Source organism: Planifilum fulgidum (assembly GCF_900113175.1).
In the GTDB taxonomy this organism is placed as follows: Bacteria; Bacillota; Bacilli; order Thermoactinomycetales; family DSM-44946; genus Planifilum; species Planifilum fulgidum.
Window position 1 is genome coordinate 1 of the sequence record NZ_FOOK01000023.1, and the last position, 51406, is coordinate 51406.

General features: G+C 56.5%; 47 protein-coding genes, 1 tRNA gene and 1 pseudogene. 11 read left to right on the forward strand and 38 right to left on the reverse strand.

The window, feature by feature from the left end; genetic code table 11:
• The coding region (locus BM063_RS12250; protein WP_177199132.1) for a transposase at positions 1–204 on the forward strand (204 nt) is incomplete at its 5' end.
• 115 nt (positions 205–319) lie between these two features.
• Here the strand turns inward: BM063_RS12250 and pssA are convergent.
• The 19 genes from pssA to BM063_RS12350 form a co-directional block, all read right to left on the reverse strand.
• A complete protein-coding gene (gene pssA, locus BM063_RS12255; RefSeq protein ID WP_092039433.1) occupies positions 320–1033 on the reverse strand; it encodes a CDP-diacylglycerol--serine O-phosphatidyltransferase in 714 nt (237 codons plus the stop codon).
• A gap of 93 nt (positions 1034–1126) precedes the next feature.
• On the reverse strand, positions 1127–2194 hold the full coding sequence (disA, locus tag BM063_RS12260; RefSeq protein WP_092039515.1) for a DNA integrity scanning diadenylate cyclase DisA: 1068 nt from the start codon (positions 2192–2194) through the stop codon (positions 1127–1129).
• A gap of 8 nt (positions 2195–2202) precedes the next feature.
• Positions 2203–3582 carry a DNA repair protein RadA gene (gene radA, locus BM063_RS12265; RefSeq protein ID WP_092039435.1) on the reverse strand — a complete coding sequence of 460 codons (1380 nt, stop codon included), beginning with the start codon at positions 3580–3582 and terminating at the stop codon, positions 2203–2205.
• A 302-nt stretch (positions 3583–3884) separates the two neighbouring features.
• Positions 3885–5198 carry a pyrimidine-nucleoside phosphorylase gene (locus tag BM063_RS12275; protein WP_092039440.1) on the reverse strand — a complete coding sequence of 438 codons (1314 nt, stop codon included), beginning with the start codon at positions 5196–5198 and terminating at the stop codon, positions 3885–3887.
• Positions 5199–5225: 27 nt separating this feature from the next.
• Positions 5226–5933, reverse strand: coding sequence for a purine-nucleoside phosphorylase (gene deoD / locus BM063_RS12280; RefSeq protein ID WP_092039442.1), 708 nt, complete (start codon positions 5931–5933; stop codon positions 5226–5228).
• Positions 5934–6041: 108 nt separating this feature from the next.
• On the reverse strand, positions 6042–7223 hold the full coding sequence (gene deoB, locus BM063_RS12285; RefSeq protein WP_281246702.1) for a phosphopentomutase: 1182 nt from the start codon (positions 7221–7223) through the stop codon (positions 6042–6044).
• Positions 7224–7414: 191 nt separating this feature from the next.
• Entirely contained in the window at positions 7415–7957 is a 543-nt protein-coding gene (locus tag BM063_RS12290; RefSeq protein WP_092039444.1) for a protein-S-isoprenylcysteine O-methyltransferase, read from the reverse strand.
• 356 nt (positions 7958–8313) lie between these two features.
• On the reverse strand, positions 8314–8514 hold the full coding sequence (locus BM063_RS12295; protein WP_092039446.1) for a hypothetical protein: 201 nt from the start codon (positions 8512–8514) through the stop codon (positions 8314–8316).
• 430 nt (positions 8515–8944) lie between these two features.
• On the reverse strand, positions 8945–11380 hold the full coding sequence (locus BM063_RS12300; protein ID WP_092039519.1) for an ATP-dependent Clp protease ATP-binding subunit: 2436 nt from the start codon (positions 11378–11380) through the stop codon (positions 8945–8947).
• Positions 11381–11439: 59 nt separating this feature from the next.
• Positions 11440–12516, reverse strand: coding sequence for a protein-arginine kinase McsB (gene mcsB / locus BM063_RS12305; RefSeq protein WP_092039448.1), 1077 nt, complete (start codon positions 12514–12516; stop codon positions 11440–11442).
• Complete coding sequence (gene mcsA, locus BM063_RS12310; RefSeq protein ID WP_092039450.1) at positions 12516–13043, reverse strand: protein-arginine kinase activator protein McsA; 528 nt, start codon at positions 13041–13043, stop codon at positions 12516–12518. The genes mcsB and mcsA overlap by 1 nt, the downstream gene beginning before the upstream one ends.
• Before the next feature lie 7 nt (positions 13044–13050).
• Positions 13051–13521 (reverse strand): CtsR family transcriptional regulator, encoded by a 471-nt coding sequence (locus BM063_RS12315; protein WP_092039454.1) that lies wholly within the window; start codon positions 13519–13521, stop codon positions 13051–13053.
• 242 nt (positions 13522–13763) lie between these two features.
• Complete coding sequence (locus tag BM063_RS12320; protein WP_092039458.1) at positions 13764–14453, reverse strand: MgtC/SapB family protein; 690 nt, start codon at positions 14451–14453, stop codon at positions 13764–13766.
• A gap of 48 nt (positions 14454–14501) precedes the next feature.
• A complete protein-coding gene (locus BM063_RS12325; RefSeq protein ID WP_245752260.1) occupies positions 14502–15194 on the reverse strand; it encodes an HAD family hydrolase in 693 nt (230 codons plus the stop codon).
• A 231-nt stretch (positions 15195–15425) separates the two neighbouring features.
• Positions 15426–16136: a glycerophosphodiester phosphodiesterase gene (locus BM063_RS12330; protein WP_092039522.1), complete on the reverse strand. Its 711-nt coding sequence runs from the start codon at positions 16134–16136 to the stop codon at positions 15426–15428.
• Between the two features lie 318 nt (positions 16137–16454).
• On the reverse strand, positions 16455–17597 hold the full coding sequence (locus BM063_RS12335; protein WP_177199133.1) for an acyl-CoA dehydrogenase family protein: 1143 nt from the start codon (positions 17595–17597) through the stop codon (positions 16455–16457).
• Positions 17594–18802, reverse strand: a complete 1209-nt coding sequence (locus BM063_RS12340; protein WP_218154439.1) for a CaiB/BaiF CoA transferase family protein — start codon at positions 18800–18802, stop codon at positions 17594–17596. The genes BM063_RS12335 and BM063_RS12340 overlap by 4 nt, the downstream gene beginning before the upstream one ends.
• A gap of 86 nt (positions 18803–18888) precedes the next feature.
• On the reverse strand, positions 18889–20040 hold the full coding sequence (locus BM063_RS12345) for a thiolase family protein (protein WP_218154440.1): 1152 nt from the start codon (positions 20038–20040) through the stop codon (positions 18889–18891).
• Between the two features lie 84 nt (positions 20041–20124).
• Positions 20125–20955, reverse strand: coding sequence for an SDR family NAD(P)-dependent oxidoreductase (locus BM063_RS12350; RefSeq protein ID WP_092039460.1), 831 nt, complete (start codon positions 20953–20955; stop codon positions 20125–20127).
• A 232-nt stretch (positions 20956–21187) separates the two neighbouring features.
• Between BM063_RS12350 and BM063_RS17680 the strand changes: the two genes are divergently transcribed.
• From BM063_RS17680 to BM063_RS12375, 5 genes are all read left to right on the forward strand, one after another.
• Positions 21188–21352, forward strand: a complete 165-nt coding sequence (locus tag BM063_RS17680) for a hypothetical protein (protein WP_177199134.1) — start codon at positions 21188–21190, stop codon at positions 21350–21352.
• Positions 21353–21474: 122 nt separating this feature from the next.
• Positions 21475–22353, forward strand: coding sequence for an ABC transporter ATP-binding protein (locus tag BM063_RS12360; RefSeq protein ID WP_218154441.1), 879 nt, complete (start codon positions 21475–21477; stop codon positions 22351–22353).
• On the forward strand, positions 22337–23143 hold the full coding sequence (locus BM063_RS12365; RefSeq protein WP_218154442.1) for an ABC transporter permease: 807 nt from the start codon (positions 22337–22339) through the stop codon (positions 23141–23143). Before BM063_RS12360 ends, BM063_RS12365 begins: the two co-directional genes overlap by 17 nt.
• Positions 23144–23348: 205 nt before the next feature.
• The gene (locus tag BM063_RS12370; protein WP_143085339.1) at positions 23349–23999 is read left to right on the forward strand and encodes an SCO family protein; all 651 of its coding nucleotides are present in this window, start codon (positions 23349–23351) and stop codon (positions 23997–23999) included.
• 137 nt (positions 24000–24136) lie between these two features.
• Positions 24137–25018: a cytochrome c oxidase assembly protein gene (locus BM063_RS12375; RefSeq protein ID WP_092039466.1), complete on the forward strand. Its 882-nt coding sequence runs from the start codon at positions 24137–24139 to the stop codon at positions 25016–25018.
• A 38-nt stretch (positions 25019–25056) separates the two neighbouring features.
• On the opposite strand, the gene BM063_RS12380 is transcribed toward BM063_RS12375, so the two are convergent.
• The 5 genes from BM063_RS12380 to BM063_RS12405 all read right to left on the reverse strand — a co-directional run bounded on the left by BM063_RS12380 (position 25057) and on the right by BM063_RS12405 (position 30211).
• On the reverse strand, positions 25057–26181 hold the full coding sequence (locus tag BM063_RS12380) for a site-2 protease family protein (RefSeq protein WP_245752261.1): 1125 nt from the start codon (positions 26179–26181) through the stop codon (positions 25057–25059).
• 258 nt (positions 26182–26439) lie between these two features.
• Positions 26440–26515, reverse strand: a tRNA-Ala gene (locus BM063_RS12385).
• A 412-nt stretch (positions 26516–26927) separates the two neighbouring features.
• Complete coding sequence (locus BM063_RS12395; protein WP_483878453.1) at positions 26928–27176, reverse strand: SelT/SelW/SelH family (seleno)protein; 249 nt, start codon at positions 27174–27176, stop codon at positions 26928–26930.
• 85 nt (positions 27177–27261) lie between these two features.
• Positions 27262–29358 carry a tetratricopeptide repeat protein gene (locus tag BM063_RS12400; protein ID WP_143085340.1) on the reverse strand — a complete coding sequence of 699 codons (2097 nt, stop codon included), beginning with the start codon at positions 29356–29358 and terminating at the stop codon, positions 27262–27264.
• Positions 29359–29455: 97 nt separating this feature from the next.
• Positions 29456–30211, reverse strand: coding sequence for a protein kinase family protein (locus tag BM063_RS12405; protein ID WP_143085341.1), 756 nt, complete (start codon positions 30209–30211; stop codon positions 29456–29458).
• Here BM063_RS12405 and BM063_RS12415 point away from each other — a divergent pair.
• Complete coding sequence (locus BM063_RS12415) at positions 30192–31778, forward strand: MFS transporter (RefSeq protein ID WP_143085342.1); 1587 nt, start codon at positions 30192–30194, stop codon at positions 31776–31778. The genes BM063_RS12405 and BM063_RS12415 overlap by 20 nt on opposite strands.
• Positions 31779–31802: 24 nt before the next feature.
• Here the strand turns inward: BM063_RS12415 and BM063_RS12420 are convergent, their stop codons facing one another.
• The 3 genes from BM063_RS12420 to BM063_RS12430 form a co-directional block, all read right to left on the reverse strand.
• A complete protein-coding gene (locus BM063_RS12420; RefSeq protein WP_177199136.1) occupies positions 31803–32792 on the reverse strand; it encodes an HD domain-containing protein in 990 nt (329 codons plus the stop codon).
• Positions 32793–32841: 49 nt separating this feature from the next.
• Positions 32842–33216 carry a hypothetical protein gene (locus BM063_RS12425; protein WP_092039482.1) on the reverse strand — a complete coding sequence of 125 codons (375 nt, stop codon included), beginning with the start codon at positions 33214–33216 and terminating at the stop codon, positions 32842–32844.
• A 271-nt stretch (positions 33217–33487) separates the two neighbouring features.
• Positions 33488–34162, reverse strand: coding sequence for an OmpA family protein (locus tag BM063_RS12430; protein WP_177199137.1), 675 nt, complete (start codon positions 34160–34162; stop codon positions 33488–33490).
• A 611-nt stretch (positions 34163–34773) separates the two neighbouring features.
• Between BM063_RS12430 and BM063_RS12440 the strand changes: the two genes are divergently transcribed.
• From BM063_RS12440 to BM063_RS12455, 4 genes are read left to right on the forward strand one after another with little or no spacing between them, the layout of a single operon-like run.
• Entirely contained in the window at positions 34774–35694 is a 921-nt protein-coding gene (locus BM063_RS12440) for an ABC transporter ATP-binding protein (protein WP_092039488.1), read from the forward strand.
• A complete protein-coding gene (locus tag BM063_RS12445) occupies positions 35609–36484 on the forward strand; it encodes an iron-hydroxamate ABC transporter substrate-binding protein (RefSeq protein ID WP_245752262.1) in 876 nt (291 codons plus the stop codon). Before BM063_RS12440 ends, BM063_RS12445 begins: the two co-directional genes overlap by 86 nt.
• Positions 36485–36544: 60 nt before the next feature.
• On the forward strand, positions 36545–37546 hold the full coding sequence (locus tag BM063_RS12450) for a FecCD family ABC transporter permease (protein WP_092039490.1): 1002 nt from the start codon (positions 36545–36547) through the stop codon (positions 37544–37546).
• Entirely contained in the window at positions 37543–38571 is a 1029-nt protein-coding gene (locus BM063_RS12455; RefSeq protein ID WP_092039492.1) for a FecCD family ABC transporter permease, read from the forward strand. Before BM063_RS12450 ends, BM063_RS12455 begins: the two co-directional genes overlap by 4 nt.
• 368 nt (positions 38572–38939) lie before the next feature.
• On the opposite strand, the gene BM063_RS12460 is transcribed toward BM063_RS12455, so the two are convergent.
• The 11 genes and pseudogenes from BM063_RS12460 to BM063_RS17685 all read right to left on the reverse strand — a co-directional run.
• Positions 38940–39323, reverse strand: coding sequence for an OmpA family protein (locus tag BM063_RS12460; RefSeq protein WP_092039494.1), 384 nt, complete (start codon positions 39321–39323; stop codon positions 38940–38942).
• Between the two features lie 635 nt (positions 39324–39958).
• Positions 39959–41104 (reverse strand): dicarboxylate/amino acid:cation symporter, encoded by a 1146-nt coding sequence (locus BM063_RS12470; RefSeq protein WP_092039498.1) that lies wholly within the window; start codon positions 41102–41104, stop codon positions 39959–39961.
• 826 nt (positions 41105–41930) lie between these two features.
• Positions 41931–42716: a hypothetical protein gene (locus tag BM063_RS12475; protein ID WP_092039500.1), complete on the reverse strand. Its 786-nt coding sequence runs from the start codon at positions 42714–42716 to the stop codon at positions 41931–41933.
• Positions 42717–42949: 233 nt separating this feature from the next.
• Entirely contained in the window at positions 42950–43219 is a 270-nt protein-coding gene (locus tag BM063_RS17310) for a hypothetical protein (protein ID WP_143085345.1), read from the reverse strand.
• A 562-nt stretch (positions 43220–43781) separates the two neighbouring features.
• Positions 43782–45092, reverse strand: a complete 1311-nt coding sequence (locus BM063_RS12480) for a vWA domain-containing protein (RefSeq protein WP_177199139.1) — start codon at positions 45090–45092, stop codon at positions 43782–43784.
• A gap of 330 nt (positions 45093–45422) precedes the next feature.
• Positions 45423–46736, reverse strand: a complete 1314-nt coding sequence (locus BM063_RS12485; protein WP_092039504.1) for a vWA domain-containing protein — start codon at positions 46734–46736, stop codon at positions 45423–45425.
• Positions 46737–47410: 674 nt separating this feature from the next.
• Entirely contained in the window at positions 47411–47632 is a 222-nt protein-coding gene (locus tag BM063_RS17315; protein WP_177199140.1) for a hypothetical protein, read from the reverse strand.
• Complete coding sequence (locus BM063_RS12495) at positions 47586–48731, reverse strand: vWA domain-containing protein (RefSeq protein ID WP_092039508.1); 1146 nt, start codon at positions 48729–48731, stop codon at positions 47586–47588. Before BM063_RS12495 ends, BM063_RS17315 begins: the two co-directional genes overlap by 47 nt.
• A 373-nt stretch (positions 48732–49104) precedes the next feature.
• Complete coding sequence (locus BM063_RS12500) at positions 49105–50160, reverse strand: hypothetical protein (RefSeq protein ID WP_092039510.1); 1056 nt, start codon at positions 50158–50160, stop codon at positions 49105–49107.
• Positions 50161–50442: 282 nt separating this feature from the next.
• The gene (locus BM063_RS12505; protein WP_143085347.1) at positions 50443–50979 is read right to left on the reverse strand and encodes a hypothetical protein; all 537 of its coding nucleotides are present in this window, start codon (positions 50977–50979) and stop codon (positions 50443–50445) included.
• A gap of 4 nt (positions 50980–50983) precedes the next feature.
• Positions 50984–51406 (reverse strand): annotated as a pseudogene (locus BM063_RS17685) (amidase domain-containing protein); the annotation flags it as partial.

A 51406-nucleotide genomic window follows, 5' to 3' on the forward strand; every position in this document is an offset into this window, starting at 1 on the left:
TATAAACGACGGAGTCAGACCATTGAGCGCAGCTTCGCTGACGCCAAAGAACTTCATGGGCTTCGTTATGCACGCTACAGGGGGCTTGCCAAAGTCAGAGAGCAATGCCTCCTTATTGCCGTGGCTCAAAACATCAAAAAAATGGCCTTGCTCCTCTCGAAGAGAGGAAAAGGCTTTGTGATCCGCCTAATTTACCAAATCTAATTTCCTTTATCTGTTTATTTCCCATAAACATGCAACCCCTGGCGCTTTTCTTGCGAAAAGAGCCAGGGGGTTTGTCATCAATCTCAAACCCCGAAGGATCGGGGTTTCTTCGTGTTCAGGGCTTCAATTCCTCCGCCGGCTCCTCCGAATTCCTCTGGCGACGGCGATGGACCGTTTGTTTCAAGCCATAGGCCGCGTAAATCGCCAGCGGGAAGAAGACAAATTTGGGGAAATGCTCCGGATACCGCGCCGCAACCACCACCGTCACCACCAGAAACAGCAGAATCACCCAGTAGATGCGGCGGGGCATCCCCAGATTCTTGAAGTTGGGATACCTGACCCGGCTGATCATCAGATAGGACAGAAGCAACATGCCCAAGATGTGAAACAGCGGACTGGGCGTCATTTCACTGTAGAGGGCCATCGTCGCCAACACGCCGCCGGCGGCGGTGATGGGCAGGCCGATGAAAAAGCCGGGCAAGCCGGGTTCCACATTGAACCGGGCCAACCGCAAAGCGCCGCAGATGGGAAAAACAGCGGTGATGATCCAGCCGACAACCCCCATATCGTGAAGAACGGCCACGTACATGATCAGCGCCGGTGCCACGCCGAAGGATACCACGTCGGAAAGGGAGTCCAGCTCCTTTCCGAATTCGCTCTGGGCGTTGAGCATCCGTGCGACCCGGCCGTCCAGGCCATCCAAAAACATTCCGATAATCACCATCATCGCGGCGTATTGCCACTGATCGTGAAACGCAAAAATAATCGCGATGATCCCTAAAAATAAGTTCCCGACGGTAAACATGTTGGGAAGCGTCTTGACAAACATCAAGGGAACCCCCTCAACTCTTAAATGGACCGGGCCAGCGGGATCCCACCCCTTTCACCATCGATCGTTCGTTATTTCCCCATTCTATGTTATTTATATATGTCTGTCAATAAACACTTGCTCCTGTATCCGCTTCAGCCCCTCCCTGATGGTATGCGCCCGGATGTCGCCGACTCCCTCCACCTCGTCCAATTCTTCGAGGCTGGCCGTCAACACTTTTGATAGATTTTTAAACCGGTCGATCAACTTTTGTATCACCGGGGAGGGAAGGCGCGGAATCTTGTTCAAAATCCGATATCCCCTGGGAGAGATGGGATCATCCTCAATGTTGACGGTTTCCGGGTAGCCCAGGGCCCGGATGATGTGCTCATGTTCCAGGAGCTCATCGGAGGACAGGTTTTTCAGCTCGTCCAACACTTCCTCCGGCGCGCGGGAACCGGCATCATAACTGTAATCCTGTATCAGGAGCTTCGCTTCCTCTTCGATGTTGGACACCAGTTCCTTCAGCTGCATGCTGATGAGCCGCCCTTCGGTTCCCAGCTCGTTGATGTAGGTTTCGATTTCCGCCTTGATGCGAAGGACCATGGCAATCTGGTGAATGACCGTGGCCACATCGTTCAGGGTCACCAGTTCCTCAAATTCCAGGGCGCTCAGGTTGGTGATGGACTGGTCCAGCACCGACTTGTACTTTTCCAGGGTTTGAATCGCCTGATTGGCCTTGGCCAAAATTACGCCGATATCCCGCAGGGTGTAGCGAAACTCCCCCTGATACAGGGTGATGACGTTGCGCCGCTGGGAAATGGCCACCACCAGCTTCCCCGTCTGGCGGGCGGTGCGCTGGGCGGTGCGGTGTCGGATTCCCGTTTCCGTCGACCGGATCGAGGATTCGGGAACCAGATGCACATTGGCGTACAGGATCCGTTTGCCGTCATCGCTCAAAATGATGGCTCCATCCATTTTGGCCAGTTCGTACAGATGGGCGGCGGAAAAGGGGCAATCGATGCGGAATCCGCCATCGGCAATCGCTTCCACCCGTTCATCGTAACCGACGATGATCAATGCTCCGGTTTTGGCCCCGAGGATGCTGTCCAACCCCTCGCGGAAGGGGGTGCCGGGAGCCACCAGCCGCAATACCCTTTGGACGAAGATCTCCCGCTCCATTTCCTCCTTCAACCAATCGACCCTCCCAACGCCACCTCCAAAGCTTCTTCCACCGATCCCACCCCGATGATCTTAAGTCCCTCCGGCGGGGTGAGGGACCGTAAGTTTTTCCGTGGAACGATCGCGTTTTGAAAACCCATCTGGCGCGCTTCCGCCAGGCGCTGCTCCAGCCGCGCGACGCTCCGAACCTCTCCGGTCAATCCCACTTCTCCCACATACACATCCCGGGGGCCGGTCGGCCGATCGCGAAAGCTGGAAGCGACGCTGACTGCCACGGCCAAGTCGACGGCCGGCTCATAAAGCCGCACTCCCCCGACGACGTTCACATAGGCGTCCTGGTTCTGAAGAAACATTCCGAGGCGCTTTTCCAGAACCGCCAGGATCATGGACACCCGGTGGTGGTCCAAACCGGTGGCCATCCGCCTCGGGGTGGCCAGGCCCGACGGGGACACGAGGGCCTGCACCTCCACGAGGACCGGACGGCTTCCCTCCATGCTGGCGGCGACGGCCGACCCGGCCACCCCCGTGGGCCGCTCCGAGAGGAACATCTCCGACGGATTGGCCACCTCCGCCAGCCCGTCCGACTTCATCTCGAAAACGCCCATTTCATTGGTGGACCCGAAGCGGTTTTTGACCGCCCGGAGGATCCGGTAGGCGTGATGCCGGTCCCCCTCAAAGTAGAGGACGCAATCCACCATGTGCTCCAGGAGGCGGGGGCCGGCAATCGCCCCCGCCTTGGTGACGTGGCCGACGATGATCACGGTGACCCCCTGTTCCTTGGCCAGACGCATCAGGTGACCCGTGCACTCCCGCACCTGGGCCACGCTTCCGGGGGCGGAGGTGATCTCCGGATGGTAAACGGTCTGGATCGAATCGATCACCAACAGTTTGGGCCGGACCTGTTCCACCAGGGAACCGATGGCCGAAAGGTCCGTCTCGGCCACGACAAACAGGCGGTCATCCAGGGCATTCAGGCGATCGGCCCGCATCCTGAGCTGTTCCGCCGACTCCTCCCCCGACACATACAGGACGGCGGAGCCGCGGGCGGCCAAACGGTGGGACGTCTGGAGCAACAGGGTGGACTTCCCGATCCCGGGGTCTCCGCCGACCAGGATGAGGGATCCGGGAACCAGACCGCCTCCCAGCACCCGGTTCAACTCCCGGATTCCCGCATCCATCCGTTCCTCCCGGCGCCGTTCCAGCCGGGTGATGGGCGTCGCCGCCGGTTGGGATTTTCGGCGGAGCATCGCGCCGCCCGGTGTGCGGGCCGCCATCTCTCTCTCTTCAACCATCGTGTTCCACGAGCCGCACCCGGGACAGCGTCCCATCCACTTGGGGGAAGCATAGCCGCACTCTTGACAAGCAAACGTCGTCCTCGCCTTCGCCAATGCCGCTCCCCCCGCTTTCCTCCGGTTTGCTGTCTCCATTATATAGCAAAACGCTGTCCCCACATAACTGTTCCATCAATTTCCGCGAAGCTTGCGGGAAGGTCCTCGCCGGAAAGCATTTTCCGAGGATGGCTTTCAGGGGGGGGGAAGGAGGGTTTCCGGAACGTTTGAGGGGATTTTGGAGCGGGAGCATGAAGCGCATTCCTCACTTCCATTCTGCCACAGAAAGCCGTCCCTGGCCAGCGCCTTTCACGCGGCGGCACCGGCCCTTTGCGCCTTTCCCCTTCCCTTGCGATTCTTGTTTATTCGGACGGATCCGTGATCACGACGTCATGGATCAAGGCCGGCTTTTCCGCCCGGTTCCCGATCCGGATCCCGTCCCGGATCTTTTCGACGATCTCGTCGACGTTTTCCCGGTTCGCATGGATGGTTGCCAGGGGTTCCCCCTTTTCCACCGGATCCCCGATTTTCTTGTGCAGCACCAGGCCCACCGACAAATCGATCTCCGATTCCTTCGTGGTCCGGCCGGCGCCGAGCATCATCGCCGCAATCCCGATCTGATCGGTGACGATCTCCGCAACCACCCCTTTTTCCTTTGCCGGAACCGGGATCTGATGCGCCGCCCGCGGGAGCCGGTCCGGATCGTCCACCGCCTTCGGATCGCCGCCCTGGCTGGCGATCCATTCCCGGAATTTCTCCAAAGCCTTGCCGCTTCGAAGAACCTCCCTCAGCTTCTCTTCCGCTTCCTCCGCCGATCCGGCCTTGCCGGCGAGCATCACCATCTGGCCGCCCAGGGTCAAGCACAGCTCCTCCAGATCCTTGGGTCCTTCTCCCCGGAGGGTTTCGATCGCTTCCCGCACCTCCAGGGCGTTGCCGACCGCATGGCCGAGGGGCTGACTCATATCGGAGATGACGGCCGTCGTCCTCCGGCCCAGCCGGTTGCCGATGCTCACCATCGCTTCGGCCAGGGCCCTGGCGTCCTCCAGCGTCTTCATGAAGGCCCCGGAACCGGTCTTCACGTCCAGCACAATCGCATCGGAGCCGCCGGCGATCTTCTTGCTCATCACCGAGCTCGCAATGAGCGGGATGGAATCCACCGTCGCCGTCACATCGCGCAGGGCGTACAATTTCTTGTCCGCCGGCGTCAGGTCGGCCGTCTGGCCGATGATGGCGATTTTATGCCGGTTTACCTTGTCGATGAACTCTTCCTTGGTGTACTCCACAGTAAATCCCGGGATCGACTCCAGTTTGTCGATCGTGCCGCCGGTGTGCCCCAGCCCCCTGCCGGACATTTTGGCCACCGGGATGTCCAGGGCGGCCACCAGGGGGGCCAACACGAGGGTGGTGGTGTCCCCGACGCCGCCCGTGGAGTGTTTGTCCACCTTGATGCCTTCAATGGCCGACAGGTCGACCTGCTCGCCGGAACGGACCATGGCCATGGTCAGATCCGCCCGCTCCCGTTCGGTCATGCCCCGAAAGTAGATGGCCATCGCCAGGGCGCTGACCTGGTAATCGGGAATTTCCCCCTTCGTGTACCCTTCAATGATAAACCCGATCTCTTCCGCGCTCAGTTCCCCGCCATCGCGCTTTTTCTTGATGAGATCCACCATTCTCATCGTCGATGCGCTCCCTTTCCCGCGATTTTACAAAGTGACGACGGTTTCCAGGGCCAGTTCGATCATGTCGTTGAAGGTGGTTTGCCGCTCCATCGCCGTGGTCTCCTCTCCGGTCAACAAATGATCGCTGACCGTCAGGATCGTGAGCGCCTCCACGCCGTGTTTCGCCGCCAGGGTGTAAAGGGCGGTCGTCTCCATCTCCACCGCGAGCACGCCGTGGTCCATCAGCTTTTGCACAACGGATTGATCGTCGCGGTAAAACAGATCGGAAGTGAAGACGTTGCCCACATGAACCCTCATCCCCCTGGACACCGCCTGCTCGTAGGCGGTCTTCAGCAGCGAAAAGCTGGCGATGGGCGAAAAGTCCCACCCGCCGAAGGTGTTCCGATTGATGCTGGAATCGGTGCAGGCTGCCTGGGCAAGGATCAGATCCCTCACCTTTACATGCCGCTGCATGGCGCCGCAGGTTCCGACCCGGATGAGGCGCTTCACCCCGTATTCCCGGATCAATTCATTGGCATAGATGGCGAAGGAGGGGATGCCCATCCCCGACCCTTGGACCGAAACGCGCCTTCCCTTGTATGTTCCCGTAAAACCGAGCATGCCCCGAACTTCGTTGTAGCAGGAGACATCCTCCAGAAAACGCTCCGCGATGTGCTTCGCCCGGAGCGGATCGCCCGGCATCAAGACCGTCTCCGCAATTTCACCCGGCTTGGCTCCGATATGCACGCTCATGCTCCTTCAACTCCTTTGCGGTGAATGGATGGGTCCGCGCCGATGCCGAAGGGCGCGCACACCCGCATCGCTTCCGCGAAAAGTGCCGCGCCGCACCGGCCCGCGTTTTTATCGAAGGTCTTCAAGAAAGCTGGTGCCGTTTTCCGGCAGAGGGACGCCGAAATTGTCCGCGATGGTGGCCCCGACATCGGCAAAGGTTTTGCGCAGGGGCAACTGCTTTCCTCCCGCCAAGAACCGCGGAGAGTAGACGAGGAGAGGCACCAGCTCCCGGGTGTGATCCGTCCCCTTGAAGGTGGGATCATTGCCGTGATCCGCCGTGATGATCAACAGATCCCTCTCCGTCATCTTGTCCAGCACTTCCGGGAGGCGCCGGTCGAACTCCTCCAGGGCCCGGGCATAGCCCTGCGGGTCCCGCCGGTGGCCGTACTTCGAATCGAAATCGACGAGATTGATAAAGCTGAGCCCGGTGAAGGGTTCGTCAAAGGTGGCGACAAACTTGTCCATGCCGTCCATGTTGGATTCGGTGCGAATCGTCCGGGTAATCCCCTCGCCGTCATAGATGTCCGTGATCTTCCCCAGGGCGATGACCTCCAGGCCGTGATCCTTCAACTCGTTCATGGTCGTCCGGCCGAAGGGTTTCAGGGCAAAATCGCGCCGGTTGGCGGTCCGGGTAAACTCGCCCGCCTTTGTTCCGACAAAGGGGCGGGCGATGATCCTTCCGATCCGATAGGGATCATCCCGCGTGATCTCCCGGCAGTATTCGCAGATCGCGTACAGCTCGTCGAGGGGGATCACCTCCTCGTGGGCGGCGATCTGCAACACCGAGTCGGCGGAAGTATACACAATCAACGCCCCGGTTCTCATGTGCTCCTCGCCGAGCTCCTGGATGATCTGCGTGCCGCTGGCCGGCTTGTTGCCGATCACTTTCCGGCCCGTTTTGGCTTCGATTCGCCGGATCAGCTCATCGGGAAATCCCTCCGGAAAGACGCGGAAGGGCTGATCGATATACAGCCCCATGATCTCCCAATGTCCCGTCATCGTGTCCTTGCTGCGGGAAGCCTCTTGCATTTTGCCGTAATAGGCCATGGGCCGCTCCGCCGCCGGAATTCCCGGAATCGGGCGGATGTTGGAAAGGCCGAGCTTCGCCATGTTGGGCATGTGGAGTCCGCCGCACACCCGGGCGATTTTGCCGAGGGTGTCCGCTCCCACGTCATCGAAATCCGCCGCATCCGGCGCCTCCCCGATGCCCACCGAGTCCATCACGATCAGGTGAATCCGTTCAAAGCTCACGTCTCATCCCTTCTCTCTTCCGTAATGCGATTTTCTCGCTGTCACCTACAGTTTCTGCTCCCACAGTCATAAATACCACAGTCTGCCTTCAGATCAAAGCGGGATGCGGAGAATTTGTGAACATTTCCGGAAGGGACGGACGGCGCCCTCCCAACCCTCGCGACTCGGCCCTTCCCCCAAGGCGCCACCGCTCATCCCCGCCGCCACCGCGGAAAGATGGCCCCCGTCCGCTGTCTGTACGCCCGGTACGCCTCCCCGAACGGATCGATCATCATCTGTTCCTCCCGGGGAACGCGCAGGAAAAACAGGATCAAAAGGGAGAGGAGGGGAGACCAGCCCGCGATCCAGTTATGCGGGATCAGTCCCCGGCCTGACCCCCACAACGTGCTGGACGCATACATCGGATGTCTCACGTTTCGGTAAACTCCCCGGGTGATCAGCTCGTGCCCCTCCCTCAATTCGAGGGCGGGGGACCAGTTTCTCCCCAAATCCGCATGGGCGCGCCAAAAGAATCCCAGAGCGACGGCGGTGATCCCGATGCCCCGCCAAACCGTCCAGGGCGAGAGCCGGTAATCGGCAAAGTCGAGGAGCGGAGTGAAGGAATCAATCAACGGAATGAGGACGATTCCGGCCGACATCCGGGCCGGCAGGAACTTCTCCAGCGCCGTTTTGCGGACGATCACCATCCGGTTCGACTTCACCCTTCTCCCGTAGGGCAGGCAAATCAACTGCATCACGATCCATCCGGAAAATAAGGGGCGAGCTGAACATCCCGCGTTACTCCCACATTTAAAACAAGACGCCCTCCCTCAATCGCAAAAAAGATGGAGCCATCGATTATGTTATATCCGTTAGCTGATACTTGGATCTTTTGCCCGAAGGAAAGGTATGTTGTGGAGTATTATCATGAGGGTGAAAGCTTCTTGGGTTTCTACACAGGTTACATGGTTTTCATCGATCTCCGATAGCGCAAAATTCCTGGACCGCCCCGAAAATCCCCCGACAAGGCGACGCCGCGATCGCGGGTCCCCGGCGCGCCTCCTTTTGGAGGGAGTGCACGTCTTCGGAGCGATCACGATTACTCCCTTTCTTAGTGATTCAGCTTAACTTCCGAACCATTTTCGATGACTTTCCTTTTGACATATCTCTGAAAAGGCTGCATCGGGGTTGTCAGCGCCAGCACCTTTTGAGAAAAGATCTCTTCCCTGAAAAATGTTTCACCGTCATGCAGCGGGAACAGCTTGCGATGAAACTCAAGTTCATACAAATGATGATTTGCAACGGCTGCCAAGCGATTTTATAAAATCCTTGGATCAAGATCGATTCCTGATGTCGTTTCTTTTCATTTTCCGATGCGATTGACAGCCATCGCCTTCACCTAAGGTCATGCCTCCATATATTTTGCATCCCATAACCTCTTCCGCCCGAGCTCACGCGCATCCGCAGACTCGTTGACAGCAAAAAAATGAGCATTGACGATATCCTTCCCTGTCAACGCCGCCAAGGAGCACGTTGTCATCGATAAACAATGCGGAACGTTCATAAACCCTTCAGGACGGGAGAAACACCGGCAATCAGATCAACCAGCGTTTTCTTCCAGCGCCGTTTCATCCTAAAATAACATTCATCCGTCGACCGGCCAAGGACGCCCCTGGGTGAGAAACCGCTGTGGTTATTAAAGCAGAACCCCTCCCCCGCCGAGAGCGGAGGAGGGGTCTTTTTCATTGCCGCGAAGGGCTGAGCTCGTTCCCCTCCACGACCAGTTTTCCGTCCTTCACGTCGATGCGAACGGTGTCGCCCCGCTTGATCGTGCCGCTAAGCAGCGCTTCGGAAAGCCGGTCCTCGATGTGCTTCTGGATCACCCGGCGCAGGGGACGGGCTCCGTAGGTGGGATCGTACCCTTCTTTGGCCAAATGTTTCTTGGCTTCTTCGGTCAGGATGAAATCGATGTCCTGCTCCTTCAGGCGCTTCCGCAGTTCCTCGGCCATCAGCGAGACGATCTGCTGCAGGTGGACTTCCTCCAGGGGATGGAAGACGATCACGTCGTCGATCCGGTTGAGAAACTCGGGACGGAAGGTGCGCTTCAACTCCTGCAGAACGTTTTCCTTCATATTCTCATAGTCGGTATCATCCCCGGCGGTGAAGCCCAACCGGGAGTTTTTGCGGATGGTGCTCGCCCCCACGTTGGAGGTCATGATGATCACCGTGTTGCGGAAATCGACGGTGCGCCCCTTCCCGTCGGTAAGGCGTCCGTCTTCGAGCACCTGCAGCAGGATGTTGAACACCTCGGGGTGGGCTTTTTCCACTTCATCGAAGAGAACCACCGAATAGGGCTTGCGCCGCACCTTTTCGGTAAGCTGTCCCCCTTCGTCGTAGCCCACGTATCCCGGGGGCGCCCCCACCAGCCGCGCGGTGGAATGCTTCTCCATATATTCGGACATGTCGATGCGAATCATCGCGTCCTCGTCGCCGAACAACGCCTCGGCCAAAGCCCGGGCCAGCTCCGTCTTCCCGACGCCCGTCGGACCGAGGAAGATGAAGGAGCCGATGGGCCGCTTGGGATCCTTCAGCCCGGCCCGAGCCCGACGGATCGCCCGGGCAACCGCTTTGACGGCTTCTTCCTGGCCGATCACCCGCTGGTGCAGGATTTCCTCCATTTTCAGGAGGCGCTCCGATTCTTCCTCCGCCAACTTGCGCACGGGAATCCCCGTCCAGCTGGCCACCACTTCGGCGATATCCTCCGTCGTCACTTCCGAATCGGTTTTGCCCTGATCCTCTTTCCAGCGGTTGCGGGTAATCTCCAGCTCTTCCCTCAGCTTTTGCTCCTTGTCGCGGAGAGAAGCCGCCTTTTCAAACTCCTGGCTTTGCACCGCGGCGTCCTTTTCCTTTTTGATGGCCTCCAGCTTTTGCTCCAGTTCCTTCAGCTCCGGGGGAACCGTATAGGAGCGGAGGCGCACTTTGGAGGCTGCTTCGTCAATCAGGTCGATCGCCTTATCGGGGAGATAGCGGTCCGTGATATACCGGTCCGACAGCCGAACCGCCTGGATGATCGCCTCGTCGGTGATTTTCACCCGGTGATGCGCCTCATAGCGATCCCGAAGCCCCTTCAGGATGAGGATCGCTTCCTCGGGGGTGGGCTCATCGACGACGATCGGCTGGAACCGGCGCTCCAGGGCGGCATCCTTCTCGATGTATTTCCGGTATTCATCCAGGGTGGTGGCGCCCACGCACTGCAGCTCGCCCCGGGCCAGAGCCGGCTTCAGGATGTTGGAGGCGTCGATGGCCCCCTCGGCTCCACCGGCCCCGATCAGCGTGTGCAGCTCGTCGATGAACAGGATGATGTTGCCCGCCTGGCGGATCTCATCCATGATCTTTTTCAGGCGGTCCTCAAATTCCCCGCGGTACTTGGTCCCCGCCACCACGGTTCCCATATCGAGGGTCATCACCCGTTTGCCCCGAAGGGTTTCGGGAATCTCCCCGTCGACGATCCGCTGGGCCAGGCCCTCGGCGATGGCCGTCTTCCCGACCCCCGGTTCCCCGATCAGGACGGGATTGTTTTTGGTCCGGCGGGAAAGGACCTGGATCACCCGCTCGATCTCCTTGCTCCGGCCGATCACCGGATCCAGTTTCCCTTCCCGGGCGGCCGCCGTCAAATCCCGCGCGAGGCTGTCCAGGGTGGGGGTGTTGGCGGCGCTGCCGCCTTGATGGGGCGAGATCGCCTCGCTGCTGCCCAAAAGCTGCAGCACCTGCTGCCGCGCTTTGTTGAGACTGACGCCCAGGTTGTTCAGGACCCGGGCCGCCACCCCTTCACCTTCCCGGATCAACCCGAGCAGGATGTGCTCGGTGCCCACGTAGGTGTGCCCCAGCTTGCGCGCCTCATCCATCGACAATTCGATCACTTTTTTGGCCCGGGGGGTGTAGGCGATGTTGATGGGATGTCCCTGCCCGCGGCCGATCAGGGATTCCACTTCCTTCTGGATCTTCTCCAGACCCAGTCCCAATCCGATCAGGGCCTTCGCCGCGATGCCCTCTCCCTCCCGGACAAGTCCCAGCAAAATGTGCTCCGTTCCGATGTTGCTGTGTCCCAGCCGGACCGCTTCCTCCTGGGCCAGGGCCAGCACTTTTTGCGCCCGTTCGGTAAACCGGCCAAACATCATCATCTCAACACCTCGCTCGAAAGGATTGGTTCCGACTCCTCAGCCTGGTTTAGAACCTTTCAAAACCGCCTTTCCTGCGCCAACCGTTCGCGAATCAGCGCGGCTCGCCGCTTGTCGCGCTCTTCCGGTGTGAGAATCTGCCCCGCCTGATGCTGCAAAAATCCCGGCTGTGTGATCACCATCAGTTCATTCATCACGTGGGCCGACACATCGCGGATCAGTCCGAGATCAATTCCCAGCCGCACATCCGACAGCCGGCTCATCGCCTCCTTGGAATCGATGACGCGGGCGTTGGTCAAAATGCCGTAGGAACGGTACACCCGGTCCTCCAGTTGGATGGGGGAGATTTCCATCAGATGGGCCCGGGCGTTTTTCTCATGCTGGATCAGTTGCTGCACGACTCCCTGCAACTTGTCGAGAATTTCATCCTCCGTCAGCCCCAGGGTGACCTGGTTGGATACCTGGTACAGGTTTCCGAGGGCCTCGCTGCCCTCTCCGTAAATTCCCCGCACCGCCAGACCCACCTGGGTGATGGCCGGCAGGAGCCGGTTCAGCTGTTCCGCCATGGCCAGCGCCGGCAGATGCACCATCACCGAAGCGCGGATTCCCGTCCCGACGTTGGTGGGACAACTGGTCAAAAAACCGCATTTCTCATCAAAGGCGTAGTTGAGGCGCTTTTCGAACCAATCATCCAGCTGATCGGCCAGCCGCCAGGCGTCCACCAGCTGGAAGCCCGGAAACAGGCACTGGATGCGCAGGTGATCCTCCTCATTCACCATGATGCTGACGGCCTCGTTGCCGCTCAGGATCACGGCGCCGTGGCGGGATTCCTCCGCCATGTTGAGGCTGATCAGATGCTTTTCCACCAGCACGCGTTTTTCCAAATCGGTCAGATCCGCCATGGAAATCCATTGCGCGTCGCTGAAGACGGGATTGTCCCGTCCCCGGCGAAAGACCTGCTCCACCCGCTTGAGCACTTCCTTGGCTTGGTACTCGTCGGCAACGGTGGGAAAGGGAAGGTCGGCCAAGTTGCGCGCAATCCGGACCCGGCTGCTGATGACGATGTCGGATTGGGGGCCTTTTCCTCGCATCCATTCGCTGACGGAATTTCGGACATAACGATGGGACACGCGCATCAACCTCCCTGACTTTCCAGTTTTCCCTGCAGTTCCCGAATCCGGTCGCGCAGGCGGGCCGCTTCCTCAAATTCCTCGGCTTGAACGCGCCGGGAAAGTTCCTCCTTGAGCCGCTCGATCTCCCGATGGATCTTCAACTTTCCACCGGTTCGCTCCGGAACCTTCCCCCGATGGGAGGTGTGCCCGTGAACCCGGCGGAACAGGGGATCCAGCCGATCCTTGAAGGTCCGGTAACAATCCATGCATCCAAAACGGCCCATCTTGGCAAATTGCCCGTAGGTCAGACCGCACGTCGGACAGCGAAGTCCGGTGGACTGAACCCATTCCGGCCGGTTCCCCTGGGAGAGGTCGGGATTGAGAAGACCCGACAACAAATCCTGAAAGCTGAATCCGGTGTCCAGACCGGTAAATTTCTCCCCTTTTTCCTTGGCGCACACTTCACACAGGTGATACTCCGTCTTCTCGCCGTTGATGATTTTCGTGAAATGCAGGGTGGCCATCCGCTTGCCGCACTCTTCGCATAACATGGCGGCGTCACTCTCCTTTTCCCGCGAATAGGATGGTTACCATTGCGCGCATGATCCGGGCACGAACCTGATCCCTTAGAGGCACCGGCAGCTGCATGACGTCGCGGGCGATGATGCGCCGCATCAGTCGGGCCTCCCGGGGCGTCATCAACTCCTCCTCCCGAAGCCGATCGATGATGTCCTCCGCCTGGGACTGGCTGATCGACTCGCCGATTTGGCGCAGGAGGACATCGTAGACGCTCCCCGGGGAAGCCAGCCGCACCCTGCGAATCCGGATGTAGCCGCCGCCCCCCCGTTTGCTCTCCACTATATACCCTTTTTCCACTGTAAAACGGGTGCTAATCACATAGTTGATCTGCGAAGGAACGCACTGAAACCGGTCCGCCAGCTCGCTCCGCTTGATCTCGATGATCCCGGACCGGCTCTGGTCGAGGATCTTCTTCAAGTGGTGCTCGATGATATCCGAAATGCTGGGCATCGAACAACCCCCTGTTGACTTTGACTAACTTTGACCTTCACTTTCTATTATATATCCCTCCGCGGGAAATGCAAGGGGTTTTCTGAAAAAATGCGCGTGGACCCTGCTTTCAGGAAACCTCCCGTTACGATCTCCCATCGGTCCTTTCATTACCAGTGTTCCGCCGCCGGGTTGCTTTCATACAGCGAAACCGATTTCCGGTAGAGACGCAAAAAGCGGCGGGGCACACACCCGCCGCTTTTTCATCCGGTGCGCACGCCTTTGACGCCTTTTACACGGCGCACCTCCTCCACGATCCGCGTCGTGGAGATCTCCTCCGAAAGGCGGATCGTGAAGGAGATCTTGATCCGTCCATCCCCCGGATCTTCCTCATCGATGGTCACCTTGCGAATGCCGGCGCCGATTTCCCTCAAAACGGACGCGAGCTCTCCCAATTTTCCCGGCTCGTCCTTGACCGTGACCACGATCTTTGCAAGACGGCGGCGCCCGACCACAAGCCTTTCCATCCGGTTCAACAGCTCCAGGCTCACCAGGGCCAGGATGGTGGTCAACACCGCGCCGAACATGTATCCGGCCCCAACGGCCAGACCGATGCCGGCCACCACCCAGAGCGAGGCCGCCGTCGTCAGCCCGCTCACCGTCAACCCGTGCCGGAGGATCGTTCCCGCCCCCAAAAAGCCGATTCCGCTCACCACCTGGGCGGCCAGCCGGGCGGGATCGGCCCGCACGTTTTCCTCCTTAATGAAATCGGAAAATCCGTAAATGGAGATCAGCATGATCAACGCCGATCCGAGGCAGACGAGAATGTGCGTCCGAAAACCGGCCGGATGCGCATCCCTCTCCCGTTCCCAGCCGATCAGACCGCCGAGCACCGCCGCCATGAACAGACGAAAGGCCGTCTCCCAATAGGGAAGGGTCCACACGCTGTTCATTTTGTCACCGCCTTGTTCCCAATTCTTCACCGGTCCCCTCGGCGAAAATCAGGATGGATCTCCGCAACGGTTCAACAAGACGGGTAAAATGTCCGGGAACCGGTCCACCACAACATCGGCATCCTTCAATTCATCCTCCCGGCCGAACCGGGTGAATCCGGGATAACGACAACCGATCACCTTCAGGCCGTTGGCCTTGCCCGCCCGGACGTCGGATTTCCGATCCCCCACCATGAACCCGCCGGTGACCCCGTGCTCTTCCATCAACATGCGCACCAGTTCTTCCTTGGTTTCCGTTCCGTGGTCCCCCGCCCCGTAAACGCCGGTAAAGAGCGGGCTGAGGCGAAAGGTTTCCAGCACGCCGTCGAGATAGGAGCGAAGCCCGTTGCTGGCGATAAACAGCCGCCACCCTTCCGCCTTCAGGCGGCGCAAAGTTTCGGCCACCCCGGGATACAGCCGGCCTTCTCCCCGCCGCAAACCGGCCAGCTCCTCCTCCAGGGTCCAGCGGTCGGCCCTTTTCCTCGTCCCCTCGTCCGCCTCCGGCAACAGGCGGGACCAGATTTCCTCCTGGGTCATTCCGAACACCGATTGGATCTCCCCGTCGGACGGGGGATCCCCCCGGTAAAGCCCCTCCTCCCTCAGCCGCATGAAAGCCCGGCGGAAAGCGGGCAAGGCCACCGTTTCCGATTGAAACAGCGTCCCATCCATGTCAAATATCGCGGTTTTCTCGCTGCAGCACACGTTTTCGACTCCTTTTCCTCCGGATGATGCGGGGCTTTGATCCCGCGGGGCGATCGCCCCTTTTCGCGAAAACGGCGGCAAAAGCCTTCCTCCGCCCTCGACGGAAAGAGCCCCCTTCGAAAAAAAGGATCCGCCGAAGCTTTTCCGCTCCGGAGGCCGAGGATCCTCAGCAGTCTCCCGGTCCGTTCGGCAGATCCCTTTCAAAGCCGGATCGCGCCGGGCGATCCGCTTCTATTGAAATCGCTGTTCATACATTTCCTTGAAATGCTCCAAATTATCGGTCACGCACAACACGGAAGGATATCGTGCCGCCTTGTCAAACTGCCATTCTAGATTGACCGGCCACACAATCAGCTGGATGTCCGACCTCCGGCAACGCTCCACGAAGTCATCCGTGAGATATTCGACCCTGAGGGACAGGTAGCGGGCACGGATCTCCTCCATAAAGGGAAAGACAGTGGGGGTGGATCCCCATTGAATCAGCCCCAATTCCACTTCGCTTGATAGTTTGCGCATGTTGGCGATGGCGTAATGATTGAAGGAGGAAATGAAGACCTGGTCCAACATGTCCGTTTTTTTGAGGACCTCCAGCACGGTCTCCTCCATCCCCGGATACAGGTTTCCCAGTTGCTTCAACTCCACTTTCACGGTCATTTTGCCTTTGGCAAACAACAGGGCCTCTTCCAAAGTGGGAATCGTTTCATTTCTCCCCACGCGGAACCGTTTCAATTCCTCCAAAGTGTAATCCTTGATCCAGCCCTCCCCGTCGGTCATGCGGTCGATTGTCGGGTCATGCATCAGGACGGGAATACCGTCTTTGCTCAGATGGACGTCCATCTCAAGATGGGTGAATCCGAGATCATAGGCGGCTTGAAACGAAGACATGGTGTTTTCCGGATATCGCAGGGGATAGCCCCGGTGTGCCACGCCTCTTATTTTCACAAAAAATGCTCCTTTCTGATGGAAAACGTGCGCAATTTCATTATAGAGAAGAACGGACCATGAAACAAAAGGGGAAAGACGCCGGCGGAAAGAGGTGCAACTTCCGGATCCAATGGACTGTTTGCCCATCGAAAAATAGGGAAATAAGTTGATTACATGATTCTTTCCCCTTTTGCGGAAAAGGAAAACTCTCTCTTCCCTCCGGCTGCGGGATGCCCGAAAAAATGTGCCCGGCCGCCGGGCGGCCGGGATCTCCGGCGCATATTTCCGCCACGGGACGTCAGAAATTCTTCCGCAGGAGAAAAGGCGTCCCTTCCCTCACATCAAACGGCTCATGACCAGCTTCTGGATCTGGGTCGTCCCCTCGTAAATGCTGAGCACCTTGGCGTCGCGCATCCACTTCTCCACCGGGAAGTCCCGCATGTAGCCATATCCCCCGAGGATCTGCACCGCCTGGGTGGTGACCTCCATCGCCATCTCCGCGGCGTAGGCCTTGGCCATGCTTCCCTCCAGGGCGCAGGACTCGCCCCGGTCCGCCAGCTCGGCGGCCCGCCACACCAGAAACCGGGCGGCGTCGATCTTGGTGCGCATGTCGGCGAGCATGAAGGAGATCGACTGGTGGTGGAAAATGGGCCTGCCGAACTGGACGCGCCGCTTGGCGTAATCCAGGGCGTATTCGTAGGCCGCCCGGGCCACTCCCACCGCCGCCGCCCCCACGATGGGCCGGGAGTGCTCCAGCATCTTCATCGCGTAGAAAAAGCCCCGGTTTTCCTCGCCCACCAGGAATTCGGCGGGAATCCGGCAATCTTCAAAGATGACGTCGCCGGTATGGGAAGCCCGCTGCCCCATCTTGCGCTCCTTTTTTCCCCCGGAAATGCCCGGCGCGTCCTTCGGGACGAGAAAGAGGGAAACCCCGTTGTGGCCGTCCTCCGGCTTCGTTTTGGCGAAAACCAGGTACAGATCGGCGATTCCCCCGTTGGTGATGAAGCACTTCCGGCCATTTATGACCCATTCGTCCCCCCGCCGGATCGCCCGGGTCCGGATGGCGCCGAAATCGGAGCCGGCCCCCGGCTCGGTGAGGCAGACGGCCCCGAGGCGGGCCTGCTTCGGATCGCACAGGAAAGTGAGCCACCTTCGCTTCTGCTCCTCCGTCCCGAACCAGTGGATCAGCCCGGCGGCCAGGGCGGTCACGCCGAAGGAAGTGGCCATCCCGGCGCATCCCCAGAACAACTCCTCCGAGATGATGCAGGAGGTGAGGAGGCTGTCGACGCCCCCTCCCAGGTATTCCTCCGGAAACCGGTAGGTGATGAGGCCGGCCCGGTGGGCCTTTTCGTACACCTCCCGGGGAAAGCGTTCCTGCTCGTCGCACTCGGGGGCCACCGGCCGCATCTCCTCTTCGGCGAACCGGCGGGCCAGCCGCTGCATTTGACGCTGCTCATCCGTCATCTGAAAGGAAATCATGGGGATTTTCCTCCCTCCACGATGCCTTCCTCCATAAAGCGGTCGATTTCCTCCCGGCGAAAGCCCATCTCCTGGAGAATTTCGACGGTGTGTTCCCCCCGCCGGGGAGCCGGCGTCACGGGATTTCCCTCCCGCTTGTCGCGGGAGGACAAAAACCCGCTGTTGGGCATCACCTGAAATCCCTCCGTCGGATGATCCAGCGCGAAAAAGTTCTCCCGCTCCCGGGCCTGGGCGGAGCGGACGGCTTCGGAAAGGGTGAGGACCGGCGTGAGACAGCAGTCGGCCTCCTCGCCGATGCGGACCCACTCTTCCAAATTTCGGCTCCGAAACAGTTCCGCCACTTCCCGGTACAATCCGCTCGGGTCATCGGGGGGCGAAAAGCCCCGGTCCCGCCATTCCGGACGGCCCACCGCGTCGCAAAAACGATTCCAAAACTTGGGCTCCAGCGCCCCCAGGGCGACGTAACGGCCGTCCGCCGTTTCATACACATGGTAGGCGGTCATCGCCCCGCACAAAAGGTGGGAGCCCCGGGTGACCTTCTCACCGCTTTGTTCCAACGCGAGGGGAAAAACCTGCCAGCTGTGCAAAACATCCGTCATGGACACGTCCAGGACCGCCCCTTCGCCGGTGCGCAGGCGGCGGACCCAGGCGGCGAGGATCTGTTCGACGGCCGCCATGCCTCCGGCCAGGTCGGCCACCTGGACCGTGGGGATCGACGGCGGACCTCCATACGTTCCGATTCCGTCCAACAGACCGGTTACGGCCGCGTAATTGATGTCGTGGCCCGCCCGGGAAGCCATCGGGCCATGCTGGCCGTATCCGGTGAGGGAACAGTAGATCAGGCCGGGATGGATCTTGCGGAGCGTCTCCGCATCCAGGCCGAACCGGGCCATCACGCCCGGCCGGAAGCTCTCCACCACCACGTCCACCTTCGGTATCAGGCGATGAAGGATCTCTCGTCCCGCCTCCGTCTTCACGTCGATCGCCAGGCTCCGCTTGTTCCGGTTCAGGAGAAGAAAGAGCCGACCCGTTTCCTCGGCAAGGGGGGGCAAATGGCGGGCCGGATCGCCGATGTGGGGATCCTCCACCTTGATCACGTCCGCCCCCATGTCGGCCAGGCGCATGGTGGCAAAGGGCCCGGGAAGGTAGCGGGAGAAATCCAGCACCTTCATCCCCTTGAGAAAATCCTGCCGTCGGAATTCCACTACCTCCACTCCTTTTCGGGAAAGCGTTTACATCCTTGAAAGGAAAAAAGCGGGCCCTCGGTGGAAAGGCCCGCTTCTTTCACCGATCACCCTTCCCGCTCGATGATGGTGGCGATCGCCATGCCGAAGCCGATGCACATGGTCATCAATCCATAACGGGCTTTGCGCCGCTCCATTTCGTGCAAAAGCGTGGCGGTGATGCGGGCGCCGCTCGCCCCCAGCGGATGGCCCAGGGCGATCGCTCCGCCGTTGACGTTCACCTTCTCCCAGGGGGCCCCGGTTTCCTTCTGCCAGGCCAGCACCACCGAAGCAAAGGCTTCATTCACTTCGAACAGATCGATATCATCCATGGTAAGGCCGGCCTTTTTCAGCACCTTCTCCGTGCAGGGAATGACGCCGGTCAACATGATCGTCGGATCCACCCCGGCGGTGGCGGTGGCGACGATCCGCGCCCGGGGCTTGAGCCCCAACTCCTCCGCTTTTTCCCGGGAGGCGACCAGCACCGCCGCCGCTCCGTCGGAAATCTGGCTGGAATTGCCGGCGGTCACCACGCCGTCCGCCTGGAAGGAGGGCTCAAGCTGCGCCATCTTTTCCAGGCTGGTGTCCGCCCGGGGCGTCTCGTCCTTCTCCATCCGGACCGTCTCCCCTTCCTCCGTCACCACGTCGATGGGAACGATCTCCCGGTCGAACCATCCTTCCCGCTGGGCGCGCAGGGCCTTTTGATGGCTTTCATAGGAGAACCGGTCCAGCTCCTCCCGGGTGAATCCCCATTGGGAGGCGATCATCTCCGCGGAGAAGCCCTGAGGAATGATCATGTACCGGTCCGTCAACTTGGAGCTGAAGTTTCCGCCGTCGCTTCCCATCGGAACGCGGCTCATGCTCTCCACCCCGGCGGCGATGAACAGGTCGCCCATCCCGGCCATGATTTCGTGGGCCGCCTGGTTCAGGGTCTCCAGGCTGGAACCGCACATCCGGTTGGAACTGACCCCGCAAACTTCCACGGGGAAACCGGCGATCAAAGCCGCGATCCGCCCGATGTTGAACCCCTGTTCGTCGATCTGCGTGACGCAGCCCATCTTCACGTCTTCCACCCATTCCGGCTTGATCCCGTTCCGTTCCACGATGGCGGAAAGCACATGGGCCGCCATTTCGTCCGGCCGGGTCCGGCTCAGCAGCCCCTTTTTCCGGCCGATGGGCGTCCGCACGGCGTCAATGATTACAGCATCCCTCGAACTCACTGGCTTCCTCTCCCCTTTTTCGCTCGAATGAAAAAGCCTGATCCCGTCCGTCGGAAAACGGGCCTTCCTTCTTGCCGGCGGGGATCAGAAGGTGAACAGTTCAATTCCGCCGGACACATAAAGCTCGATGCCGGTGATGTACTTGGCGTGGTTCGATGCGAGAAAACAGATGGCATTGGCGATGTCCTCCGGTTCGCCGGGACGCTTGAAGGCGGTGCGCTGGATCATCCGCTCCCGCATCTTGGGATCGATCATCTGGAAGGCTTCCGTGTTGACAATGCCGGGAACGATCGCGTTCACGGTGATGTTGTAGCGGGCGCCTTCCAGGGCCATGCTCTTGGTGAAACCGATGATTCCCGCCTTGGTCGTGGAATAGCTGGCTTGCCCGAAACCGCCGATGGTTCCGGCGACGGAGGCCATGTTGATGATCCTCCCCCAGTTTTGCTCCTTCATGATCGGCCAGACCGCCTTGGTGCAGTTGTAGGCCCCCGTCAGGTTCACCCTCAGATCCCTTTCCCAGAACTCGTCATTCTGGTACTCGATGCGGGAGACGTGGTCCAGGGTGGCGGCGTTGTTGACAAGGATGTGGATGCCGCCCATCTCTTCCTTCACTTTCTGGAATACCTCGTTCACCTGGTCGCGGTCGGTGACGTCCATCCGGATGGCCATCGAACGGCGCCCCATTTTGCGGATCTCTTCCGCCGTTTTTTCGGCGTAGACGACCCCGGTCGACTTCATCACCTGGCTCATCGGCCCGTATTTTTGCGCCGTTTCGTCGTCATCGATGCTTTCCAGCAAAATGTCGGTGATCACCACGTCGGCTCCCGCCCGGGCCAGGGCCAGCGCGTCGGCCCGTCCCAACCCGCGGGAAGCTCCCGTGACCAATGCCACTTTTCCTTCCAGAGAATAGGTCATCGACGATTCCCCCCATCTCATGAAGATGTCGTCTTTTGATCCTTTTTGCGACCGGTCTGAAAAATCGCGGCGGGATGGCAACATTCATTTGAATGAACAATCATTCATTTGATTCAATTCGGATTATAAACGATTGAAGAACGAAATTCAAGACTTGTCGGGGGATTGACATTTGTTTTTTGCAGGGATAAAATTTAAAAACTGACATCCCTTGAAAGGAGGTCGACGTCCCATGCGGATGGAAATCGCCCAAAAATGCCGCCAATCCGCCGCAATCGCCCAAGCGGCAGCTTTTTGCCGCCGTCGCGGTCTTTTTGGCGTTTTTGCGGATTCCGTCTGCCCAAAATCGCATCGATCGCGCGTCGACCTCGGCAGGGGGATGCATCCCGAAGTTTGACCGGACAACTGCCACAGGTCGACACCGGCCTGTGTTGCCTTCATTGGGAGTTCCGCGTATCTCGGTCGCCGCACCACAGGCCGTCGCCTGTGGTTTTTTTTGTCGAAAAGGAGAGGTGAAGCATGACGCAAACCCTGGAAATGCCCTCTTCGCCCCGGACCGAAACCGTGCCGTCCGACAAAGAGGTGGTGATCGATTGCCAAGACGTGTCCAAACACTTCTACGAACCCGTGGAGGGAAGCCGCTCCTGGCGCAACCTGTTTCTCGGCGAACGCCGGTTGATCCGGGCGGTGAATCAGGTCTCTTTCCGGGTTTACCGGGGGGAGATCTTCGGTCTCCTCGGCTCGAACGGGTCCGGAAAATCGACCATGATCCGCCTGATCGCCACCCTCCTCTTCCCCGACGAGGGGAAGCTTACGGTGTTCGGCAAGGATGTGGTCCGGCACCAGCATGAGGTGCGCCGCCGCATCAACCGGGTGTCGGTGGAGGCCTCCTTTTTCAAGAAGTTGTCCTCCGTGGAAAACCTTCGCTACACCGCGCGCCTCTACGGCCTGTCCGCCGAGGAGGGGGAGCGGCGGGCGCTGAAAATCCTGCGGCGGCTGGGGATATCGGAACGGAAATCCCGCGTGCCCCTGGAAAACCTCTCCCGGGGGATGCAGCAAAAGGTGGCGATCGCCCGGGCCCTGATGACCGATCCGGAACTGGTGCTTCTGGACGAGCCGACCACCGGACTGGATCCCAAATCGAAGCGGGACGTCCAGGAGTTCCTGCTGGAGGTGAAAAAGAGCGGCCAAACCACGATGATTCTGACCAGCCACGACATGGACGAAGCGGAAAAGCTGTGCGATCGCATCGCCATCATCAGCAAGGGATCGCTGATCGCCCTGGACACTCCGGAAGGGCTGAAACGACAGACCGGAGCCTCCACGATGGAGGAAGTCTTTTTCCGATGTACCGGAATGGAATGGGAGGATGCACTGGCCGATGAAGACGATGAATGAACTGGGCGCCTTGGTCGCCTTCGTCGAACGCAGTTTTCGCCTCGTCAGGCGGTATCTCGCCTGGGAGGTGGTTTTCCTCTTCTATAACATCATCAACACCTTGACCATCGGATTGATCGGATACACCGCAGAGCCCGAAGCCCGGGGAGAGACCGTCCTCTTCCTGGTGATCGGCGCCCTCTGCTGGGGATTCATGGCGGTCCTTTTCGAGGAAGTGGCCAACACCATCACCTGGGAGCGGTGGGAGGGGACGATCGAGTACACCTTCATGGCCCCGATCCGCAGGATCACCCATCTGTTCGGAACCTGCCTCTTCGCCATCCTTTACGGCCTCGTGCGGACCATCGCCGTCCTGATCGCCGTCGCCTTCTTTTTCGACCTGCCCCTTCAGCAGGCCAACCTGCTGGGCGCCCTGGCGGCAGTCGCCGCCGCCGGTCCCGCCTTCATGGGCCTGGGGCTGATCGCCGCCGTGCTGCCCCTTCTCTCCCCCGAGCGGGGAACGCAGGCAACCCACATCATTCAGGGAGTGATCCTGTTGGTCTCCGGCATCTACTACCCGGTGTCGGTCCTTCCCGACTGGCTCCAGCCTCTGTCCCTCGTATCACCGGGAACCTACGCCCTCGAGGCGGCCCGGGCCGCCCTGCTGAAGGGGGCGGGAGTGCCCGAACTGCTTCCCGATCTCCTGCTGCTCCTCGGTTTGGGAGCGATCCTCATCCCCCTTGGACTGTGGATTTTTTCCGTCGCCGAACGGTACGCGATGCGGACCGGAAAACTGAAGCGGAGCGGATGAATTGGCGCCGGGGGTTTTCCCCCTTCGGACAAAAAACCGTCACTTCTCTGATCGGAAAGTGACGGTTTTTTGTCTTTCGGCCGGTTCCTTCCCGTTGTGTGATATCATAAGAGAGAGCCGGGCGAAACATTTCCAAACCGGCCAAAAAGGACGGAACGTCGGATCCGCCAGGATCCTTCGCAATAAGGGAAGGGAGAGGCATCCGATGAAAGACCGCCGCAAACAGTTGAAGCGGATCGCATGGTTCGGCGGAATCGGTCTCTTCGCGGCTGTTCTCATATGGAAGGCGTTGGACGTCGCCAATTGTTTCCCCGGCGGAGGTCCCGCCGCCTCCAGTGAGAACCCGGAAAGCGAAGCGGAGATCGCGTGGGAGGTTCCGGAGTTCGAAGCGGTGGACCAGGACGGAAAGCCCTTCAAGCTGTCCGATCTGAAGGGCAAGGTGTGGCTCGCCGATTTCGTCTTCACCAATTGCAACACCGTCTGTCCCCCGATGACGGCCAACATGGCGCTCCTCCAGAAGCGGCTGAAATTTGAAGGGCTGGATGTGGAGATCGTTTCCTTCAGCGTCGATCCGGAGCGGGACGATCAAAAGGCGATCCACAAGTTCGCCGAGCAGCACGACGTGGATTTCTCCAACTGGCATTTCCTCACGGGCTATCCCTTCGAGAAGGTCCAAAAGTTGTCGCGGGAAACCTTCAAAGCGGATGTCCAGATGGATCCCGAATCGGATCAGGTCATCCACGGCACCCAATTTTATCTCGTCGATCAGTCCGGAAAGATTCGGAAGATCTACAACGGAATCAAGCTGGACGACGATGAGATCGTGCAAGACGTCAAGGAAATGCTCGGAAAATGAAGGACGGCCCAGAGAAATCCGGACGGAAAAGCCGCACCGTCTTTTCCCGTCCGAATTTTTTCATCATCAATCGCCAACAATGGCCATAAGAAGCGGGGCCATCGAACGCCCGTCCCCCGAAAGGAGGGAGTTACTCCGTGGGATTTGAAGAACTGATGCAATTGTTTCGTTATCCGGCCAACTGGAACCTGCCGGGGAACCTGCTGACGGTTCTGGTGGGGGCCACTTATCTCCTCCTCGTCGGTCCCCTGCGCCGGCTGTTCCCGGGATCGACGCCCGTCCGTCCCGGCAAGAAAATTTGGTTTTTGAGCGGTTTGCTGCTCCTCTATTTCACACTGGGCAGCCCGCTGGACCTGCTGGCCCATGAACTGTTCAGCTTCCACATGTTGCAGATGTCGCTTTTGTACCTGGTCCTGCCGCCCTTTTTCCTGCAGGGCATTCCGGACTGGATGTTCCGCGCTCTCTTCCGCATCCCCGGCGCAAAACCGGCGGTTTCCCTCTTCACGCGCCCGATCGTGGCCCTCTTCGTGTTCAACGGGCTGCTCTCCATCTATCACGTTCCGCGGGTCTTCGACGCCGTCATGGGAGACCAGTGGCTGCACGCCGTCGTCCATATTCTCCTCGGAATCGCCGCCTTGTTCTTCTGGTGGCCCATCACCGCGCCGGTGGAGGAGCTGGACCGTTTGAGGAGCTGGAAAAGGCTCGTCTACATCTTTGCCGGCGGCGCCCTGCTCACCCCCGCCTGCGCCCTGATCATCTTCTCCGACAGCCCCATGTTTGCCCTGTACAAAGAGGGCTCCGCACTGGCGCCGATCCTGCCGCCTCTGGAGGACCAACAGCTGGGCGGCGTCTTGATGAAAATCATCCAGGAGATCTCCTACGGCATCGCCCTGGGCTACAATTTCTTCCTCTGGGTGGAGCAGGAACGGGCCAAGGAGCGGAAAGCGAAGGAAACCGACGCCGCTGCGCCGACGACCTTCGGCGGCGCGGGCGGCAAACCGCAGGCCAATCCCCAATGAAACAAGAAAAGCGGGTCCTGTGCGGGACCCGCTTTTCTTTATCCCTGCACCGCGGCGGGAGACTGCAGGGGCGCCTGCCCGAGCACGGCCAACATGAAAATGAGGAAGGCGGCCAAGCCGAAATAGGCGATGCCGTAACCGACACGGGTCAGGGGAGGCACCGAATAATACTCTTCGCTCTTCAGCAGGCCGGGACTCTCCTCGGAGGACGGGATGTAATCCACCAGCAGATGGAGGCGGACCTTCTCCCCGTCCGTCCCGGCGGGTTGGGTTCGAACCAGCCGGACCCGTTCGACAGTTCCCCCAAATCCCGTGGCGGTGTGGATGACGCCCAGTCCCGGATAAGCGATCTCGAGGCGGTGCTCCCTCGTCGCCACATCGCAGAAGAGGGAAAAGGGCAAGTCCCGGCGATGCTCCTCTCCCGGAACCAAGAGGCCCGCCTCCTCAAAGGAGCGGCGCTCCACATCCACCTTGATCACGCCGGTCACCTTGTTTTGTTTCCCCCTGCGGCGGGCGACATAGAATTCCCAAAGCTGCCAGGCGAAAATCAGCCAAACCAGAAAAAGAAGCGGACTGAAGGTATAAAGGACGAGAATGAGGCCCACCACCAGGCCCACAGCCCACAGCCAGCGGGAGATGGCCGTCACGATCCTACCCCCGTCGAGGGGATGAATCGGCAACAGGTTGAAGAGATTGATCAAAAACCCGATCGCCGCGATGGCATAGAAGGGGAGATAATCCGTCACCACCGCCAGGGCGTAACACGCAACGGCCCCCAGAGTGCCGACCAGAGGGCCGGCATAGGCGACGAACGCCTCGGTCACCGCATCCCGGGGCTGCTTCTTCAGGGTGATCAAGGCCCCGACAAAGGGGATGAAGGCCGGCGCCGACACGTCCAGTCCCTTTCGGCGGGCCGCCAGAACGTGACCCATTTCGTGGATGAAGATCATGATCACCAGGCCGATCGCCATCGTCCACGGAAAGACCAGAGCGTAGGCGCCCACCGACACCAGCATGCTGATCAGCGTTCCTCCGGCCTTCCCCAATTTCAACAGGGGCAGTATAAACTTCAATTTTCCCCCCAAGCTGAGCAGAAGGGCGGCCAGGCCTCCCGCCCATTTCCAGCCGTTCCGTCTCCCTTTCGAACGATTTTCGTCGTTCAAACCATCGTCCTCCCGGTATGCTCTGTTTTGGCTCCCCTTCATGTGCCACGGGGAGACCTTCGACAAAAACAGCCTCCATTCCCTTTTTTTCATCGGGATCGCTCACGTTCATGATACCCTCTTGAGGCGGATTCAAACAATCAAAAAAATGATGAATCTCATCCGTCCGCAAACGCGGCCCCCTCCTGCCGCCCAAGCAAAGAAAGACCGCGCGTGAGACTTATAAACAAAAAAACCCTTGTGACCAAGGGTTTTCATTGGTGGAGCTGAGCGGGCTCGAACCGCCGACCTCCTCGTTGCGAACGAGGCGCTCTCCCAGCTGAGCTACAGCCCCATGTATTCGTTTCGCACGCATCTATCATGTTACACGTTCGGCGGAAAAAAGTCAACCGGAAAAACGGAACAGATCCTCCAGCATTCCCCCAATAGGACCCCGATGAAAATGAAGGCCGCCGCGCGGCCGACAATGCGCTTCGGCCGCTCCGGCCCAATGTTCCGCTCCCCGCGGGCGCCGGATGCCTGAACAAACCTCCCGCCGCACATCGACAGCGCGGTGGGGACCCGCGCTCACCCCATGAATTCAAGGTGCGGCCGGCAATCACCCCTTCGTCCGGCCGGTATGCCCCGGAAAAGGGGAAGAGTGCGGCAAAAAATTTTGGGGATAAAAGAAAGGGCTTTCCGCCTCGACCCGTCAGCCGGTTTCGGCGGAAAACCCCTTTCCCTTCACTGCCGGCCGATCGCCGGCGTTACTTGCCCACCGCCTCTTTCATCAAGCGGGCGACTTCCCCCTCTTCGGCATGGCGACCGAGCTCCTTTTTGGAAAAGATCCGCTTTCCGTCCACATCCACCTCGAAGACTCCGCCGCTGGAGGGAACCAGGATCATTTCCCCGATCTGCCCGCGAAACTCGTTGAACAACTCCTCCGCCACACGGGCGGCATAGGGAGCGTAGTTTCAAGCCATGCAGAACTCGATGCGCACCCGGTATTTGTCCATGTCCTGTCACCCCTTGAAAAAGCGTTATCCTTCTCTTCTCCGCTGTATGCAGGGTTTCCTCCCGGGGAAATCTTATTCCCCCGAGTCAATTCGATTTCAACTTGGCAAGGGCCTTCTTGTAGCGGTCGTTGCCCGGTTCCAGCTTCACCGCCTTCTCCAGCGCCTTGATCGCCTCGGACTTTTTGCCCTGGGCCGTCAGGATCACCGCCAGCTGATAATGGTAAGAGGCCCGGTCGGAGTCCAGAACGATGGCCCGCTCCACCGCCTGTTTCGCTTTTTCGAGGTCACCGTAGTAGAAACGGCTCATCGCTTCGTAATAGTAAGCCTGGGAATAGCGATCATTCAGCTTGGTGGCCGCCTGAAAGCTCTCATAGGCCTTTTTGGCCAAGGCCCGCTGCTTTTCTTTCTTCTCTTTGGCGGAGAGGCTGGAATCCTTCTCCAGAAGCTCCCGCTTTTTCAGATGGGCCAGACCGAGGGTCATCCGGTATTTTTCATTGGAATCATTGAGCTGAACCGCTTTTTCCGCATGTTCGATCGACCGGTCGATCTCGCCGAGGCGAAACAGAATGACGGCCAAATCATGGTGATACACGGCGTTGTCCGAGTCCCTCTTCACGGCCTCCCCGATCAATTCGGCCGCGGTCCTCAGATCTTTCCGGGCAATGAAAATTTTGCCCCGGTGATACAAGTAGGTGGGATTGTCCGGTTCCAGCTGCACCGACCGATCGCTCGCCGATTCGGCGGTTTTCAGATCTTTGACGTGATAGGCGTACAAAGCCAGCAAATCATGAAGTTCCGCGTCGTCCGGGAATCGCTTGACCCCTTCTTGGAGGAGGAGGATGGCGCTCTGATAATCCCCCATCATCTGATAAAGTTCCGCCAGATGAACATAATATTCGCGCTTGCCGGGATCGGCGCTGACCGCCTTCCTCCCCATCAGGGTGGCCTGAGCTATCTGCTTGTTTTTCTTGGCTTCCACGGATTGACGGTACCATTCCGCCGCCTGTTCGGGATCCTCCTCCACATCCGGATCAAAGACCGCCGAGGATTTTGCATCGGCGGGATCTTTATCGGCAAAGAGCCAGTGATAGCCTCCCAGCCCGGCGAGCACCACGATACACGCAACCAGCGCCGCCAACAACCCCTTGGATTTCCAGAAGGGCCGGGAATCGCTTGAACCGGAGGGCGGGGGTTCCCCGGAAACGGGATAGGGAGACTTTCTCCCCTCGGGAACCAGGCCGGTCCCCGCCGCCTTTTCCGCTCCCGGAACGGGGGCCGCTCCTCTCCGGACGCCCCCGGGCCCCGGAATCCGATCCGCCCCGGCCGGGAAAGGGGTGACGGACGGAGACCGCCTTTCCGCATCCTTTCCGGCGGCAGTCCCGGGCACGGCAGGAGAAGGGAAGTTCCCCTTCGCCGGTTTCGCGAATGCGGGCCCGTGCTCCTGCGGAACACCCCCCGCTTCGCCGGATGCCTTCAACAAACCGGCCTCCAGCTGGGCGAGGGACGGCCGCGCCGCGGGATCGGAGGCGAGGGCCTGCCGAATCGCCCCGTCCCACACGGCGGGGATATCCCCCCGATAGCGGCGAAGCGGCGGAATCGCAGCGCCCTCCGGCGGCGATTGACCGGTCAGCAGCCGGAAGGCCAGGCAAGCGATGCCGAAAACCCAGTGTTTTTCCACATCCGGGATCTCAAGGCCGGGCAGGCCGCCGGACGCTCCCCCGTACAAAAAGCGGATGTTCCCCTCCGTCGTCTCCAGGATGTTGAGGGGGTCGACAACCGCATACTCCCCCTTTGGGGCCAGGCGACGGGCGTGACTGAACACCGCCGACAGCAGCCTTCGAACTTCCCCGATCGGAAGGGAGCCGGACTGAACCAGGCGATGGGCCAGCAGATTTCCCGACAAGGGGCGAAACACCCAATACAGCACACCCTCATCGACGAACGCTTCCTCCACCGGGAAAAAGGCTGCGTCATCCCTGGAAAGCATGCGGGCATCCTTTTCCGGCTTCCCGACCGCCAAAATGAAGCGCGTCGGCTGGAGCTCCCCCCGATCCGCCCCCCAGTCTCCGCTCTCCACCGCCGAATAGTACAAAACCCCTTGAACAAAAGGGAAGGCATCCAGTACCCGATATGTATAGCCGATCCAATCCCCCGACTGCTTCATCTTCATAGGATCGCTCAACGGCGGAAATCCCCTGAAGGGGAAGGGCCGTCCATCCTCCTTTCGCCGATGTTGTCAGGCAAACCCAAGCCGCGAATCAAAAACCCGGCGCGCGCAATCAATATTGGACCGACAACGCCGCCGCCGTCCTTTGGAAAATTTCAGACATCCTCGCCAAAGGGGGCCGCGCGGCCGGGTCGAGGGAACAAGCGCGCATCACCCACTTCTCCAACACCGGGGACACGTCGGATCGGAACGAGCGGATGGGCGCCGGATTCGGGGCTTGGGATGTAAGCCGCCTTCCGGTGAGGAGGGCATAGCTCAGGGCTCCGAGGGCGAAGGTGTCGGCGGAACGGCACCGGGCGAGGCTTTCCTCCGCTTCCCCGCCTCCGGCCGGGTGCGGCAGGAGCGCCAGGGGACCACCGTAGATGAAGCGGATGGCCTTTCCGGAGGTGATCAGGATGTTTTGCGGATGGACCACGGCAAACTGGCCTTGCTCATACAGGCGAAGCAAATGGAGCGACACCCCGTGGAGAATCCACAGCGCCTCGTCGAGGGGAAGGGGCCCGTCCTTTTCAAGGCTGTGCGCAAGCAAAGTTCCTTCCAACCGGTAAAAGACCTGGTACAGGACGCCTCCCTCGACAAACGCCTCCTGGAGGGGAAAAAGGATATCTTCGTGACGATTCCTTTTGAGCTCATCCGCATCGACACGGGACAAGCCGCCGATGGCGTGAACGAAGCGGGTGCGGGAAAAATCGCCCCCCTCTTCCTCCGCATAATAGAGCACTCCCTCCACAAAGGGGAATGCCTCCATCACCCGGTACTTCCCTCCGATTTTTTCGCCGGTTTCCTTGATGACCATCTCCTCATTCACCCCGCAAAATCCCCCGGGCATCGCCTTCCGATGCTTTTTATATCCACCGTTATTTTTTTGCGACGGAAACCTCCTTCGTCTCCTCCCATTCTACCACGAAAGGCATTCTTCGACATCCCCCTTGACCCGCTTCCCGCAAGGAAAAGAAGCTTTTGGCGGCGAATCTTTCCGTGAGGCGGATTCGCAAGCGTTGAACCCGAACAACCCGCTTTTCCGACGCCGCCCCCGCCCGCAATCCCACGCCTTCGAAGGAGGACTGAATGTGAACAAACGTGCCGTCCGCGGCTGGATCATGTACGACTGGGCCAACTCCGCCTTCGCCACGACCATCATGGCCGCGGTGATGCCCATCTATTACGCTGACGTGGCCGGAAAAAACCTGGCTCCCGCCACGGCGACCGCGTACTGGGGCTACACCCAGTCCATCGCCCTCGCCTTTGTGTTTCTGCTCTCTCCCGTCCTGGGGGCCATCGCCGATGCCACCCGATCCAAGCGGAATTTTCTTCTCTTTTTCACGCTGATGGGCGTTGGCTCCACGGTGGCGATGGCCTGGATCGACGAGGGGGAATGGCTGTTTGCCTCCGTCCTGGTCATTCTGGGAACCCTGGCCTTTTCCGGGGGAAACGTGTTCTACGACGCCTTCCTGCCCGAACTGGTTCCGGAAGAGAAGCAGGACATGGTTTCCTCCAAGGGCTTCGCCTTCGGCTACATCGGCGGCGGTCTGCTTTTGGCCGTCAATCTGGCGATGATCCAGTTTCCCGAAGCCTTTCTGCTGTCCGACACCCTCGCCGCCACCCGGCTGGCCTTCGTCAGCGTGGGCCTGTGGTGGTTTCTCTTTTCCCTGCCCCTGTTCCGCCATGTCCGCGACCGGGACCTTGGCATCCGCCCGGACCGGATGGCGCCGGGGATCGTGGCCGAAGGATTCCGGACCGTCGGCCGGACGCTGCGGCGAATCCGGCGTTATCCGGAACTTTTGAAGTTCCTGATCGCCTTCTGGTTTTTCAGCGACGGCATCAACACGATCATCAAAATGGCCACCATCTACGGCCGGGAAATCGGCATCGGTCAGACGGATCTGATCGCCGCCCTGCTGATCACCCAGTTCGTGGGCATTCCCTGCACCCTGCTGTTCGGAAAGGTGGCGGAGCGCGTCGGCGCGATGCGCACGCTGATCACCACGCTGGTGATTTATTTGATCATTGTCACTCTCGGTTATTTCATGAAGACCGCCCTTCATTTCTACCTGTTGGCCATCCTGGTCGGCTTCGTCCAAGGGGGCAGCCAGGCCCTGGCCCGCTCCATCTTCAGCCGGCTCGTCCCGTCCGGAAAAAATGCGGAGTTTTTCGGCTTTTACGGCCTTACAGGCAAATTCGCCTCCATCTTCGGCCCCTTCCTTTTCGGCCTCGTCGGACAGCTGACCGGCACCAGCCGGGCGGGCATCGTCTCCCTGGCCCTCTTCTTTCTGGCGGGCATTGTCATCCTGTTGTTCATCGACCTGGAGAAGGGGAAAGCCGAGGCGGAAGCGGAATCGGCGGAATCCGCGGCTCCTTCCCCGGCGGCGAGGTGATTTCCTCCCCGTTTCCCGGGCAAATCACTCCGCCACCCGGATGTAGACGCCCCGGAGGCTCCGCCTCCGGGCATATTCGATTTTCTCCCGCACCCGTTCCGACACCGCCGAGGCCCGCACCGCCGTGCCGGGCGAACGGCCGCTCTTGTCGGATCGGTAAATCAAAGGGTCGACCATCCGGGGTTTGCTGCGGAAATGAAAATCGGCAGCCTGTTCGCTTTCCTCCACCCGGACCCCTTCATGGAGGCGATCCAAAAGGGCCCTTACTTTCGCATCGCCGCCGGAACGCATCTTTTGGATCATCTGTTCGTCGTCCAGGAACCAATCGTCGAAACACAGCGCTCCGATATTCAGACTGCGCCGGATCGCCTCGGCCAGCGTCAGTTGGGCATACGCGTTGAGGGGATCGAGAAAAAAATCGATCACTTCCTCCACATACCGGTCCACAAACCACTCCGCCATCTCCGCCGAAGAAACGCCGATCCCTTCCGGTCCGACCGACAGGTCATCCAGGAAGCGTTTCACCTCGGAAAGGGAAAGACCGCCGTACCGTACCCGATCCCGCAAGGTGTAGTCGATCCGGTCGGCCGACAGGTCGGGAAGGGGTTTCTCCAGCAGAGGCCATTTTCCGGAAAAAATCGATTCCGGATGGAAGCCGTGCTTTTGCAGGATGGCGGAGATCTCCGACTCCCGCAAAATTCGGCGATGCCACCGTTCATGCAGATTTTCCTCCCCCTCGCCGTACACGTAATCCACCACGTGGGAGAAGGCCGTATGGCCCACATCGTGCACAAGCCCCGCAATCTGCTCCTCCAGACTGCCGCCCAACCGACGGATGAGCAACATCACACCCACCGAATGCTCGTACCTCGTCCCATTCCACTCCGGCCTGACCAGATAGCCGGCACCTCCCTGATGAATCCGCTTCAAGCGCTGAAGGGGAGCCGACCGGATCAGATCGGCCAGCACCCCTTCCACTTCAAAGCAACCATAAAGGCAATCGGTGATTTGCATGATCTTCTCCCTTTCGAAATCCCTTTGTTTCTCCGTCAAGGGTTTCATCTCAGCGGGAAAAAAGCCCGATCACATATTCCGCTTCATCGGAGGAATAGGATTGTCTGATGCTTGTGAGGTCTTCTTCTGTCAGGGGGACCACCTGCAGGTTCATCCCGTTTTCCTCAACGAGGCGCTCCACCGTCTTGATCTCATCGATATCGTAAAACCTGAATTCGCATTCGTTCCCGGATAAAGAAAAGGAGTAGAACAGTCCGAAACGATCCCGGATTCGACCTGGAAGCAGTTTTACATGATCGATTTCCTCCCAGGAATAAAGCTTGCTTCCTTTATGATCGTAGTAGATGCCCTCATCGGTCAATTCACAGTAAGGAGACGGATTGGTGGTTTCAATGGCCAGTAAAATCAAAGTGAGGATAAACACGGGAAGCCCCGCCCCCCAAAACACGAAAAGAAGTTGGGATGGCGATCCAACCATTGTCCCAACCAATCATTCAGCCGATCGACCATGAATACTCCCTCCTCCCATCCATAACATATCATCCCACCTGAAAAGGAAGGGTCTTTTCCCGTACCTTCGCTGTCCTCGCCCCGCGCCCTGTTTCAGCAAAAAAACCGCGTGGCTTGGGAGGAGACATCCCCCCCACGCGGCTTGTCCGCACCACGGGGCGGAAGCGATTCCGCCCCGCCACCCCCTATTTCGGCTCAACCACAAACTCCACCCGCCGGTTCTTCTGCCGGTTGGACTCCGTGTCGTTGGGAACCAGCGGCTCCCTTTCCCCGTAGCCCTTCGCCGTCAGCATCGACGCCGGCACGCCGAACCGGTCGACCAGCGCCTTTCTCACCGCCTCCGCCCGGCGCTGGGACAATTTCATGTTGTAGGCGTCGCTTCCCTTGCTGTCCGTATGACCCTTGATGAGAACCTTGAACTCTTTCCCCCCGTCCTCCTTCAGCGACTCCGCGATCTTCTCCAGCACCGGATATGCCTCCGACCGCAGTTTGCTGGAATCAAAATCAAAAAGGATCTTTTCCGGAATCCGGATCAGGGCCCGATCCTCATCCTGCTTGATCTCCACCCCACCGGGCAAATCGATGGGTTGCGGTACAGGCATCGGTTTTGGAGTGGGCATCGGTTTCGGTGTCGGCATCGGCTTCGGCGTCGGCATCGGCTTCGGCGTCGGCATCGGCTTCGGCGTCGGCATCGGTTTCGGAGCCTCCGCCTTCTTTGGCGTCTCCATGGGCTCCACCCCGGCTACTTCCTTTTTTTCACCCTTTCCCTCAGGCTCTTCTCCCTCCGACGAGCAACCGGCTGTCAAAAAAGCGGCCAGCAGCACGCCGATCACCAGTCCTTTGGCAAATCGCTTGCCCATGTTTCTCCCTCACCCTTTCTCCGTATGTCCTGGGAAACCCCGCCCACAGAGCCGACCGGGTTCACCGGCCGCCTTTATCCTTGTCGTCAGCCCCCTTCTCCCGGGTTCATTCACCCCTCGCAAAAAAGAGCGGAAATCAAAAAAGCCTTCGTCTGAGCAGCTGGTGCAATTGCAACCTGGACATCCCGACGATGGCAGTGCATGAAAGGAATGGGATGACACAAAATATTTTCAATAAACCCCAAAGGATTTCCTTCCCGTTCAAATGAATTTCCCAATATTATCCAATACTCGCCGTTGTTCCAAATCCCTTGTGCAAAGACTAAACGGATCCGATTTACATGTTCAGGAAAATTGCAATGAGAAACCGGTCCATTTTATTAATCAATAGGGCGTCAGATATGGAATTTCCACGCCAGGGCAACCGGTTTCAAAACAGGATTCGCCGGCTGGTGAAAGCCCTTCAACCCGCACCGCCCCGGGCTTTTTTCGCTCCACAAAATCGGTTGACAGGACCCCGGCGACCTGATATAGTGATCTCGAAATTGAGAATCATTATCACATGTCTTCCGACAAATATCCCGGGTGCCACGCGAAGGGTGGGGGCATAGATGCATCGCCTGTGCGCAAAGGATTTGCACATCGGATACGGCGATCGCCTCATCGTACAGGACTTGAACATCACGATTCCGGACCGTCAGATCACCACGATCATCGGACCCAACGGCTGCGGGAAGTCAACGCTCCTCAAGGCGATGACGCGCATCATTTCGCCGCAATCGGGCTCCGTCCTGCTGGACGGCAAGGACATCGCGCGCCAGAGCACCAAAGCGGTCGCCCAAAAAATGGCGATTTTGCCGCAAACGCCGGAGGGAACCAGAGGGCTGACCGTCGCCGAACTCGTCTCCTACGGCCGTTTTCCGTATCAGAAAGGGTTCGGAAGGCTGACCAAGCGGGACTTGGAAGTGATCGATTGGGCCCTGGAGATGACCGGCACAGCCGAATTTAAGCATCACCCCGTCGATCGGCTGTCGGGGGGACAGCGCCAGCGGGTGTGGATCGCGATGGCCCTGGCCCAGGAAACCGACATCATTTTCCTGGACGAACCCACCACCTATCTGGATCTGGCCCATCAGCTGGAGATTATGGAACTGCTCCAGGACTTGAACCGAAAAGAGGGGCGGACGATCGTCATCGTGCTGCACGATCTGAATCACGCCGCCCGCTTTGCCGACTACATCATCGCGATGAAACAGGGGCGCATCGTCAAAGCGGGCTCTTGTGAAGAAGTGATCAACCCCGAAGTGCTGCGCGAGGTGTTCCAGATCGATGCGGTGATCAGCCGGGACCCCCGGACCGGAAAGCCGGTCTGCCTCACCTACAATTTGATCAAAGGAGAAGTGGATCAGGATGAAAAAGTGGCTCAGTCCTCTTCTGCTGATTTGCTTGATATTCGCCAGCGCCTGCGGGAATCCGTCGCAGGAACCGGAAAAGTCCACGGACGCATCGAAGACGAGAACGTACCAGTCTGAAAAGGGAGCCGTCGAAGTGCCCGCCGAGCCGAAGCGGGTGATCGCCCTCCATCCCTACGCCGGCCATGTCCTGTCCCTGGGCATCAAGCCCGTTGGCGTCGACCAGTGGACCAAAATGAACCCCCGCTGGGAAAAACAGCTGAAGGATGTTCCGGTGGTATCCGAGGAAAACCTGGAGAAAATCATCGAGCTGAACCCGGATCTGATCATCGGCCTCTCCACCATGAAAAATCAGGACAAATTGAATGAAATTGCTCCCACCGTCACCTACACCTACGGCAAACTGGACTATTTGGAACAGTTCATCGAGATCGGAAAACTGCTGGGCAAGGAAGAGGAAGCGGTTCAATGGGTGGAGGACTTCAAGAAGCGGGCCAAGGAAACCGGCGAAAAGATCAAGGCGAAAATCGGTGAGGATGCCACCGTCACGGTCATCGAAAGCTTTGAAAAACAAATCTATGTCTACGGGGAAAACTGGGGACGCGGCACCGAGGTCCTGTATCAGGCCATGGGGCTGAAGATGCCGAAAAAGGTGAAGGAGAAGGCGCTGAAACCGGGCTATTATGCCATCTCGGCGGAGATGCTTCCGGAGTTTGTGGGGGATTATCTCATCGTCAGCAAATTTGACGACACCGACAACTCCTACATGGAAACAAAAACCTACAAAAACTTGCCCGCCGTGAAGGAGGGACGGGCCTTCGTGGCCGACGCCAAGGCGTTCCAGTTCAACGATCCGGACACGCTGGACTATCAGCTGGAATTCTTCAAAGAAAAATTCCTCGGGCAATGATGCATCCGCCGGATGCATCTTCCCCGTTTTTATTCTGACACAGGGGGAGCCGAAACCTGCATGAATCGACCAGCCCTTCCCTTTCCGATCCAGCTCGCGCTTTTTTTCCTGCTGCTCGCTCTTGCCTTTTTCGGCTCAATCGCCTTCGGCGCGGCGGAAACCTCCCTGCGGGACGTTTGGCTCGCGCTCACCTTTACTGAATCCGGCGAAAAAATGGACACCCTGCGCGAAATCCGCTTCCCCCGGGAAGTGGCGGCCGCCCTGGTGGGAGCGGCCTTGGCCGTGTCGGGCGCCATCATTCAGGGCATCAGCCGCAATCCCCTGGGAGACCCGGGACTGCTCGGTCTCACCGCGGGGGCCAACGCCGCCCTGGCGATGGCCATGGCGTTTTTTTCCGATCTCAACTTTTTCGGAATCATGGTCGCCTGCTTTGTCGGAGCCGGAATCGGTTCCCTCACCGTCTTCGGGATCGGCAAAATGCAAAGGGGCGGCCTCTCCCCCTTTCGCCTCGTCCTGGCGGGAGCGGCCGTATCCACCTTTTTTTATGCCGTTTCCGACGGGATTTCCCTGATTTTCAAAGTGTCGAAGAGTGTGACGATGTGGACCGCGGGGGGATTGATCGGCACCACCTGGAACCACCTTTTGTGGGTCTCGCCGGTAGTGCTGATCGGAATCCTGGGGGCCATCCTCTTTTCGCGCCAGCTGACTGTTCTCAGTCTCAGCGAAGAAGTGGCCGTCGGCCTCGGCCAGAGGATCGAGCAGATCAAGGCGATTCTCTTCTTGATCACGATCCTGCTGGCGGGCGCCGCCGTTGCCCTGGCGGGAAATCTGGTGTTTGTCGGCCTGCTGGTCCCCCATATCGCGCGCGCCATCGTGGGGCCGGACTACCGCTTCATCATCCCGATCTCCGCCCTCATCGGAGCCACCTTCATGCTTTTGGCCGACACCCTGGCGCGGACGGTCAACGCTCCCTTCGAAACACCGATCATCGCCGTGGTCGCCGTCCTGGGTCTGCCCTTCTTTCTCATCATCGTTCGTAAAGGCGGTCGAGCGTTCTCATGATTCCGCTTTCGGTTCGTCGCAGGCAAAGATGGTTGATCATCGCGCTGTTTGCACTCATTCTCATCACCATCGCGGTCAGTCTGGGGCTCGGCTACGCTTCCCTTTCCTACGATCGCCTCATTCCCACGCTGATCGGGAAGGGCACCTTCAAGGAGGAATTCATCCTTTTTTCCCTCCGCCTCCCCCGCATCCTGATCACCCTGCTCACGGGCATGGCCCTGGCCCTGTCCGGGGCGATCCTGCAGGCGATCACCCAAAACGATCTGGCCGACCCCGGAATCATCGGCATCAACTCCGGCGCCGGCATGGCCATCACCGTCTATTTCCTGTTCGCTCCCCTCGATGTGGGGAATTTCGCCTACCTCATCCCCTGCATCGCCTTCGCGGGAGCCCTCGCGACATCCGCCCTCATCTACATCACCGCCTACGACCGGAAAACGGGGCTGCATCCGATCCGCCTCGTCCTGGTCGGGGTGGGCTTTTCCGCCGCCCTCTCCGGGGGGATGGTCCTCCTCATGTCTTCGGCGGAGGAGCAAAAGGTGGACTTCGTCGCCAAGTGGCTGGCCGGAACCGTTTGGGGAACCGACTGGGCCTTCATCCTGGCGGTCCTTCCCTGGCTGATCCTCCTGGTTCCCTTCACCATGTACAAGATGAACCAGATGAATCTGCTCAGCCTGGATGAAGCCCTGGCCATCGGTTTGGGGGTGAGGACCCAGCGGGAACGCCTCCTCCTTCTTCTGGCCGCCGTCGCCCTGGCGGCGGCGGGCACCTCGGTGACGGGAGGGATCGCCTTTGTCGGCCTGATGGCGCCGCACCTGGCCAAGGTCATGATCGGACACCGGGCGCAGCTGTACCTGCCGATCTGCATTCTGCTCGGCGGCTGGCTGCTTCTTCTGGCGGACACCATCGGCCGAAATGCCGTCGATCCCGACGGCATCCCCGCCGGCGTCGTCGTCTCCCTGATCGGAGCCCCCTACTTCATCTATCTGTTGACCAGAAATCAAGGATTGAACCGTCTCCGGTGAGCGGACCTCCGCACAAAGGCAGCGGCGTAAAGGGGCCTTTCGAAGCAGGACCGATCCGCTTTCCGGAAACCGCGACAGCTCGGGATTCGCACCGTTCCTTTTAGTGAGAAGAACCTGCCATATCAAAACGCATTCCTTGGTAAGCCAAAACTTTCCGCCGCCGGGGAACCGATTGGTCCTCGAGGAGCGCGGTGACGGATGGCGCGGCCGCCCCTCGCTTTGAAACCTGTTCCCATTTACCGGGTGAACCCCGCGCATCTCCTTCGCGAAGAGGAGCGCAGCCCTACGATTCCAAAAGGAACCGTCAAACCAAAAACCGCGTGGATGTGCCCTTCGTGCGGACACGTCCACGCGGTTTCGTTTCCCGCTCAGCTCCCCTTCGGCTGAACGACAAACTCCACGCGGCGGTTTTTCTGCCGGTTGGCCTCCGTATCGTTGGGTGCCACGGGATACTTTTCGCCAAGCCCCTCGGCACTCAAGATTTCGGGGGAAACTCCGTACCGCTCGACCAGTGCCTTCCGAACCGCCTCCGCCCGCCGCTGGGAAAGCTTCAAATTGTATTCATCGCTTCCTTTGCTGTCCGTATGGCCGTAGATGATCATCTCGTAACCCTTCGCATTCTTCAGGGATTCGGCGATGTCCTTCAGGATGGGATACGCCTCCGAACGCAATCGGCTGGAATCGAAGTCGAAAAGAATCTTTTCCTGCACGCGGATGATCGTGCGGTCTTCGTCGGCCTGGAAAACCGACACTCCCGAACTGGACGGTTTGGGAGGTTTATACCCGCCCGGACCCTTGTAAGGTCCCGGGCCTTTGTATGGCCCAGGCCCTTGATATGGTCCCGGGCCTTTGTATGGTCCCGGACCCTCATACGGTCCCGGGCCTTTATATGGTCCCGGGCCCTGATACGGTCCCGGACCTTTATATGGCCCCGGACCCTGATACGGCCCCGGGCCTTTGTATGGTCCCGGACCCTCATACGGTCCCGGGCCTTCATAACCTCCCGAACCCTCGTCATCTCCCGTTTCCTTGTCCGCCTCTTCGTCGGAGCCGGCCGTCTCCTGATCCGATTTTTGGGAAACGACCTTCTTCTCTCCGGCTTCGGCGGAACGATCCTCCTGACCCGAGCAGCCGGCGACGACGAGAGCAAAGGAAATCACCGCGATCCAAAACTTCAAAAAATGCATCATCCCTTCCTCCATTTTGATGATTTGATGAATAAATGAAAAGATCCGTTCCCACTATATTTTCGAAAGGAGACCGAAAATTTCCTTCCATCTTTTCGGGAACCCCGCAGGCTGCGGATCAAGCAGAAACCAGGCCGATCCGGAGGAGCCCAAGCAAAAAACCCTCCTCACGACAGGAGGAGGGAGAAAATCCATCGGAATCATTTTTTGGAGGACATGTACTTGTCCAGCATCAGGGCGATCGCTCCGTCGCCGGTCACATTGGTGGCGGTTCCAAAACTGTCCTGGGCCATGTACAGGGCGATCATCAGGCCAATGGCCTCCTTGTCAAAGCCGAGCATCGAAGCCAGGATTCCCGTCGCCGCCATCACCGCTCCGCCCGGAACCCCCGGCGCGGCAACCATGATCACCCCCAGCATCAGGATGAAGGGCAGCATTTCCAAAAAGCCCGGAACGCTGTAGCCGCTGAGAACCGCCATCACGGCCACGGAACAGCTCGTGATCGTGATCGTGCTCCCGGAAAGATGGATGGTGGCACAAAGGGGAATGCTGAAGTTGGCGACTTCTTCACTCACCTGATTCGCCTTGGTCTGCCTCAGCGTAACAGGGATGGTAGCCGCGCTGCTCATCGTCCCGATCGCCGTGAAGAAGGCCGGCAACATGTTCTTGAGCAGGACAAAGGGATTTTTCCGGTTGTACAGACCCGCTGCGGTATACAGGACCAGGAGCCACACCCAGTGCAGCAGCACCGCGACGATGAGAACGATTCCAAAAACCTTCAGGGTGTGGAAAACGGTCCCGGACGCGGCCAATTCCGCAAAAATCCCCGCGATGTAAAAGGGCAGGATCGGGATGACCACTTTGGAGATGGTCAATTCGATGACGGACTTCCCCTCATCGAAGACCTTCATCAGGCTGTCGCTCTTCACCCTCGTCATGCCGATCCCAAAAACAAAAGCGCAAATCAGCGCCGTAAGGACGCCCATCAAGGGTTCGATCTCAAGATCGAGAAAGCCCTTGATCCCTTCCCCTTCCTCCGGGACAGACCCCCCGGAGGCGATATAGGGCATGATGAAGGAAGCCACGAGAAAGGCCAAAATCCCGGCCAGCAGGGTGGACACATAGGCGGCACCGACAGTGGCTCCCAACAATTTTCCGGATTCCTTGCCCAATTTGGAAATTCCGGAAGCGATAAAGAACAAAATGATCAGCGGAACGATGAAATTGATGAATCCGCCAAACAAGTCTTTCACCGTGACCGCCAGTCGCACAATCCACTCGATCTGGGTCATTCCGAGCAGTATGCCTGCGACGATTCCCGCGATCAGTTTCACGATCAATTTCAAGAGGCATCCCGCCTTCCTACTAAACTGCATCCTTTGTAAAGTTTGTTTTGTCATACATTGTGTAACATTGTCCCTCTTGATTCAAGTCGATCAGATAAAGTCGAAATTGTCAAATGAAGTTAATTTATGGAATTTAGACGTACCTTCTCCTGAACCCATTGAAAACAGATCATGAAGGCGATCCGTCACCTCCCTTCTCAAGGCGTACCCCGTTTTTCCAATATTCATCGAACCAGACTCCGCCGACCGCAGTAAAACCATATGTTGATGCACGATGCTCTTTAGCCAGACCCGTATGACGGACGATTTCCATCAAACTGCGAGGCCTGCGGACAAATTAGCGGAGGATGCACAAGCGGTTTTTGTCCGCCTGGCCGCCATCGGAGGAGAGAAGTCCGAGAATCTCCCCCGCCGGAGGGCAATTCACAGGGATATTGTCTAATGAATCCCGCGCATCTTCTCTGGTTCGGACCATCCATATAAACAATTAAAGAGCCGAACTGTAAAAACCGGCCGTTTTTGAAATGTAGCCATTTCCCGGTACGCTATATCTTTTTTCGACATCCCTGATATCCAGAACAGCTATCAATCGTGTGGATAATTGAAGGCTCATCGCCTGAGCCACAGAGCCGTGCCTCTCAAACCTCAAGGGAACCGCATCGCTCCTCTGGAAGTGGATGGGGGCCAAAAGAAGGGCCACTGCCATGCACTCTTCAAAGCCATGTGCTCTTCAAATTCGTAAACAAACCCAGCGATTTTCCGCTGGGTTTGTCAATCGCCTCAGATGGTTTTTCAACCTTTCCATCCCTGCTATGGTTACCAAACGTTATTTGCTTACGAACCTCAGATGATTTTTCAAATCGTTCTCCTTCTCTATCTGCAAAACATCATCAATCTCTATCTTGGCGGTCAGGAACTTCTCATAATCTATCCGATCTCTGAAATCCACTTTTTTAATGCCACTTTCTCTGATGGAAGGATCATAGTAGAATATCTCAAGTTCTGCCTGTATATCGTTCTGATTCAGGTACGACACCAACCGGTATACTTCCTCCAATTCCTGCTCCTGGTTCTCTTTTGTCAAAGAAGTGGCCAAGGCAATTCTTATGGTTTGATGATATCTCTTCGTCTTTTGACGAAGCTCCCGATAGCTGGGAATGGATTTTGCATATCGGTCCTCTATCTCATCAGGCACACTCACCGACGTTTCCCAATTGATAAGCGAATCAAATGCCTTCTCAATTTGTGGTCTAAATTCTGCTTCCGCATCTCTGGACAAACGGACTGTAAAATAGTAATCGTCAAATTGACCATGATCCTCTGAAACCTCAAAGTCCCATTCCTTTTCGTTTTTTAGATGTCCTCTCATGATCCAACGATCCGATACCCAAATGTATTGGAGATCATCCACATAAAATTCCTCGCCGTATCGCTCCTTCAAATATTGCTCCGCTTTCTTTTTTACCTCTTGCTTTTCTTCTTCAGGAGGCCCTGTGAGATTCTTAAAATCCTCAACCAATCTGTCAACAAGATTTTTTTCCGAGGAAATCAGGGAACAGCCGCCGCTAAAAAACAGACACGCAATGAGTACACAAAATAACGCTGTTCTCATCCCCATCTCCCTTTTCAATCAAACCAGTTCACCGGAAACCGTTTTGTTTGGCTGAATGACTGCCCCATTCCCCTGTTCATGTTCTTGAATAGGTGAGGGGAGATTCCAGGACCATCACCCTTCAACAATACATTCTCCACTTACTTCTTTTTATTGATATTGATCCTCCATTTCCTGGGCTTTTTCTTTCACTCTTCTCGTTTCTTTTTCCTCCTCTTCTTTTAGGATATTGTTTAATTCAGCGGCCTTTTCGCCTCTGAAAACGGCGGAACCGATCCGTCCTCCCGAATGATAAGGTATCCTTCGCATTCTTCATCAGGATCAAATCTTCCTCGGTAAAAAATCGCACAATGATATATCGTTCCGGATATAATAGCCCTTTCAGTTACAATATTTTCTTTTTCCCCTTCTTTTTTATAAGGGATTACCGCTTTTTTCACTTCCTCAGGTACGGAAGGAAAGGGGTTTATTTGTTTTAACTTAAGCCGAATTCGCTTGCCCATTTTTCGAGTCTCCCTTTATGCTTCACCTTTGTCTATGAAAACAAACCCTTCACCAAGTTCCATCCGCCCCGGGGCTTTGAGAACCATCTTTCCATTCTATTCCATGCTTTTCTACCTGTGTTTTCTGCTTTATTCACACCGACTTGTTTTGCATTTGCTGCTGCATTCACGCCTTCTTGCTTCTTCCCGCAGCTGATTTCGCCGGTGTTCTATCCTCTTCTCATAAAGAAGCATCCCGTTCTCCTCGATCTCCATAACAATCCAATAAGTAGGAAACCCTGTACACGTTCATGTCTTCCTGCAATGCACGATTTTCAGTTCCTCTTGCACCAGATGATCCAGTTTCTTCGCCGCCGCCAAACTTCCTGCATCCGTGCCCATATATTATGGCCTCCTCCTCCAGGAAAATTGTTACATTCAAGATAATCTGTTATATTACCGGCCATCTACATAAACAATTGCATTACCAGCGAAACCATTGGCAACCTATAGGGATATCATCGACAAACTAGTGGCTCAACAAAAGCAGGATAAAACAAAGAAAAAGGGAGGGACTAATACTTTAATGATCGTATTGATCCAGCATCTCTTTTTCTTTCTCCTCTACTCTCTTCTGTTCTTTAATTTTCTCTTCCTCTAGAATCTTGTCTAATTCTTTATAGCGCTTTTCTTCATAACTAGATATTTTCTCCCATCTATTGCTGATTTTATCGTACAATTCGTCAGGGTTATGTAATTTCCCCCTTGATTCAAGATAGTCTTTGGCCTTTAGCATTCGAGTATTTTCCTCATGATTTGTGCGTGACAACAATGTAGTTAAATCGGTTAATTTCTTCCATTTATCCGTCCATTGTTGCTGGGCATCCAAGTAACTTTTGTTTCCCCAATCCATCCATTCAACACTTAATCGCCTATATTCCCCTTCCAGATGTTTCTTGAGATCCTCCCCGGTACTAACTGTAGTGTACTTGCCTCCACCGGCTTCCGCCACCTTCTTCAGAGCCCGCTGTCCTTCATTGTCCACGTCAAAGCCGATGATGTTGACAATCGCCTGGATCTCCGACTCATGCAGCTCCTTCGCCGCCTTGACCGGATCCCCGCCGCAGGTCTCAATCCCGTCGCTTACCACATAGATGATGTTCTCCACATTCTCCCCCGTCTTCCCGCTCAAATCGTTCTTCGCCTGCTCGATCGCCGCAGCCAGGGGAGTCCAACCCGTCGGCCGGAACTTGCCCAGGGACTTCTGGAAGGAAGATTTGTCGTAAGCCCCCAGGGGATAAACCACTTCGGTGCTCTTGCAAGAAAGCTCCTTATCTTTCTGCTGATTGCTTCCCTTGTGGCCATAAACCCGCAAGGCCACTTGGGCGCCCTCCGGCAGTTTGGAGACAAAATCATGAATCGCCTTCTTGGCCAGGTCCATCTTCACCCCGCCGCTCACCCGGCCGGCCATGCTTCCGCTCGCATCCAGGAGAATCTCCACGTTTACCTGTTTGGGCAGCTCTCCTTCCGGAACATTCACGCCTCCCGGCTCTTTAATATTTGTTTTGATCGTGGGGTCTAACGCATCCAGTTCCTTGAGAATCGGTTTGTAGTCCTCAGCCAAGAGGGCCACCAGATGATTGTAGGCTTCATCCGCCGTCAGGTTGTCAGGCAGCTTGTCCAGTTCTGCTTTCACCTTTTCCTCGTCGTACTTGTCTCCTGCATATTTGCCCGGCCCCTCCCGAAGCATCCCTTCCACATCCGTTGCCGCCTGCTTCACCTCCTCTTCATCCGATTTCTTGTCCGCCTTATCCACATTTTGACCCGAAAGCAGGGAACATCCGCTGCTGAAAACCAAGCAAAGGATTAGCATCCATAAGAGCGCTCGCTTCATCGCCTTTCCTCCCAATCTTTTGAAACACTCCATAGGACTTCAAAGTCTTTCATCGAAGATTATATCTGCTCATCCCTTGCGGTCAACAGAATCATATTACATGTAAACAATACGAGCCAACAATGTGAAGCTGGCTCGTGTTGAATCAACTATTTTCCTAGTATATGATATATTTTTTATATCTTTCACTGCTTTAATTTCTGAGACATCCCTGATAATCAGAACGTTTGGCTGAATGACTGCCCCATTCCCCTGTTCATGTTCTTGAATAGGTGAGGGGAAATTCCAGAACCATCACCCTTCAACAATACATTCTCCACTTCCTTCTTTTTATTGATATTGATCCTCCATTTCCTGGGCTTTTTCTTTCACTCTTCTCGTTTCATTAGCTTCCTCTTCTTTTAGGATATTGTCTAATTCAAAATATCGACCCTCTCTATATTTGTTAATTTTAAGCCATCGATCATTTATTTTATTATAAAGCCCGACAAAATCACTTAACTTCCCTTGGGATTCGAGATAATCTTTCGCATGTAGCATCCGACTGTTTTCTTCATTATTTTTGTCTGAAAACAATGTATCTAATTTACTAAGCTTTTCCCATTTCTCCCCCCACTGCCGCCAAGCATCCAAGGAACTATCGACTCCCCAAATCCACCATTCATTCCTCAAACGAGTGTATTCCTCTTCCAAATGCTTCCTGAGATCTTCCCCGCTGTTCACAGTGGTGTATTTGCCTCCACCGGCTTCCGCCACCTTTTTCAGGGCCCGTTGTCCTTCATTGTCCACATCAAAACCGATGATGTTGACAATCGCCTGGATCTCCGACTCATGCAGCTCCTTCGCCGCTTTGACCGGATCCCCTCCGCAGGTTTCAATCCCGTCGCTCACCACATAGATGATGTTCTCCACATTTTCTCCCGAATTCCCGCTCAAATCATTCTTTGCCTGCTCAATCGCCGCAGCCAAGGGAGTCCAGCCCATCGGACGGAATTTGTCCAGGGACTTCTGGAAGGAGGATTTGTCGTAAGCCCTCAAGGGATAAACCACCTCGGTACTCTTGCAGGAGAGTTCCTTATCCTTCTCCTGATTGCTTCCCTTGTGGCCATAGACCCGCAAAGCCACTTGGGCGCCCTCCGGCAATTTGGAGACAAAATCGCGGATCGCCTCCTTGGCCAGGTCCATCTTCACCCCGCCGCTCACCCGGCCGGCCATACTCCCGCTGGCATCCAGGAGAATCTCCACGTTCACCTGTTTGGGGAGCTCTCCTTCCGGGACGTTGACTCCTCCCGGCTCTTTAATATTTGTTTTGATGGTGGTATCAAATGTATCCAATTCCTTGAGAATCGGCTTGTAGTCTTCGGCCAGCAGGGTCACCAGATGGTTGTAGGCTTCATCCGCCGTCAGGTTGTCGGGCAGCTTATCCAGCTCCGCTTTTACCTTTTCCTCGTCGTACTTGTCTCCTGCATATTTGCCCGGCCCCTCCCGAAGCATTCCTTCTACATCCGTTGCCGCCTGTTTCACCTTCACTTCATCCGATTCCTTGTCCGCATCAGCCTGATCCACATTTTTCCCCGAAAGCAGGGAACATCCGCTGCTGAAAACCAGGCAAAGGACCAGCATCCATGAGAATGCCTGCTTCATTGCCTTCCCCCCAATCTTCCAAAGTGGGCATCCCTCAATTGCCCTTTACCCTTCTTCGTTTTCAAATGTCCCCTCATATCCCATGAATCCGTCTGCCAAGCATAATGAGATCATCCACATAAAACTCCCCGACGTATCTCTCCTTCAGATACTGCTCCGCTTCCTCCTTTACCTTCCGCTTCTCCTCCTCGGAAGGCTCCGCCAATTTCTGCAGTTCTTCAAAGGGATTGGGGATATACTGAGTCGCCCACTCATCTACAACCAGAGCAATGAGCAGTCACCACAAAAACGACGATCACTTCCACAACAAACCGCTTTCCTCTCGGAAACTCCCGTTCCCGAGTCGATCATCGAAATGATCATTAGAAGAATCTTGCTAAAGGGAAACCACAGCAATATCGTTCGGTCCAAGGCATACCAGGAAAAGTGTTCCATACGTCGGAGACTGTTTTGTCCGAACGCTTTTGATCAGGATGGGCGGTTATGGTAACTTCAGTTCCGGCGTTTTGGGTCAAGAAGTGGCACTGTATCTGGTAGCGGCATGGGATCCGGAAGTGATGTTGATGAACAAAAGAAATAAGTAAAAAAAAACCGAACCTGCCAAGGCCAAATAATGGATCTGGACCTCATAGTTTTCTTCTGTAATTCAAACAGTAACTTATGCACACTTTGCCTCATTCATTTTTATACTTCTTTTGCATCTCTTCAGCTTTTTCTTCTACTCTTTCCTGTTCTTTATTCGTTTCTTGTTTTAACAAATCATCCAACTTAAAATATCTTTCTTCACTGTAATTCTCTATTAATTTAGATCGATTCCAAATTTTATCGTCTAATTCGCTTTCAACATCTTCATCTTGTAATTTTCCAGATGATGCTAAATAATCCTTTGCAGCCAACATCCTCTCTCTCTCTAATAAACTTATGTTGGATGGCTTGGTTAGCGTCAAATAATTCTTCCCATTTATCTCCCCATTGATATTCAGCATCCAACCAACTCTTAATTCCCCACAATTCCCACTCCTCGGCAAGCCGTTCATACTCCTTTTCCAAATGCTTTCTAAGGTCTTCACCCGTGGTTACGGTGGTGTATTTGCCCCCTCCGGCTTCCGCAACTTTCTTCAGGGCACGCTGACCCTCATTGTCCACATCAAAGCCGATGATGTTCACAATCGCCTGGATCTCCGATTCATGCAGCTCCTTCGCCGCCTTGACCGGATCCCCGCCGCAGGTTTCAATCCCGTCGCTTACCACATAGATGATATTCTCCACGTTTTCTCCCGTATTTTCGCTCAAATCATTTTTCGCCTGCTCGATGGCCGCAGCCAAGGGAGTCCAACCCATCGGACGGAATTTGTCCAGGGACTTTTGGAAGGAGGATTTGTCATAAGCCCCCAGGGGATAAACCACTTCAGTGCTCTTGCAAGAAAGCTCCTTATCTTTCTGCTGGTTGCTTCCCTTGTGGCCATAGACCCGCAAGGCCACTTGGGCGCCCTCCGGCAATTTGGAGACAAAATCACGGATCGCCTCCTTGGCCAGGTTCATCTTCACCCCGCCGCTCACCCGGCCGGCCATGCTCCCGCTGGCATCCAGGAGAATCTCCACGTTCACCTGCTTGGGAAGCTCTCCTTTCGGAGCATTGACACCACCTGGGGTTTTAACATTGGTCTTGATGGTGGGATCCAGACTGTCGTAGACCTTAACATGAGGTTTATAATCCTCGGCCAGCAAGGCCACCAGATAATCGTAAGCCTCGTCTGCCGTCAGATTGTCGGGCAGCTTGTCCAGCTCCGCCTTCACCTTCTCCTCGTCGTACTTGTCCCCGGCGTACTTGCCCGGTCCTTCCCGGAGCATCCCTTCCACATCCGTTACCGCCTGCTTCACCTCCTCTTCATCCGAATTTTTGTCCGCCTGATCCACATTCTTCCCCGAAAGCAGGGAACACCCGCTGACGAAAATCAGGCAAAGGGCCAGCATCCATAAGAAAGCCTGCTTCATCGCCTTCCCCCCAATCTTTTGCAACCCTCCATAGGAATTCCAAGTCTTTCATCGAAGATTATATCCGCTCATCCCTTGTGGTCAATAGAACTCTACATGTAAAAAAGAAAAAGCATCACCAAGGTTCGGCGATCCCTCCAAATTTAAATTCTAAAATGGAGTCATTCTGGCAAAAACCAACACTTCCCTCAGACGGCCGTTTAACGTCTTATTTCTGTTAAAACGGATCATCTTATCTTTCTTCAGTGGGCGCAAAAAGATAAATGCATTGAGTGTTCTCTCTCCCGTCTGAAACTACATCTTTCCAAGCCTCTTTACCTCATTCAAATTGCAACAAGCAAACGGGCACCCATAAGAGCGACCCATTTGTAAGTTACTTTGGAAACTCAAAAAGGTATTTTTCAAGATCCTTCGGCGTCCGGACGGTTTCCGCTTCCTCAGCTATCACAGAAATATTGTGTGTACGATAGTCAGCATATTCAAGACCCACCTCAATGTCCCTGCCTTTTTCCTTCAACAACCGTTCTTCATAATAGACGATATATATGTCATAATCTTTGATTCCTTTCTCCCGGCAAAATTGAATCAACCGATATACCTTCTCCAACTCTTCATCCTTGTTGGACTCATTCATGTCCTTAAACAAAAACATTTTTATTAGCACCGGCATTTCATCTGGATACTGCTCTCGAACCTCTTGATAGTCGGGAATATTTTTGGGATCAATCTTCTCGGACAACGATTCCGATACAGCAACGTCCAACTCCATTTCCCAACGGTTTTGGGGCGGGTACATCTCATCTATCAATGGCTTGATTTCATCTTGAAACTGAACATCCCACAACGATGTGAGATATGTGTCATTCATTTTCCCATATGAATGTTTGTATCCAGCAAAAATCACACGCTTGTTTTCTTTTGGCCTGACGACGAGGCTGAAATATCCGGACATGGGGCTGTACTCCACCTCTCCAACCGCTTCAAACTCCTCACCGTATTTGTCCTCGAGATACTCCATTATTTCCCTCTGAACCTTGGCGGGATCCTCCGGAGGCTTGCCGATTTGCTCGATGTAATTAATAAGCACAAACCGGGCCAAGGCTGCCTTCCCCAACAGCAGACAAAGGGGAACCACGATGACAATGGCGATTTTCACAAACCCCTTCCAATTCCGCACAAAGGACAAGTCCCTCTTCCCCCGGTAGATCCCGATCGCCACCACAATCGCGTCGATGACCGACCACATATGAAAAAGGAGAATAATCCACTCAAGCCAGGATCGCGCGAAGATCGTTTCAGACAAGAGCCATAATGTGACTGCGATCCCAAAAAACCAGAAGCCCTTTTTGGTCTGGCCGTTATAAATCTGCCCCGCTCCGGGATAGAGCAGGGAAAGGCCCGCAGCTATCAGGATATTGATAATACCCATCCATATCCCCCCATGAAATCCCGTCAATTAAGGTTATCGCGCAACCCTCCCTCATCACTTAACTTTTCATCCACACCATGCTTGTTTAATCCGTAATCACATAAAATAAACAGTTTTTCGTGGCCGTCAATCTTCCTGTATCCGCCACCCCTGATCCTGTTCTTTACTCCACACAATTAAAAGAGAGGGTTAAGAAAGCCCATAATTCTTCAGACCTCCTTAATCCTCCTTCATAGATACAGATAAATTAATATAAAGAAGAAAATGTTCTTCTTGAATCGCTTAATCGCCACTGAAGTGGACCGGAACCGAAATGGAACCATGATCAAAAAATCCAAATTTCTTGCCCGTCAATGTAAAGCGAATCTGTTTGCAGATTTCTTTCAAATCCTCTTCCGTATCCCCTTCTTCCAGTTTAAAATAAGCTATCACAATGTCAGAATGTTCTTCCATTGGGCCCACATATGGAAATGTTAGACTGTCCCCTATCCAAACGAGTCGCCTTTTTACGTCCTCCGGTATATGCACTTCTAATTGGATGTTTGAAACTGATGCCCATACCGAATTGTTATAGAGATCGAAGCTAAGATAGACACTTCGAAATTGATTCGGATGTTTTACTATGTCTTTCGCTTGTTCTGGACTTATTCCCTTTTGTTGAATAAAATCTTCTTCTGTATAATGTTCCTCCATGTTATCTACTGTAACTTTAGCCCCACTCACTTCCAATATCTGTCCGGAAACATCAATGAAATATAGCATAAAATAGACCGCAACTAACGTAACAATAACTATCCCTAGGATTAACAGTTTTTTCACCATATCACTCCTCAGCAATAAATTTTTCTATCCACTCTAATGGCTTCTTAAGAGCTCTTTCTGAATAATACATGGCCATATCCCAGATTTTATCCGACAGACCCGGTTCCTTATGTTTAGGAGCTTCTTTTTTCAACCGTACAATATGCAACTTGGTTTTCTTACCCGACTTTAGATGTGCTTTGTAAGTTTCTCTCACTGATTGATTAAACACATCTACAGTATGTGCCGTATACTTTAATTCTCCATCAACACTGGAGATAACAGTAGTGTGGTCAATTTTACCGTCTCCTCTAAAATCCCAGTATAATAAATCCCCTTTTTCTACTACTCTACAAGCTATTTCAAAAACATGATCTGCCAATGTAAAATGGAAGTATGAGTACGAGACATGAGCTGACAGACGAACAATGGGCTGTGATTGAGC

Bases quoted from the DNA above. Each gene is read 5' to 3' on its own strand.
- BM063_RS12475 (WP_092039500.1), bottom strand. From the start codon at position 42,716: ATGAGAACAGCGTTATTTTGTGTACTCATTGCGTGTCTGTTTTTTAGC.
- BM063_RS12430 (WP_177199137.1), bottom strand. From the start codon at position 34,162: ATGGGCAAGCGATTTGCCAAAGGACTGGTGATCGGCGTGCTGCTGGCC.
- BM063_RS12485 (WP_092039504.1), bottom strand. From the start codon at position 46,736: ATGAAGCAGGCATTCTCATGGATGCTGGTCCTTTGCCTGGTTTTCAGC.
- BM063_RS12420 (WP_177199136.1), bottom strand. From the start codon at position 32,792: ATGCAAATCACCGATTGCCTTTATGGTTGCTTTGAAGTGGAAGGGGTG.
- BM063_RS12370 (WP_143085339.1), top strand. From the start codon at position 23,349: ATGAAAGACCGCCGCAAACAGTTGAAGCGGATCGCATGGTTCGGCGGA.
- BM063_RS12315 (WP_092039454.1), bottom strand. From the start codon at position 13,521: ATGCCCAGCATTTCGGATATCATCGAGCACCACTTGAAGAAGATCCTC.
- BM063_RS12415 (WP_143085342.1), top strand. From the start codon at position 30,192: ATGACCATCTCCTCATTCACCCCGCAAAATCCCCCGGGCATCGCCTTC.
- BM063_RS12320 (WP_092039458.1), bottom strand. From the start codon at position 14,453: ATGAACAGCGTGTGGACCCTTCCCTATTGGGAGACGGCCTTTCGTCTG.
- BM063_RS12480 (WP_177199139.1), bottom strand. From the start codon at position 45,092: ATGAAGCGAGCGCTCTTATGGATGCTAATCCTTTGCTTGGTTTTCAGC.
- BM063_RS12360 (WP_218154441.1), top strand. From the start codon at position 21,475: ATGACGCAAACCCTGGAAATGCCCTCTTCGCCCCGGACCGAAACCGTG.
- BM063_RS12455 (WP_092039492.1), top strand. From the start codon at position 37,543: ATGATTCCGCTTTCGGTTCGTCGCAGGCAAAGATGGTTGATCATCGCG.
- BM063_RS12350 (WP_092039460.1), bottom strand. From the start codon at position 20,955: ATGACCTATTCTCTGGAAGGAAAAGTGGCATTGGTCACGGGAGCTTCC.
- BM063_RS12500 (WP_092039510.1), bottom strand. From the start codon at position 50,160: ATGGGTATTATCAATATCCTGATAGCTGCGGGCCTTTCCCTGCTCTAT.
- pssA (WP_092039433.1), bottom strand. From the start codon at position 1,033: ATGTTTGTCAAGACGCTTCCCAACATGTTTACCGTCGGGAACTTATTT.
- mcsB (WP_092039448.1), bottom strand. From the start codon at position 12,516: ATGCGCGTGTCCCATCGTTATGTCCGAAATTCCGTCAGCGAATGGATG.
- BM063_RS12450 (WP_092039490.1), top strand. From the start codon at position 36,545: ATGAATCGACCAGCCCTTCCCTTTCCGATCCAGCTCGCGCTTTTTTTC.
- mcsA (WP_092039450.1), bottom strand. From the start codon at position 13,043: ATGTTATGCGAAGAGTGCGGCAAGCGGATGGCCACCCTGCATTTCACG.
- BM063_RS17310 (WP_143085345.1), bottom strand. From the start codon at position 43,219: ATGGGCAAGCGAATTCGGCTTAAGTTAAAACAAATAAACCCCTTTCCT.
- BM063_RS12335 (WP_177199133.1), bottom strand. From the start codon at position 17,597: ATGATTTCCTTTCAGATGACGGATGAGCAGCGTCAAATGCAGCGGCTG.
- BM063_RS12275 (WP_092039440.1), bottom strand. From the start codon at position 5,198: ATGAGAATGGTGGATCTCATCAAGAAAAAGCGCGATGGCGGGGAACTG.
- BM063_RS12290 (WP_092039444.1), bottom strand. From the start codon at position 7,957: ATGCAGTTGATTTGCCTGCCCTACGGGAGAAGGGTGAAGTCGAACCGG.
- deoD (WP_092039442.1), bottom strand. From the start codon at position 5,933: ATGAGCGTGCATATCGGAGCCAAGCCGGGTGAAATTGCGGAGACGGTC.
- disA (WP_092039515.1), bottom strand. From the start codon at position 2,194: ATGGAGCGGGAGATCTTCGTCCAAAGGGTATTGCGGCTGGTGGCTCCC.
- BM063_RS12365 (WP_218154442.1), top strand. From the start codon at position 22,337: ATGAAGACGATGAATGAACTGGGCGCCTTGGTCGCCTTCGTCGAACGC.
- BM063_RS12300 (WP_092039519.1), bottom strand. From the start codon at position 11,380: ATGATGTTTGGCCGGTTTACCGAACGGGCGCAAAAAGTGCTGGCCCTG.
- BM063_RS17680 (WP_177199134.1), top strand. From the start codon at position 21,188: ATGCGGATGGAAATCGCCCAAAAATGCCGCCAATCCGCCGCAATCGCC.
- BM063_RS12495 (WP_092039508.1), bottom strand. From the start codon at position 48,731: ATGAAGCAGGCTTTCTTATGGATGCTGGCCCTTTGCCTGATTTTCGTC.
- BM063_RS12440 (WP_092039488.1), top strand. From the start codon at position 34,774: ATGCATCGCCTGTGCGCAAAGGATTTGCACATCGGATACGGCGATCGC.